The sequence below is a fragment of the Thermoanaerobacterales bacterium genome (assembly GCA_030019475.1).
Classification (GTDB): Bacteria; Bacillota; Desulfotomaculia; order Desulfotomaculales; family JASEER01; genus JASEER01.
Genome location: JASEER010000013.1, coordinates 1 through 54685 on the forward strand (window position 1 = coordinate 1; position 54685 = coordinate 54685).

Below are 54685 nucleotides of genomic sequence, written 5' to 3' on the forward strand. Positions count from 1 at the left end.
ACCAGACCAACCTCCTGGCCTTAAACGCCGCGATCGAGGCCGCCCGCGCCGGGGAACAGGGCCGGGGCTTCGCCGTCGTCGCCGAGGAGGTGCGCAAGCTGGCCGAGCAGTCGGCCAACGCCGCCAAGGAGATTTACGAGTTGATCACCACGGTCCAGAGCGAATCCAAGAAGGCCGTGGAGGTCATGGCCGCCGGGGCGGCGGAGGTCACCGCCGGAGGCAAGGTGATCAACGAGGTCGGGGCCAATATCAAGGCCATTACCGCCGCCATCGAAGATCTTGCCCGCCAGGTGCAGGAGGTGGCGGCAGCCGCCGAGCAGATGTCGGCCGGCGTCCAGAATGTCGCCGGGACGACCGAGGAGCAGACGGCGGCCATGGAGGAGGTCTCGGCCGCCACCGAAGGGTTGACTACCCTGGCGGGTGAGCTGGACAAATTAGCCAAGATGTTCCGGATTTAGCGTCGTACGGAAACAAAAAGGCGCCGCCGTCCGGCACACCAACCGGTGCGCCCGATCCGGCGGCGCCTCGCTTATATGCGGTTCAGTCGAACAGCTTGGACACCGAGAGGTCCTCGTGCACCCTGATGACGGCCTCGCCCAGGAGGGGGGCCACGGAGAGGATCTTCAGCTTGCCGATCATCTTCTCCGGCGGGACGGCGATGGTGTTGGTGGCGATGATCTCCTTGATCACCGACTCCTGCAGGCGCTGGCAGGCCGGGCCGGAAAGGACCGGGTGGGTGCAGGCCACATAGACCTCCGTCGCGCCGATCTCGAGCAGGGCGGCGGCGCCCTTGGTGATCGTCCCCGCCGTGTCGATGATGTCGTCGATCAGGACGGCGGTCTTGCCCTCCACCGGACCTATGACGTTGGTCACCTCGGCCACGTTCGGCTCGGGGCGGCGCTTGTCGATGATGGCCAGGGGGGCGGAGATACGCTCGGCGATGTCACGCGCCCGCGTCACCCCGCCCACGTCGGGCGAGACGACGACGATGTTCTCCAGGTGGCCGCGCTTGATATACTCGGCCAGGATGGGGCCGGCGGGCAGGTGGTCGACGGGGATGTCGAAGAAGCCCTGGATCTGCCCGGCGTGCAGGTCCATGGTGATCACCCGGCGGGCGCCGGCGGCGGTGAGGAGGTTGGCCACCAGCTTGGCCGTGATCGGCTCCCGCGCCCGGGTCTTGCGGTCCTGGCGGGCGTAACCGTAGTACGGCATCACCGCCGTGATCCGCCGCGCCGAGGCGCGGCGCAGGGCGTCGATCATAATCAGGAGTTCCATCAGGTGCTCGTTGCCGGGCTGGCTGGTGGGCTGGATGACGAAGACGTCCGCGCCCCGCACGTTTTCCTCGATCCGCACCTGCACCTCTCCGTCGGAGAAGTGGGTCACCGAACTGGACCCGAGGGGCACCCCCAGGTAGTCGCAGATTTCGCTGGCCAGCGCCGGGTTGGCGTTGCCGGTAAAGATCTTTAACTTCTTGTAGCGGGAAAACATCGCGCCGGAATCCCCTCCGTCTCCGTCCTTTTGCTGAACCTTGCCGCCGTTACGCATCTTTTTTCCGGGCGGCCCAGCCCTCAATGTTCTTTTGCCGCCCGCGGGCCACGCCCAGGGCACCGGGCGGGACGTCCTGGGTGATGGTCGAACCCGCCCCTATGTAGGCCCCGCGGCCCACCTTGACCGGGGCCACGAGGTTCGCATTGCTGCCGATAAAGGCGCCGTCCTCGATGACGGTGGTCGACTTCTTCCGGCCGTCGTAGTTGCAGGTGATCGTTCCCGCCCCGACGTTCACGCCGGAACCGATCAGGGCGTCGCCGATATAGCTCAGATGAGGGATCTTCGACCCCTCGCCGACGACGGACTTCTTCATCTCCACGAAGTCCCCGATCCGCGCCCGCGCTCCGATCCTGTTCCCCGGGCGCAGGTAGGCGAAGGGGCCGACCGTCGTTCCGTCCCCGACCTCCGACTCCAGGGCGATGCTGTTCTGGAAGGTGACCCCGTCACCCAGCCGGCAGTCCACCAGGCGCGCCTGGGGGCCGATTATACAGTCGCGGCCGATGGCGGTCTCCCCCTCGATGATCGTGAAGGGGTAGATGACCGTGTCCGGGGCGATGCTGACCGCGGCGTCGACAAAGGTCGTCGCCGGGTCGATGACCGTCACCCCGTCGAGCATCAGCCTCTCAACAATCCGCCGGCGAAGGATCTGCTCGGCCCGCGCGAGCTGGACGCGGTCGTTGATGCCCATCACGGCGGTCGGATCGGCCGCCACCCAGGAGGCGACAGGCCGCTCCTCGCGCACGTAAAGGCTGACGATATCAGTCAGGTAGTATTCCCCCTGGCGGTTCTCCCGCCCGATCCGCCGCAGGGCGTCGAAAAGGCCCTCGGCGGCGAAGCAATACACACCGGTATTTATCTCGTCCACGGCCAGTTCCGCCGGGGAAGCGTCCTTTTGCTCCACGATGCGGCGCACCAGCCCGTCCTCGCCGCGGAGGACCCGCCCGTAACCGGTCGGGTCCTCCATCCTGGTCGTCAGGACCGTGGCCGTCACTCCCGCCTCACGGTGGTAGGCCACCAGGTCGGCCAGGGTGCGCCCGCGTAGAAGGGGCGTGTCGCCGCAGACGACGAGGACCTCGGCCTTTTCTCCCGCCAGTCTCTCCTCGGCCTGGAGAAGGGCGTGCGCCGTGCCGAGCTGCTCCTCCTGGCAGACCACCTCCGCGCGCGTTCCCACGGCGGCACGGACGGCATCCAGACCGAACCCGGCGACGACCACCACCCTGTCGGCCCCGGCGCTTTCGACGGCGTCCAGGACATAGGCCAGCATCGGCCTTCCGGCCACCCGGTGCAGAACCTTGGGATAGCGGGACTTCATCCGCGTCCCCTTCCCCGCGGCCAGGACCACCGCCGCCAAAGAAGCCATCCGCCGTCCTCCTCATCGTGAAGATTTGAACGTGCCCCGTTTAGCCATTATTCCACAAACCAAGCCGATTTCCTTGTCTGAATTTCCTGTTTCCCGTCGGCAGGCGGACAACGAATTTCGGCGAAAATAACAAAAAGGAATGACTGTGTAAACGTCATTTGAAAGCAGGGGGTATCGTGAACCTTAACTACCTGGAGACCTTTGTCGCGGTAGCCAATTACCAGAGTTTCACCCTTGCCGCGCGAGCCTTGAACCTTACCCAGCCGGCGGTCTCCAAGCATATCGCCCTCCTGGAAGCCGCCTACGGGGTACGGCTTATAAACCGATCCAGCCGCCGGGTGAAGCTGACGGAGGCCGGGCAGGCGCTCCACCGCTATGCGGTCGAAATCCTGGACCTCATGGCCCGCGCCGCCCGGGACGTCTCCTCGTTCAGCGAAACGGTCAAGGGACACCTGCACATCGGGGCCAGCACCATCCCGGGGCAGTACGTACTGCCCGAGATCCTGAAGGAATTCGGCCGCCGCTACCCCGCGGTGACCATCCACCTGGACATCACCAACACGGGTTCCGTCGTGCAGCAGCTGCTCCAGGAGACGGTCCAGGTCGGGGCGGTCGGGGCGCCGGTGGACCACCCGCGCATCGCGGCCCTGCCCTTTGCCGCCGACGAACTGGTCCTGATCCTCCCGGCCGACCACCCCCTGGCCGCCATGGGCGAGATCCCCGCGGAGCGCCTGGCCGGCGAACGGGTGCTCTGGCGGGAGCCTCGTTCGGGCACCCGGCACGAGGTGGAACACCTGCTCGCCGAAGCGGGGATCGACCCCGCGTCCTTCACCCGAGGCGGAGAGTTCGGGAGCACGGAGGCCATCATCGCCGCCGTGGAGGCGGGCCTGGGGGTGTCCTTCGTTTCGCGCTGGGCGGCCGAGAAGGCCCTGCGCGGCGGCAAGGCGGTCATGACAGCCATCGCCGGCACCCCCCTGCGGCGCCGGCTGTACCTGATCTACCTGCGGGACCGCGTCCTCTCCCCGGCGACCCAGGCCTTCCTGAACGTCGCCACCGGGAAATAAGGAGGCCCGGAACACTAAAGCGCCCGGGCCTCCTTACAAACCGTTTGCCTGGCGGTTCCAGCTTCTCTAGCTGCAGCTTCCCTTGTCGCCGCAGCCCGAGCAGCCGCCCGTGTCGTTGGGGTTCTTGATCGTAAAACCGGCGCCACGCCAGGACTTGACGTAGTCAACGACGCAGCCCTGCAGGTACCGGGCGGCGTCCTTGTCGATCACGAACTTGAGGTCCTTGACCTCGACCACGGTGTCCCCTTCGTTCACTGACTCATCCAGAGCCATGCCGTAACTGGGACCCCCTCACCCCACGCCGCCGATGTAGACGCGGATCATGGAGTCGGTCTTGTTGTTGCTGGCCAGAACCTCCTTGAGCTTCTCCTGCGCCTGGTCCGTTACCGTAAGCATTGACTTTTTCACCTCGCTCCGCCTTATAGATATTATTAATGTTTCTGCTGTGTCTTAATACTCACAGGGGTATTCTATTCCCGAGCGACCCGTCTGTCAACACCATTGCAGAAGCTGTTGACGGCCACCGGCGAACGGCTTATGCTATGGTTGATACCTACTGGGGTATGAAGGAGGCATTTCCACCAAGTGAACCCGCCCTTGAACCCCGAAGCAAGCACGCGCATCATCAACCGCCTCAAGCGCATCGAAGGCCAGGCCCGCGGCATCCAGCGCATGATCACCGAGGGCCAGGACTGCAAGCTGGTCATTGACCAACTCAACGCCCTGCACGCCGCAGTCCAGAACGCCACCAAGGCGCTGGTCGGGGAGTACCTCGACTGCTGCCTGGCCGCGGAACTGGAGAAGGGCGGTGACTGCCGCCAGGCCCTGAAGCGGGCGATGGAACTCTTTCTCTGCACCCGTACGTGATCTTAACGGCCGAGTATTTCCCTCGCCAGTTCCAGGTCGCCGGGCTTGTCGACGTCGACCGCGATTTCCGGGAACGGCGTAACCACCGCACAACCGCTGATGCCGACCAGGGCGGTCACCTTGCGCTCGGCGTCCTGCAGGGTCAGCCGGCCGGCCGCAAAGCGCAGAAGAAAGCCTAAACCAACGACCCCCGCCAGCTTGAGCGGCTTTTTACGGTAGGCGGCGAACTCTTCGCCCCGGGCACGGCAGCGGGCGAAGGCCGCCGGGCGGAAGAGGGCGATGTTGCCCCCTGTAAAACGCCCGTCGCGCAGCCGTACGTAGGTCCGTTTAACGTTCGGGTAGCGCGCGCTCACCACCTTCTCCTCGGCCACCGGGTAGTATATGTCGGCCGTACGGTCGCCACAGCGGGCCAGGAAGTCCTCCACCGCCTCAGGGGTCAGGAGGGGAACGTCCGCGGTCGCCACCAGGACCTGCGGGGCCCCGGGAAAGGCGGCCAGGCCCCGGGCCAGGTTTTCCATCAGGCTGTCGCCCGCCGGGATACGCATAATCCGCTCGTCGGGGGGCAGGACGGGGTGGACCTCGGGCGGCGCGACCACGGCCAGGCGCCCCACCTCGCGCACGGCGAGGAGCACGCGGGCCACTGCGGTCACCATCGGCACTCCGCCGACCGGGATCAGGGCTTCCCAGGCCGCCGCATCAACCTCCCGCAGCGGTCCGCTGTTGGGGCTGCCGGCCAGAAGGACGGCCTCTATCACCGGTCGTTGCGCCTCTTTTCTTCCTCCATTGCCAAGAGCAGGCTGTTTTCAGCGTTTTCGATATGTTGCTCCGCCAGGGATCTGGCCAATTCAATCTGCCGCTCGCTGATCGCCTCGGCGATGGCCTGGTGCTCCAGCAATGCCTCTTTGGTCCGGCCCGGGAGCGAGAGGGTGGTCATGCGAAAACGCTGGATCTGCTCGCCGAGGTTCGTTACTATCTGGGAAAGCCGCTCATTGCGGCTCGCATGGTAAATCATGTTATGGAACTCAGTGTCCCAGGCCACGACGGCGTTGATGTCCGGAGACTGGTCGTCGAAGGGTTGTACGACGGCACGCTGCAGGGCCTCGATCTCGTCCTCGGTGATCCGCTCGGCGGCCAGCCCCGCCGCCAGGGCCTCCAGGGCCGCCCGCACCTCGAAGACGTCGGTGATGTCCTTATCGGTGATCCCGGCGACGTAGGCCCCCTTCCGGGGTACCATGACGACGAACCCCTCAAGCTCCAGCTTGCGGATGGCCTCCCTCACCGGAGTGCGGCTGACCCCCAGCTCCTCGGCCAGGGCCAGCTCCATAAGGCGCTCGCCGGGGCGCAGGCGCCCCATGATGATGGCCTCGCGCAGGGACTCGAAGACCACCTCGCGCAACGGCTTGTAACTGTCGAGCTTTACCGGAAGGAGCCTCCTGGGTTCATCCATCGGCCGCACTTTCTCCCTTCGACGGTTTCAAACATCATTGTAAACGTTCGCCCTTATCAATGGCAATAAATTTATCCTTTCATATCGTTTCCGTAACCCAAACGGTCAAATCGGGGTCTGGAAAGGCCTCGGCGGCCCCTGCAGCCTGATCCCTGGATGGGAAGAGGCCGAAGAGCGTGGGCCCGCTGCCGGCCATCAGGGCCCCCGCCGCGCCCGCCGCCAGCAGCCGCTCCTTGAGGCGGCTCAAGACGGGATACATCGCCAGGGTCACCTTCTCCAGGTCATTGTACAGAAGCCCCGGAACCAGATCGGCACGGCCGGCGCGCAGGGCCTCGACCAGCGGGCCGGCGCCCGGCCCCGGCGGGAAATCCTGCTCGTCGTAGCCGGCGTAGACCGCGGCGGTGGAAACGCCGAACGGCGGCTTGACGAGGAGCACCCCGAGAGCACCGGGGGAGGGCAGGCTCTCCAGGACCTCGCCCCGGCCCCGGGCCAGGGCGGTACCGCCGAAGAGGGCAAAGGGCACGTCGGAGCCGATGCACGCCGCCAGTTCCATCAGCCGGGAAAGGGGCCAGCCGAGGCCCCACATCCCGTTCAGCGCCGCGAGCGCGGCGGCCGCGTCGGCAGAGCCGCCTCCCAGCCCGGCGCTGGAGGGGACCAGTTTGCGCAGGCAGATGCGCACCGCCGGCTTTATCCCGGCGGCTTCGGCGAGCGTCGCCGCCGCCCGCAAGACGAGGTTGCGCTCGTCGGCGGGCACGTCCGGGTCGCCTTCGACCGCCAGGGAGATCCCCGGCGCAGCCGGTGAAAAGGCCAGTTCGTCGTGCATGGCCAGCTGCTGCATGACGCTCTCCAGTTCGTGATAGCCGTCAGGACGCCGCCCGACGACCGACAGGAAAAGGTTGACCTTCGCGTGCGCCCGGACGGTGACTGCCCCGTCTTTCGCCATCGGTCCTTCCTCCCCTTCGCCCCCGACATCCGAAGACTGACCACTGACAACTTATTTTAGCACCCGTCATATGGAATCCTGCCCCGCCGTACAATTTTGGGAGGGAAGGAGAAACGGTTGATGGAGCTTTACGCCAGTCTGCTAGCCGGCATCGGAACACTGGCCGGGGCGGCCCTGGGCCTCGCCGGGCCGGGGCGGCGCCTGCTCGCCGCCTTCCTGGGGCTCGCCTCGGCGGTCATGCTGGCGGTGGTTGCCGGAGAACTGATCCCGACGGCCCTGGATTTCGGCGGGACAGCGACCGCCGCCGTCGGCCTGCTCGGGGGCGTCGCGGCCGTCGCCGCCCTTGACGTCCGCCTGTCGGCCGTCCTCGGTCCGTCCCATACCGGCTACGTCAAGATGGGGGTCCTGGCGCTCCTGGGCATCGCCCTGCACGACCTTCCCGAGGGCTTGGCCATCGCCGCCGGATTCGCCGCCACCCCCCGGGTGGGCTTTCTCACCGCCGTTATGATCGGGTTGCACAACGTCCCCGAGGGGATGGCCACCGCCGCCCCGCTGCGCGCCGGCGGGGTGCGCCCGGCGCGGATCCTCCTGGTCAACGCCCTCCTGAGCCTGGTGACCCCCCTCGGCACCTATATCGGGCTCTTCATCACCACCACCGCCCTGTCCATCTGCCTGCTCTCGGCGGCGGCGGCCGGCGCCATGCTCTATGTCGTTCTGTTCGGGCTGCTGCCCCGCTCCCTCTACGAGAACGCGCCGGCATCCCTCGCCGGGGCCCTCCTCGGCGCGGTCATTTTCGGCGGGCTCCTCTCATTTCTTTAGAAGCAGGAAAGCGCCGCCGGCCATCAGCAGCGTGCCCAGGACACGGCACCAGTTGAAGGGGATCTTCGAAAGCCCGAACCACCCCAGGTGGTCGATAAGGGCCGCCGTGAACACCTGGCCGATGATGATCGCCGTCGTGGCCGGCGCGACCCCGACTTTCGGTATGCTCCGCATAACCCCGTATAGGATTATGACCCCCAGAATCCCGCCCGCATAGGGATACCAGGAGGCATCCGGCAGCCTGACCAGCGACCCTTCGCCCAGGCGGAAGGCAAAGAGCAGGACCGCGACCGCGACCAGCCCCACCACGTGCACGACAAACGTGGCCTCTAACAGCCCGATGATCTTCGCCGCCCCGGAGTTGATGGCCCCCTGGAAGGCCATGGTCACGCCGGCCAGGCAGGCGATCACCAGTGCGAGGAGATAAGCGCTCACCGGATAACTCCCTTCCCGCGACTTTACAGGATGAAAAGCCCCGGGTCTATTTTCCGCCCGGTGAGCGCAACGTATCCCTTACTTCCTCCCGAAATCCCAGCGGAGGGGCTCCCGCCGCGCCGCCGGCCGCGGGGCGGGCCGTTCCGCGGGCCGTTCCTTCTCCTCGCCGGTCGGCGCCTCCCCGGCGCATTCACCGGGCCGCGCCGGTTCCGGCGCCGGCTCTCCCCCCCCGCCCGAGGGCGCCCCGCCCTGCTGCTTCAACAGGCCCGCCACCGTGGAAATCAGGGCCGGCAGGTTCGCGTCGCGGCCCAGCAGCCCCGCCAGGGGCGCCGCGGCGCCGGCGCCTTCCGTTCCCTTGCCCCGCGCCGCCAGCAACTGCCCGAGGGCCGCCAGGGGTTCCGCGTTCCCGCCCGCCGCGGGCGAGGCGTGCACTTCGCCACCGGAATCCATCCGTTTCTGCAAAAGGTTCATCGCCATCGTCACGTTCAGCAGCCCCAGAAACAGCAGCAGGTCATCCCGGTTGAGGGCGTTCTTGGCCTGGAAATCCAGCAGACTTTGCAGGATGCCCCGGATCTCGCTCAAGCCTTCTCTGGCCACCCCTTCACCCCCGGTCTCTTCTATGGCATCTCCGGGACTTTAAAGCCCAGAATGTGCTCCAGTTCATCCTTGGCGCGCAGCCTCGCCAGGGCCATCGCCTCGTCGAAGCAGGAAGCCAGGGCGGCCTCCAGTTGGGCGACGTTTGCCGGCTGAAAGGGACCCAGGCGCACCTTGAGGACTTTCTGCAGCCCGTTCACCGTGACCTGCGCGTACTCGTTGCCGGCCTCAACCACGATGTCGGCCAGGGCCTTCTTCACCGTCTCCAGGTTGCCGAACAGGCCGCCTAAACCACCCAGCATATTGAACCCCCCGCAAACAAGATACGTTAGTATATTCAGCCGCCCCGTAATGTGCCCTCCGGCCCGGGCAGTCACCAAAGGCCATCCCTCGACATACCCTGTTAGCAAAAACAGGAAGAAAGGAAAGGGAGGTGAGTGGCCCGGTGGAACGCTATCGCCAGGTGATCCGGGACCACCGCGCGCGCCTATTGCGCCTGCCGAACGTCGTGGGCGTCGGTCTCGGTTACAAGCGTCTCCGCGGCGAGGAAACCAGGGAGCCGGCCATCGTCGTTTTCGTTGCGGAAAAAGTACCGGAGGGCGGGCTGCCGCGGGCCTGGCGTGTTCCGCGGCGGATCAACGGGCTGCCCACGGACGTCGTCTATATCGGGCGGGTGCGCCTGCTGGCCGAGCAGGTCGCGCGCATGCGCCCGGCCCAGCCGGGAGTAAGCATCGGCCACTACCAGATCTCGGCCGGGACCTTCGGCGCCCTGGTTTATGACGCCCGCTCCGGCGCGCCCCTGATCCTTTCCAACAACCACGTCCTGGCCAATCAGTCCAACGGCAGGGACGGCCGTGCCAGGGAGGGCGACCCTATCCTGCAGCCGGGACCCTATGACGGCGGGATCGAGGGCCGGGATACCATTGCCCGTCTCGAACGCTTCGCCCCCCTGCACTACAGCGCGGAGCAGGCCACGTGCCCGGCGGCGGCCCGTTTCGAGAGCGTTGTCAACTCGCTGATCCGTACCTACCGCCCGAGTTACTTCGTGAAGGTTTACAAGGAAATGGCGGTGCCCAATATGATCGACGCCGCCGTCGCCCGTCCGGTGGACGACGGCGCGGTCACGGACGAAATCCTCGGCCTCGGCCGGGTGAAAGGGGTGGCAACCCCGGAGCTGGGGGCCTCGGTACGCAAGAGCGGCCGGACCAGCGGTCTGACCGGCGGCGTCATCACCTATGTCGACGCCACGGTTGCGGTACAGTTGGGCGAGAACCGGTTAGCGGTTTTCGAGGACCAGATCATGATGGGGCCGATGAGTCAGCCCGGCGACAGCGGCTCGTTGATTGTCGACGACCAGATGAGGGCCGTCGGGCTGCTCTTCGCCGGGTCCACGGAAACCACCATCGCCAACCGCATCGACAACGTTACCAGGCTCCTCGGCATCACCTTTGGGGCCCCTAAAGAGGAGGTGTAACCTTGGCCCGGCAATGGACCCGCGAATCCCCTGAACCGGCGGGCAGCAGCCAGATGCCGCAGGTCACGTGGATGATTCTCCTGTTCCTGGCCGTCGCCGCCGCCCGCAGTGAAGCCGACCTCGAAGCCAGACTTGAGTACCTCTCCAAGTTCGCCCTCACTACCAAGGAAGCCGTAGCCGCGGTCCGCAACAGCGCAATGAGCATCCAGTCGCTGGCCACGGCCTCGCAGAAGATACGGGACGTTTTTTAGCGGCACTCCTTTAAAACCGCGGCCGCCGGGGCGCATCGACCCGGCGGCCATAAAAAAAGCTGCCGAAGCAGCTTTTTTTTATTGGCATCCACAAACATTAACCGAGCCCGCCCTGGCAGATCCTGAGGACGGTACCGACCTGCAGGTTGGTCGGGACGATGCCCGGGTTCAGCTCCTGGATCGAGGCCACGGTGGTCCTGAAGCGGGCGGCGATGCTGCCCAGAGTGTCGCCGGGCTGGACCGTGTACGTCACCAGGGTGGTCCCGGGCGGACATACGGTGGGCACCGGAGCCACTTCCTCGGGGCAGAGGAAGAGCGTCGGCTGCACGATGCGGGTGACCTTGACCGTGACCTTCAGCACCACGTCGACCTTGATGTCATGGTCGGAGAGGCTGCACTCCGCGAACTCGACGCTGACATTGACGGTTACGGTGTCGTTTTCCCTGATGTCGTTCTCAAACTGGACGAAGGTCGTGAAGGGGATGGTGGCCTCCACCGCGTGCACCGGCTGGCTCGGCTTGTCGGCGACGTAAATGGCTTTGACATCAATCTCACCGCGGACGATTACCTTGTCGGCCGCCGGCAGGAGTTCGGTCTCCGTGACGCGGGTCTCGATGACTTCGCATTCCAGGGCCTTCTGGGCCGGCGGCTTCTGCGGCGGGATCTCGATGATGTCGCTGATCACGACCTGCGTCATCCGCTGGCCGACCACCAGGTCGCTGCGGATCCTGACCTCCTGGCCGTCCGGGAACTCGGTAACGACCATGACCTCGATGTTCCGGGTGACCGAAGCCCGGATCTGCAGGACGGCGCTGATGGAGATGGAGCACTTGCCCTTCTCGCGCGCGGTGACGTCCTCGATCCTCACCATCACGTCAACGATGTCATCAGGTTGGACGGGCTCGTCGAGTTCCACGAACTGCGTGAACGGGATCTCGACGCGCACATGGTGCACCGGCTGGTCGCCTTCCCAGGTCTTGGCGACATAGATTACCTGAACCGTCAGGACTCCTTCGACGACGACCTTACGGTCGCTGATGATCTCGGTCTGCGTGACCTCCACCTCGGCGATAACGTCAATCACCTGCTCCGGACACGGCTTGACGCCCGCAGTGATTTCCTTGACGTCCACCTGGTCGCTGATGACCACCTGGCGTGAGCCGAAGGCCACCACCTGTTCGAGGCTGATTTCCTCTCTCTCTGCCCCCGGCGCGTTGGTCAGGATGTTCAGCGTCTCGGTGACCGTGACCTTGACGAAGACCCGGATGATAATGGTGACGGTGATCTGCCGCTTGCCCTTCTCAACGCAGTCGTCGCAGTGGTGGCGGGTCTGGTTCATCTTCAGGTGGGCCTTGCAGTCTTCGACCTTCAGGTCCACGAAGACGTCGGCGTCCTCCCCGGCCTGCAGGCCCGGGATGTCGAAGGCCTGCGTGAAAGCCAGCTCGCCTTGGACGGCGTGCACCGGCTGGCTGCCCTCCGGCATGGCGGCCACGTAGATCACCTTGACCTCGGCCAAGCCCTGGACGATCACCTTGTTGCGCAGGATCTCGGTACCCGTGACCCTGGCCTTGGCGTTGCACTTGATGATCTGCTCGACCGGCGGCTTTTGGGCCGGCACCGTGATCGTGCCCCGCACCGCGGCCTGCTGGGTACCCTCGCCGAGCACCCGCCGGACGCGGAACTCCTGGCATTCGACCTGCTGCCTTGTATACCGGCTCAAAAAAATTCCCCCTTTCGGCATAGGTTGCTATACTATATGCCGCGAAGGAGGGAAAATGTGAGGGAGAAGGGGGGCCGCGAGCTTGATCCCGGTTTACCGGCGACCCCCGGCCCCGCTTCGGTTACTCGGCTCAGCCGGTGAACATCTGGACCCAGATTTTCCCGTACGGGCTCCCCTGAACGACCCCGATCCCGACCCGGGTGAAATTGGGACTCAGGATGTTCGCCCGGTGGCCCGGGGAATTCATCAAGTTCATGTGCGCCGAGTCCACCGTTGACGCCCCGGCCAGGTTCTCGCCGGCATAGCGGTAGCTCACGCCGTAGCGGCGCATCATGTCAAAGGGCGAGCCATAGGTGGGCGAGTTGTGGTCGAAGTAGCCCAGGCGGACCATATCCGCGGCCTTCATGCGCGCCAGCTTCACCAGTTCCGGATCGGCGACCAGCGGTTTCAGACCGCGGGCCGTCCTCTCCTTGTTGACCAGCGCGAGCATTTTCGCCTCGTCCGCCGAGAGGCTCGCGTTCCCGGCCGGCGGCTCGGGCTGGGGCTGCGGCTTCGGTTGCGGTTGCGGTTGCGGTTGCGGTTGCGGCTGGGGCTGCGGTTGAACCTGCGGCGGCGGCGTGGTGCCGCTCAGCCGACCGTTGATCAGGATGGCGACGTAGATATCGCCCCGGATGTCGACCCCGACCTGGTTGAAGTAGCTCTTCATCGCCAGGGCCGATGGACTTGTCCACGCCCGGACCACGGCATCCCGGCTCGACAGCCTGGCGATGCTTTCACCGCCGCGGCTGTAGGAGATACGGCACCGGTCGGCCAGGGTGAAGACAGACCCAAAGGTCGGTGAGCGGTAGCCGAAGTAGTGCCTGTCCACCATGTCCCCGGCATGGACGGCGGCCAGGCCACAGAGGGCGGGATTGACGGCCAGCGCCTTGAGCCCGGCCGCCTGGCGCGCCTGGTTGACGGCGGCCACGAGCGCGGCTTCATCGGCGGACAGCGCGGCCTGGGCCTGAGCGGCCGGGACACACAACGCCATCAAGAGAAACGCCAGGACGACAAGAAACGTTACCCTTCTTTGCATAGAGCCCCTCCTTTTGCCTGATTTGGACTGGTTTATCCAATCATAGAGTCCAGCAGCCAAATTAGGCAAATAGCGGGCTCTTTGCTCATCTTTTTTAACATTTAAGAAGGAGGAATATACTCCTGTATAAAGCAAATTGATGCTAATTCTGGGGTAATGGGATATTTTAGTCAAAATTTAATGTTTCGGCCTCTATATTCAGTTCACGCAACAGGCTCAGGGCCTCCTGGGACGCCGGGCCGCCGATAACGAGCCGGACCAGGCCGGCCCGCAGCATCCCTATCAGCCTCGGCAGGGGATCCAGCGGCTCCCCGGACGCAAAGGGTTCTTTCAGCGCGGCGGAGAGCCCGTTGTTGAACCCCAGGGAGCTTCCTTCCGCGAACCCCTTCTCGTACCCGGCCTCGAAACCGATGGCGTAACCCTGGTTGTAACCAAGATCCCATTCGCGTTTAGCCATAGCTGCCCTCCCCCGGGGAACACCTCCCTGTATCATATTAGGATAACGGCATAGTGTGCGTGGTCTACGGCAACGCCAAATCCCCCGGCTTATAGATCACCACTCCCAGCCCGTCGGTGATCACCAGGTTGTGCGGTTCCGGTCCCCTGCCGTCGACGAAACAGGTCAGGATGAACATCTTCTTGGCGTAATAGGCCTTCCGGAAGCGGTGAAGCAGGAGTTCATCGAGGTTTGGCATCTCGGCCACCAGCTCCTGCCCGTTGAAGACCTGCAGAGTATACCGGCCGTCTCCCTGGCGCTGGAAATTGACGTGCACCCGGGCCTGCCCGTCTTCGGCGTATTCCGACACCCGCGCCACCAGCTTTTTTACCTCCTCGAGGGCCTGTTCCTTTTGCAGATAGCGGGTGCCGATCACAGGAACCTCATTGATGACCGTAAGGACAACCTCTCCGTTCATAGGCACTCTCCTTTTTTTGCTAGTATATGACATAAAAAGGAAGGGTGCCCGTAATGCTGCCTAAGTATACAATGTTTCCCAGTCGCTCAAGAAGATCCCCGATCTATAGACCGGAGAACTTCGACCTGGGCCCGGTGACCGACTGGATCCAGCAACACTGGTTCTGCCCCCGGTTCTAATGGAAAACCGCCAGGCGTTGCCTGGCGGTTAGTATTAGGGGTATGGGCCCCTAAGGTTCATGAATCGTCATCATCGTGGATCTTGCAGAATTCCCAATCTTCATGCGCACAGTTGTTAATGGTCGTGCATTTCGTGAAAATGACATAAATAACCTTCTTAACGCAGCAGCATTCATCGTCCAAACAAGGTTTGCCCCTACCCGCTGCACCCGCAGCTTCTCTGACCGCCTCAAGTACGGCTTTGAGTTGATCCTCGCTAACCATGGCTATACCTCCCCTTCCGTTTGCGTACATGCACTAGTCCACTTTACAGAATATCCAATCTTCATGCGCACAGTTGTTGATCGTCAGGCAATTGGTAAATACCACGTAGATAACCCACTCAACACAGCAGCATTCTTCATCCTCGGTGTCTCCGTTCGCTTCCCCGGGCGTCCGGCCGGCAGCGTTTTTGGTCAGCGTCCCGCTCTTCATCTCATCCATACGTGACCCTCCTTCTTTGCCAGTAACCGCGTCAAGTGCGGCTTTGATTTGCTCCTTACTGACCATGGTCATGCCCCCCTTCTTTTAGCGTAGATGCACTAGTCCACTTTACAGAATTTCCAATCTTCATGCGCACAGTTATTAATCGTCAGGCACTTGGTAAATACCACGTAGACAACCCGGTCAACGCAGCAGCATTCTTCATCCTTTGTGCCTCCGTTCGCTTCCCCGGGCGTCTGGCCGGCATCGCCTTCGATCAGCGTCCCGCTCTTCATCTCATCCATACATAACCCTCCTTTTTTACCAGTGGCTTTACTGTATTACCAAGTTATGCTATCTGCATTCTATTGGTGCCGTTGTTACCAGCACCCCATAAAATTTTCAAAGGCAGCCTCTCCGGGGAGGGCTGCCTGGGGAAACTTTCACGCGGGCTCAGGGGTCCAGTAGGGAGAATTTTGGTTTTCTTAGGCAAGCTGGACGTTAAGCATCCGGTCCTGACACACCGTGACCGTGAACTCCACGTTCAGGACCGCGCCAATGGTCCCGTCCGTGAGGACGACGTCCGTCAAGGTCGGCGTATAGTCGACGATCGCCGGGACAGCCGGGCAGGGGTGAACACCCTCGGGCAAGGCTGCTGTTCCCGTGCCTTCGATATGGCAATAGTCATAGCCGGTGGCGAACTGGTATTCCAGCGAAAGGTGGTAGGAGAACTCAATCTGCGGATTCTCACCGAATATCGCCTCGGCACCGGTTATTACCACATGGAACTCATCCCCCAGGGCCACCGGTGCAAACTGGGGCGAACCGGTGATCGTATCGGAAAAGGTGACCGTTTGTTCAGTAACCACGTTAGCGCAAATCAATGCGCTGGCCATACCTTCCTGACCTCCTTTTAGTCTATTTTCCGATCCATGGTATGCCGGGGTATCTTTGTTGGTCACTGTCGATCCATCCCTGGCGAACTGCCGACCATATCGCCCTATGCCTGTTTGTTCCTGATAACGTGCCCTTTTCGGACCAGGCCGGTCACATCCAATTGTATCCGCCGGGGCTCGGGCCGGCCCAACCCTTTTCGCGTAACCTTCAACAGCAGGTGGTCACCCTGGGGCAACACATTAAAGACCAGCCGGCAGCGGGGGCACATGATGGCCTCTTGCACACGCGACACCGGCCACACCGCCCCGCAGGGGCACTGCCACCTTACCTTTTGTTCAGCCAATCGCTTTCACCTCGCAACACAGGGTTCCAATACCTTTCCCGCCATGCTATGCACCGGCGGCCCCGGATGACCGCGAAAGGCCGGGCCTCCGGGTGACTTCTCCCGGGGGCCCGGCCCGTTTCAACCTGGCGCGGGGCGTCCTCTCAGTAAGCCGAGCGCGGCGCCCCTATGCGGTGAAGGCCCCGCGTCTCAAGACCCCCGATTCCGGGGTAGCCGGTGATCGTCGCTTCAATGACTTCCTTTAAGCCGATGGACCGGTGCACCGGCGTGTAAGCCAGTTTTTCCACTATGAACACCGGGTCGAAGGCATGGATCAGCACCCGCTCCGGCGAACTGGCGAAGTTCGCCCCCGCTTCCAGGATGGCCTCGTAGTAGGACTGGCAGGCACCGGCGAAGATCACCAGGTCGTCGAGGTTTTTTTCAAACCGCCGCGCCTCGCGCACCGCCTCCACGAAGTGGCGGGAGTTGCGGTAGTTATCCATGTTGCGGAAATCGGTCTTCCCCTTAGTGTAGGCGTCGTGGCCGGTCAGGACCAGGATGTTGGGACGGTGCTTCTCCAGCAGTCCGTACACTTCCTTGGGCTGTTTGTTCTCCGGGATGTGGTAGCCGTCGTGCGGAACACCCAGCTGCTTGTAGGTGGTCATGCATAGTTCCAGGTAATCAGGGTCCCCGTCCAGGTGAAGGACCTGCCCCGGAACGTCAAAGGTCGCCACGTCCTGCCGCGAAAGGCTGCGTATCTGTTCCTGCTCCCGCCTTTCAAAGCAGCGCTTGATCCTCTCACCCTGGTTGACCATGGTCTCCCGCCAGTGCGCGGCCACCACGTCCGGCGGCAGCTTTTCGAGGTCGTCGAGCGGTGCGTCGGCGATCAGGCGGACCAACAGGCCGCATAAAACGGCCATCACCCGGCCGTCGTCGTTCCGGTACAGTTCACGGACCTTAAAGTAAAGGTCCTTGTTATATGATTTACGGCCCACGATATCCCCGACCGCGATCTCGGGCACGCCTTTTCCCTCCTCCAGCCAGTGAAGTTAATTTTATCTTATGAGTGGAAGAGGGAATCGGCTCCCCGCCATATGATGAATTGGGAGGGGATGCCATTGATCTGTGCCGTGATACCGGTACAAAACGAAGAGGCCGGCGTCGGGCGGGTGCTGGACCAGGTACTCGCGCAGCCCGTCGACCTGGTTATCCCGGTCCTTAACGGAAGCAGCGACCGTTCCCCTGAGATCATCCGGAATTATGCGGCGGACCCCCGGATAGCTCCCCTCGTCTTCCCTGTTCCTCTGGGCCTCGACATCCCCCGGGCCGTCGGCGCCGCCCGCGCCCGGGCCTTGAAGGCCTCGGCCGTCCTCTTCGTCGACGGCGATATGAGCGGGGATGTCGGACCGGCCCTCCGGGACCTGCTGGGGGCCGTCACCCGCGGCGGACTGGACCTCGCCCTCACCGACTGTTACCCGCCTGACGCCGCCGGACCGTCCTCGCCGCTGGCACGGACATTGCTCGACGTCCGCCGCCTTCTCAACCGCGCCCTGGGGCTCCCGGGCCTCGGCGGGGCATCCCCCTGCCATGGGCCGCACGCGGTCAGCGCCCGGTTCCTGGAGACGGTTCCCCTGGAGGCCCTCGCCGTGCCCCCGGTGGCCCTGGTCCGGTCCGCCCTCGCCGGCCTGGCGGTCGGGGTCGCCGCTTCCCTGCCCCACGCCGCCCTGGGTTCCCCCGACCGCGGCGAGGACCACGCCCTGAAGCTGGCCGAGACCATCATCGGCGACCACCTGGAGGCCTTTTGCGTCTTCTCGGGGAAAAAAAACAGATCCCGCGTCCTCCGGGGCCTGACCTTTGACGGTTACGACTCCGAAAGGCGCAGGGATCTCCTGTTCTAGGCCACCAGGGCCGAACGCAAAACCCCACCCCCGGACCGGCGCCTGAACAGGGTGGGGTTATTTGGTGTGGCGGTCGGCGACCGAGGAGGCGCCGTAGGCGTCAGGTTTGATCTTGGCCGCGAAACCACTGCCGGTAACCATCCCGACGACCTCGCGGATGAGTTCCTTCGTCTCTCCGTGGGACCCGACGTCGATATGGATCTCGACCTTGTGCTCGTCACCGCCGCGGCTGGCGAAGCTCCTGGCGACCATGCCCCCGATCTCGAGGCTCAAGGACGTCTCGAAGAAAATCTTCTGTCGCAGGCTCGTGATCTTGCGGTGCAGGCGCTTGCGGTAGAAGTAGCGCGCACCCTTGCCCAGGCGGTGGACAATGACGGCAGTGATGAAGTGGGTCCGGCCCTTCATCACCTGCGAGTCGGAGCCGATGATGATCCGGTACTCCGACGTCGGCACGCCGGTGATGTAGTCCATCACCTCGTTCATCATCTCGTCGAAAGAGAGCCTGCCCTTGGTGGGACTTGTAAGGTACATCGCTTCAGCACCCTCTCTTTCTTATACAGGGCTGCCTGCCAATATCATTATAACACCGCTTTCCCTCCTTGTAACGCAAACCACGCCCGGACCAGCCGGCCAAACTCCTCCAGGGAAAGCGTTTCGCCGCGGCGTCCGGGATCCAGGCCCTCCCGGCGCATCAGCCGCGCCCACGTTTCACGGCCGCCCAGGCCCGCCCCCTCCAGCGCCTTGGGCAGGACCTTCCGCCGTTGCCCGAAGGCCGCCCGGACCAGGCGGAAGAAAGCCGCGGGGTCGGGCACGTCCACCGCCGGGCGTGCCCGGCGGGCCAGGGCGACGACGGCCGAATCAACCGCCGGGGGCGGGAAGAAGCTCCCCGGCGACACCCGGCAGACCAGGGACGGCTCGGTGTAGAACTGCACCAGGACGCTCAGGGCGCCGTAGGCCTTCGTCCCCGGGGAGGCGACCAGCCGTTCGGCGACCTCCTTCTGGACCATGACCACCGCGCGCCGGGGCGCCGGCGAGGCCTCCAGCAAACGGATGATGATCGGCGTGGTCACGTAATAGGGCAGGTTGGCCGCCACCTTGTACGGCCCTTCCAGGCCCCGCTCGCGCAACAGGGCACCGAAGTCGATCCGGGTGGCGTCGGCGGCGACCACTTCCACCCCCGGCCTGTCCCCCAGGGTCTCGGCCAGCACCGGCAGAAGGTCACGGTCCAGCTCCAGGGCGATGACCCGCGCGCCGGCGTCGGCCAGGCGCCGGGTAAGGGCCCCCAGCCCGGGACCGATCTCGATCACCGTCTCCCCCGGCCGCACATCCACCGCCGCCACGACCTTGTCCAACACCCCGGCATTGACCAGGTAGTTCTGGCCGAGGGCCTTCTTCGGGCGCAGGCCGTGACGCGCCAGAAGGGCGCGTGCCCTGGTCGGCGACAGTACTTCGTCGGACATCAGCAAAACCCCCGTAAAGCAAAAACCGGGCCGCGCCCGGTATCACCCCGCTTCAATCCGGTCATCCCCGTCCCCTTACAAACTCAGCAACCGAAAGCCCCGCTTGAATGATGACTTGCCGCATGTCATATCCCCTTCGCTCTAGAAAAGTCAACCCGAGGATATTATATCCTGTCGTGAATTCTATTGAAATGCCCCTGTTCTACTCCAAAACGTAGACCCGGACCTGCCTGACGCCCCACTGCAGGGCGGCATCCCGGGTGGTGAAGAAGACATCCACCGTTTGCCCCTTGACGGCCCCGCCGGTGTCCATGGCCCGGGCATAACCGTAGCCTTCGATGTATAGCCCGGTTCCCAGGGGGATCACTTGCGGGTCCACGGCCACGATGCCCGGCGCCGGGGCGACGCCGGTAGCGCAGTTGTTGCCGGTGTAGGTGTAGGCCGTGGCGCGCATGTCGCGGGCCTCCCGGAAGTGGATGATCCGGCCGCCGCGGGAGACCGTGCCGGCCACGCCCATCGCCACCACCTGATGCCGCGGAGCGCTCAGCGTACGCCGGTCAACCAGCCGCTCGTGGACGGGTTCCCCGTCGTGGCACACGATCTCCCACCGCTGCAGTTCCTCTCCGGTGCGTCCCGGGCGGATCACCTGGTAGAGCCCCCGCGCCAGGTGCCCGTCCGGGCGCCGGACGACGCGGTAGGGGACCGGCACCCGCCGTTCCTCAACCCTTAAGTCCACCCTGGTGACCTTGATCGTCATCCCCGCCCGCACCGGCGAGACCGAATCCGGTTCGACGAAGTCATACCGCCCCAGGGTAATGCCGCAGCCCCGGAGCACCTCGCCGACGCTCCCGGCCGCCGTCAGGAGGCGCCGCGTTTGCCCGTCAACCCGCACCGCGACCGGGACGGCGCGCAGAACCCTGATCCGGGCACCGTCCCGCAGTTTTTCCTCCGGCGCGGGGGAGACGGTGTCGTGGGGGCCCAGGCGCAGTCCGCACTCGGCCAACACTCCGGCCACGGTGTCCCGGTAGGTGACCACGCGCCACGAGCGGTCCCCGTCGGTGACCGTGACGTTCTTTTTCGCCCAAGCCCAGCCCGCCAGGCCCACCAACATTACGAGCAGCGCCGCCAGGGCCAAGGCCCGCGGCAGGAGGGTGCGCCGTTCGGGGTACCGCCGGCGGCCGGATACGCCCCTCGGGCGGACGCGCTTCACCTTGCACCTGCTTGCCTGTATATGGCATACATACCATCCCATTCCAACCACCGGGAAGTGGATTCCCCTTGGAAGGGCCGGTTTCCTGCCACAAAGGCGGGGTAATATGCTCGAACGGGCTCAATCGGACGCGACCGTCTGCAGCCCTTCGCGGGCGATGTCGAGCCTTAGGCTACCGTGAATCCGGCTGTGCTCCCCCTTTGCGTGGGCCGGACTTCGAGCCGGGCGCCGATGCGCTCCTTGAGTTCGGGCACGTGGGAGATGATGCCGACCAGGCGCCCCCCGGCCTGCAGTTCCACGAGCGCCCGCATCGCCAGGTCCAGAGTCTCCGGGTCGAGGGTACCGAAACCTTCGTCGACAAAAATGGTGTCGAGGTGGATGCCCCCGCTGTACGCCTGAACCACGTCCGCCAAACCGAGGGCCAGGGAGAGCGAGGCCAGGAAGGTCTCCCCGCCCGACAGGGTGGTCACGTCGCGTTCCGTGCCGGTATAGGCGTCGTAGACCCTGAGGTCGAGGCCCCCGGCGCTCCGGCCGTCGCGGCGATCCACGGTCCGCAGCAGGTGGTAGCGCCCGCGGCTCATCAGCTTCAACCGCTGGGTGGCGGCCAGGGTCACGTCGTCGAGGAGGGCGCCGAGCACGAAGCGCTGGAAGGTCAGGCCGTAGGCGTTCTTGCCGTTGGCGACCTCGGCCAGGCGCCCGGCCACCGCATAACGCCGTTGAAGCAGATCCAACGTCTCTTCGAGGTCCCGTACCGCCGCCAGCCATCCGCTTTCGTTCTTGACCTGCGTCTCCAGGTTGGCCTGCTTCTTCACGAGCCCGTCCCGCGCCGCGTCCGCGGTGTCAAGGGCCGCCCGCAGCGCCCCCAGGTCCGGCTCCGCCAGCCCCGCCGCCGCGCGCTCCGCCTTCTCCAGCGCCCCCTGCGCCTTCTGGGTTTCCGTTTCAAAGGCCCTGATCTCCCGCTCCAGGGCCGCGACGTCTTCGGGGGCCTTCCGGGCCGCCGCGTAGGCGGCGAAGTCTGCAAACCCTTCGGCCTTCAGGCGCCTGGCGAAAGCGTCTTCTTCCTCCTGCACCCGGCGGGCGGCGTCTTCCCAAAACCTCTTGGCGCTCGCCAGGGCCGCCCGGGCGGCCGCCGTATCCCGCCCCGCATCCTCCGCCTCCCGGCGGGCCTCCTCCAGCGCCTCGGCCAGCCGCCGGCAAAGGTCCTCGGCCTCCGCCTGCGCCCGCTGTAAGGCCTCCGGGAGGCGCAGGTCGGCCGGCACGGCCTTCTCCCTCTCGCCCACCAAAGCACGGGCCGCCTGCCAGGCGTCGCGGGCCTCCCGGAGGCGGGCCTCGGTCTCCTGCAGTCCCTCTTCGGCCTCCGCCACCCGGCGCTTGAGCCCTGCGACTTCCTGCTCCAAGCCGGCCGCGGCCGCCGACGCCTGCCGGGCTCCCGCCAGCCGCCGGCGGAGGTCCTTCACCCGTTCATCCGGTTCCCCGGCCGCGGGGAGGCCGGCCTCGGCCAGCTCCTGCTCCAGGAGCCGGACCTGCCCCTCCAGGGACTCCTTCCGCCGCCCTATCTCGGCCAGCACCTCCCGGGCCCGGTCCCGTGCTTCTTCCGCCGCCGTCGCCCTTTGTTCCGCGGCCCGCACTTCATCCTCCGCCGGGACTTCGCCCGTCCGTTCGGCCGGCGCCGGGTGCTCCAGCGCGCCGCAAACCGGGCAGGGCCGCCCGGGTGTCAGCCGGGCGGCGAGGACCGCCGCCCGGCCGCGTATCCACGCCTCCTGTAAACGGGACAGCAGAGCCCTGGCCTGCCCGTAGGCCGTTTCCAGCGCCTCAAGCTTTCTGCGGGCGGCAACATCCCCGGCCCGGATTTCCTCAAGGGCGACCCGGTGCCGGTCCAGTTCGTTCCGGGCCTTCTGCACCTTCTCGGCGGCCTGTAGTTTGAGGGCCAGGACGTCGACCTGGTATGCCGCCTCCCGTGCCCTATCCCGTTCCTCCGTCTTCGTTTCCAGCAGGCGCCGGGCGGCATCAAGCTCGCGCGCGGCACCTTCCCGCGCGGCCGCCAGGGCCCGTCCGGCCTTTTCCCTGACCGTCAGGTCCCGGCGGGCCTCGTCCAGGGCCGCCACCCTGCCCTCCAGCTCCTTCAGGCGGGCCGCTTCCCGCTCGGCCGCCCGGCGGTCATCCTTTCGCCCCTCTTCCCGCGCGAGGCGGGCGCGGGCCCGCTCCAGCCGTCCCTCCGCCTGGTCCAGGGCCGTCCCCGCCCGGATGAGGGCGGCGTGCGCCTCTTGCGCGTCCTCCCGCCGCGCCTGGAGGGTTTCCTCCAGCGGCGCCAGGAACTGCGCCCGGCGGGCCCGCTCCAGTTCCCGCCGCAGGCCTTCTACCGCCTCCCGGCGCGCCTCCAGCCGCCGGAGGGCCTCTTCAGCTTCCCGCTTCTCCCGCAGCCTGGTCGCCGCCTGTTCGCCGGCCTCCAGGGCCCTTTGCGCCGCCCCGGCCCTGTCCGCAGCCTCAAGGACCTCGCGCGCCAGTGCATCCAGCTCTTCAAGGTGCGCCGCCAACCTGGCCTCCAGCCCGGCCCGGTCCTCGGCTTTCGCCTCCTGGAGCAGCCATTCCCGCCGCTCCCGCACGCTCTTCAGTTCCAGCCCCAGCTTGTTGGCCTCCGCCTTGAGGGCCTCTTCCAGGCGCCGGTACAGCTGGGTGCGGAACAGGACCTCCAGGATCTTCTGCCGCTCCCGGGAGTCGGCCGCCAACAGGCGGCGGAACCGGCCCTGGGGGAGCACGACCACCTGCCGGAACTGGTCGCTCTTAAAACCCAACAGCTTCTCCACCGCCTCCGTCACCCGGCTCCAGCCGGCGGCCAGGACGGTCCCCTCTTCCCCGTCCCCCGCGGAACCGGTCCGCGCCCACAGGACGGCGTCGGCGGGCGTCGTGGTCATCCCCTCGCCGCGGACCTTGGGGCGCTCCTGCTGCGGGCGGCGCCAGACGCGATAGGTGGCGCCCCCCAGGATGAAGTCGAAAGTGACCTCGGTGGTCACGGCGCGGTCGGCGTGGTGGCTGCGCATGTCCCGCCCGTCCCGCTCCGCCCCGCTGGTGTCGCCGTAGAGGGCGAAACAAATGGCGTCCAGGATGCTCGTTTTCCCGGCCCCCGTGGGGCCGTGGATGAGAAAGAGGGAATGGCCGCCGAGCGCGGTAAAGTCCAGCTCCTGCGTCCCGGCGTAGGGCCCGAAGGCCGTCATCGCCAACCTGACCGGTCTCACGCTTCCGCCTCCCGTTCATGCCGGTTAACGGCCTCCGTGACCGTTTTGAAGGCTTCCCTCTCCGCCCCGGACAGGGGGTTGCCGGTAACCTGCTCGAAGAAGGCGGCGAAGAGGTCGCTCTCGCTCTGGCGGCGGTGGTCGCCCGACGGCCCGCGCAGCTCCCCGCCCAACGTCAGGTGGGGCCGTTCGATGTGCAGGACGTTGGGGTAGACGGCGCGGAGTTGCCCCATGGCGTCCAGGATGGCGCCGGTGTCCTGCAGGGTGACCATCAGGTAGTCGTCCCGGTTTTCCCCGTTCTTCGGTCCCTTCAGGATGTCCCGCAGGCAACCCGCGAGGCAGCGGACCTCGCGCCGCGGAGTAAGACGGACGGCATCCCAGGTGACTCTCCCGGCGGCGTCGATTTCGACCACCGTCACCGACTTCCGGTGGTCGGCCTCGGAGAAAGAGTATTTCAAGAGCGAGCCGGCATAGCGTTGATGGGGGGCGCCGGCCTCCTGCGGCCGGTGCAGGTGGCCCAGGGCGGCGTAATGAAAGGCGGCGAACCTCTCCGGCGCCACCTGGCCGGCGCCGCCCACGGCCAGCTCCCGTTCCGACTCGCTGGCGCTCCCGCCGGCCACGAAGCAATGGCCCACGGCCACACGCCGCGCGCCGTCCGGCACCCGGGCGAGGGCATGGCGGATCAGGACATCGAGGGCCGCATCGTGGTCCTGGGCCCTCTCCCCCGGGAACCTCTCGCGGACCAGGGCGGGCTCCAAGTAGGGCAGGGGGACGAAATGAACCGGCCCCCACCGGTCCGGAATTGCTACCAGCGGCAGGTCGCCGTCGGGCTCGCCGACGATGTGCAGTTTCAGCCGTCCGAGCAGGCGCCGGCCGAAGGCCAGGCGCTTGGGCCCGTCGTGGTTGCCGGCGATCACAATCACGTGCGCGCCCACGTCGAGCACCAGGCGGGACAGCGTCTCGTCCAGAAGGGCCACGGCCTCCGGCGGCGGCACGGCGCGGTCATAGACGTCCCCGGCGATAAGAATCACCTCGGGCCGCACCTCCTTGGCCAGCCGGATAAAGTCGTCCAGGACGTGGGCCTGATCGTCGGTCAGGTGCACACCGTAAAAGATGCGCCCCAGGTGCCAGTCGGCCGTGTGCAGGATGCGCAAGAGTGCTTCTCCTTTCCAATCCTGAAAAAAATAACCCCCTACCGTGTAGTTACTCCCACGGTAGGGGGTTATCCTTCTATACGCCGCTGTCAGCCCTCTTCCCAGCGGATGCACTGCGCCGGGCAGGAGTCGACGGCTTCCTGGATTTCGTCATCCGAAGCCCCCGCCGGGTCGATGACCTCCGCCTTGCCCGTCGCCTCGTTCATCTTGAACACTCCCGGGCACAGGGCCTCGCAGGTACCGCATTCCTGGCACTCGTCGCTGTCCAGCACCACTATCCTGGCCATCCTTCCCTCTCCTTTCAAATTTCAAAGCCGTTAATGATCATCTGACAATTAATTATGCAGCAACATCTCGCTCCTGGCAAGTCCCGTTCCTCGGTTTAAGTTAAGGGTCAGTCACCTTACTTAAAAAAGTTTCACTGCTCGATGACAGGTTCGGATGCTTCTTCCGGCAAGGCGCCGGTGCGCCTCATTTCGAGTTCGGCTCCTTTTGCTCCAAACGGACGACGACGGCCCGCCCGCCGGGCTCCCAGTCCACTTCCGCCCCCAGCACCTGAGCCACAAAGCGCAGGGGTACGAAGGTGCACCCGTTGTGGGCGACGGGCGCCGTGTCCATAACGTATTCGACACCATCAACAAGACAGGTGTTCCGCCCAAGGGCCAGCCTGACGGCCTTGTTTCCCGCAACCGTAATCTCCCCGGTGTCCGCGTCCCACTCCACCCTGGCGCCGAGCGCCTCGGCAACGAGGCGCAGGGGGACCTGTGTCCGGTTATTCTCATCCACGAAAGCGGGGATAACGGCCTCACCCGCGGGCTCACCGTCGACGGACAGGACCTTGACATCGACCAGCCTGCCCTGATAGTCGTAGACCAGCCGGGAAATCCTTTGGATGACGCGGTAGGCCTGCGCCACGCCGGGGGTCTGCTTGCTGAAGACGGCGAGGATGTACGGGTTCCGGGGGTGTTCGACGTATCCCACGTCGTTGTAAGTGCCGGTGGGAGGCCAGTTGCCGATCTTGTGCGCCACCCTGGTTCCGGGCGGGAGCAGTTTGGGGATGCGGTCGTTGAAGACCGTGTTCCGGAGGTGGTTGAGCAGGATCTCTCCTTCGGCGGGGTGGGCATCGGCAAATTCGAGAAGGCGGTACATATATAGCGCCATATCCTGCGGGCAGGTGATGTTCTGTCTGTCGTCGACCACCAGGCCCCCCCAGCCCCGCATGGCATCCTTGACCTTTGCCTTTCCCAGGCGCCGGAGCAGCATGTTGGTGGCCACGTTATCGCTGTAGACGATGGAATACCGGGACAATGTGGCGATATCGTATTGAGACCCCACCGGTTTATGCTGCAGGACGCCCGTCCCGCCCTCGTAGTCCCGTTCCAGGTAGGTGAGTTTTTCCAGGGGGTCAACGAGGCCCGCCGCTACTTGTTCATAAAGGTAGAGGTTCATCGGGAGTTTAAAGGTGCTCGCCGCGTGAAAGACCTCGAGGTGGTTGATGCCGAGGCCGGCCCCCGTTTTGAGGTCGACCAGGCAGATGCCGTAGGTGCCCTGCTCGCCAGCCAGTAAGCTGGTCAGTTGGTCAACAAGCGGGGCGTACCGGCCGTTGTTCTCCAAAGCGTCGATCCCGGCCGCCCGCGCCTGCGGGGTAAACGCAAGCATACAGCAAAGTGTCACCACCAGGATGCTCGCCTTCCAAACCGCTTTCTTTCCGCTCATAGCGTTCTCCCTAGTATTCTATTCCCTTCTGGGCTTTGATGCCATGCGTGTAGTGGTGCTTGACCTCCCGCATCTCGGTCACCAGGTCGGCGCGGGTGACGACCGTTTCCGGGGCGCCGCGCCCGGTGAGAGCCAGGTGTAAGGATGGGGAACGGGCGTCCAGGATGGCGTGCAGGTCTTCCTCGGCCAGGAGACCCAGGCTGAGGGCGACGAAGATTTCATCCAGCACTACGAGGTCCCATTCCCCGCCCGCCACGGCCTCACGTGCGACGGTGAGGGCCTGGCGTGCGGCCTCCCGGTGGGGGCGCAGCTCATCCTCCCCTCGGCCGCGGACGAACCCGAGGCCCAGCGGCCGGATCTCGAAGCCTTCCAGGCGCCGGACCGCCTCGCGCTCCCCGGCCGGCCAGGACGGGCTCTTCAGGAACTGCAGGACCAGCACGCGCATTCCCTGCCCCCAGGCGCGCAGGCCCAGGCCCAGGGCGGCCGTCGTCTTGCCCTTCCCGTCCCCGGTGAAGACCATCACCAGGCCGCGGCGAACCGAGTCTTTAGGCTTGCTCATGTCCAACCCCCGCTATCGTGGGGGTGGGGGGTCTTCACCTGAGCGACTTGCGGAGCTTCGGTAACCGTTCTTAGCGAAGGTGAGTTAAGCGTGGCCCCGACGAGGACCGTGAGCGGGCGCTTCCGCTGTTCATTTCCGCAGAGGTACGGTTTTCTTCCAAACCTGCTTCTCAGGAACCCGGGCGGGCGCGGAGGCCCGCCCCTAATGAAAAACTGCGCCCGCGAATCAATCCGCAGGAGGGTCAGCCACGCTCCGATCCAGCACTCAACCTACACCCTTTGTTACGGAACCGTGCCTAAGGGTTGGGTCTTGCACGAGATCAGGTTGAGTGCTGGACGCAGCGAAGCACCGGAGCGCAAGGGGAAGCCCCCCACCCCAGATTACTTTTCTCGAAACGCGAACAGCGCCGGCCGTCAGCCGAGCCCGCCTCAACTAAACCCGAACAACGCCCGCGCGTTGGCCGTGGTCCGCGCGGCCAGCTCGTCGAGCGTCATTCCCCGCAGCTCCGCCACCGCCCGCGCCGTGTAAACGACGAAAGCCGGCTCATTGCGCCGCCCGCGCTTCGGCACCGGGGCCAGGTACGGGCAGTCGGTCTCCACCAGCAGGCGGTCGAGCGGCACCGAGGCCGCCACCTGCCGCAGGGCCTCGCTCCGGGGGAAGGTGATAACCCCGGCGAAGGAGATGTGGTAACCGAGATCCAGGCATTCCCCGGCCATCGCCCGGTCACCCGAGAAACAGTGCATCACGCCGCGGCCATGCCCGGCCTCCCGGAGGATAGCCAGGGTGTCTTCCCCGGCCTCCCGGGAATGCACGATTACGGGCCGGCCGAGTTCGTGCGCCAGTTCCATCTGGGCCTGGAAAACCTCGCGCTGCACGGGGCGCGGGGAGAAGTCGTAGTGGTAGTCCAGGCCGATCTCGCCGACGGCCACCACCTTCGGGTGCCGCGCCAGGTCGGCCACCCGGGACAGGTAGTCCTTGGGCGCGGCGGCCGCCTCGTGGGGGTGGACGCCGACGGCGGCCCAGATGAAGGGAAAGCGTTCGGCGAGGGCGACGGAGGCGGACGCGGAAGACAGGCCGGAGGCCACGGTGAGGATCGTGGTCACCCCCGCCTCTTGGGCGCGGCGAACCACCTCGTGGAGGTCCGGCGCGAACTTCTTGTCGTCCAGGTGGGCGTGGGTGTCGGTAAGCATTACTCCTTCGTCTCGAGCCGCGGGAAGAGCGGCACCCCGCGGTTTTGGCGCGTCCCGGCCGGGGTCTTCCCCCAGACCAGGGAGTCCCAGGTGTGCAGGTCGGCCCGCTCGGAAAGCCCGAGCTGCGCCCAGGCGCGGGGCGCGAAGCCGGGCATGAACGGCGTCAGCAGCACCGTAATGAACCGGTAGGCCTCGGCCAGGTTGTACAGGACGGTGACGAGCCGCTCCCGTTTCGCCGGGTCCTTCGCCAGGCTCCAGGGCGACGTTTCCTCGATGTACTTGTTGGCGCGGGAGACCAGCTTCCAGGCCGCCGTCAGGGCATTGGCGAGCTCCAGGTTGTCGACCAGCCGGGCGACCTCGCCCGGGGCCTGCAGGGCGGTGCCGATCAGGTCCTCGTCCAGCGGGTCGTCGCCCCGGACCGGGGCCTCGAGCACCCCGCCCAGGTACTTGTTGATCATGGCCGTGGTGCGGCTTAAGAGGTTGCCCAGGTCGTTGGCCAGGTCGATGTTGATGCGGTTCCGCAGGGCCTCCTCGCTGTAGTAGGCGTCGGCACCGAAGGGCATCTCGCGCAGGAGGTAGTAGCGGATGGCGTCCACGCCGTACTTGTCGATGAGCACCAGGGGGTCGATGACGTTCCCTTTGGACTTGGACATCTTGCCGCCCTCGAGGAGCAGCCAGCCGTGGCCGACGACCCGCTTCGGGAGCGGGATGCCGGCGGCCATCAGGATGATCGGCCAAATGATGCAGTGGAAGCGGACGATGTCCTTGCCGACCAGGTGCACGTCGGCCGGCCAGAAGCGCCGGTAAAGGCTGTCGTCCTCGCTCCCGTAGTCGAGGGCCGAGATGTAGTTCGTCAGGGCGTCGACCCAGACGTAGACGACGTGCTTGGGGTCGAAGGGCACCGGGATGCCCCAGTCGAAGGTGGTGCGGGAGACACAGAGGTCCTCCAGGCCCATCCTGACGAAGCTCACGACCTCGTTGCGCCGGGTGACGGGCTGGATGAAGTCGGGGTGCTCCTCGATGTAGGCCAGCAGGCGGTCGGCGTACCTGGACATGCGGAAGAAGTAGCTCTCCTCCTGCAGGAGTTCGACCCCCCGCCCGCAGTCCGGGCAGTTCCCGTCCACAAGCTGGCGCTCCGTCCAGAAGGTCTCGCAGGGGCTGCAGTACCAGCCCTCGTAAGCGGCTTTATAGATGTCCCCCTGCTCGTGCAGGCGGGTGAAGAGGTCGGCCACCACCCGCTTGTGCCGGGGCTCGGTGGTGCGGATGAAGTCGGAGTACTCGATGCCGAGGGCCGCCCAGAGGCGCTTGAACCCGGCCACGATCTCGTCCACGTACTCCTGCGGCGACCGGCCGCGGCTCTTCGCCGCCCGTTCGATCTTCTGCCCGTGCTCGTCGGAGCCGGTCAGGAACCACACGTCGTGCCCCGTGAGGCGCTTGAAGCGGGCCACCGCGTCGGCGGCCACCGTGGTATAGGCATGCCCGATGTGCAGGTTGTCGCTCGGGTAGTAAATGGGCGTGGTGATGTAGAAAGTCGGCCTGGACACAGGCCATCCCTTCTTTCTTCCAAGAACTACCGACAATTCTAACCGAGCAAATTCTTGCTTGTCAAGCCACGCCTGGCACGCTCTCCCTTCTCCTGGCACCATCCTCCCTTGTCCAACATTGTTACCAAAAAATTGCGCAAACCTATTGACTTATCATGGAATGCTTGGTACCATTTACTTGCATTATCATGTAGTGTTTTGTCGAAACCAACATAGGAGGGGAGGGGAAGTATGAAATCGACAGGTATTGTGCGCAAAGTGGACGAGCTCGGCCGGGTGGTTATCCCGATAGAGCTGCGGCGGACTCTGGGCATCGAAGAAAAAGACGCCCTGGAAATTTACGTCGACAACGAGAAGATTATTCTCAAGAAATATGAGCCCGCCTGCGTCTTCTGCGGCAATGCCGCGGACGTCCAGCATTACCGCGGGAAGCTGGTATGCCGGGAATGCGCTGTGGCGATGTTCGAAAAGGCCAAGGCCATCTAGCCCTGGGCCTGGACAAGCCGGTAACAAGAAAGGGGATGCTCGTGCAGCATCCCCTTTTTATGCTGCCGCTTTTAAGTAAAGTGCCTGACCCCTCGTATAATTCAGTTGGAAACTCGGTCTGAACAATTGAGTTGAGGGCGTATCTCTGAGACAATCAACATAGCGTTGGTCGGGGCCGCTCTTTGACCCCTTGAGGCCCGGAGGAACCCGGTGACTTCTTAAGTAAGAGTGAGAACCTGAGTTCGGTGTGCATTTCTCACCGTGAGCTGAGCCGGCCGCCTACCCGGCCCCGGAGATCAGCAGCGCCGGGGGTGCACCCGTGTGGCAAGCGGTCGAGTTCTTATCGTCTGCGAGGTTGTTAACGCACCGAAACCTCAGGGATACGCCCCCATTCTAACCACGCGGGGAGGGTTGGGATAATTGAGTTCCATTTACTGTGGCATCGATGTCAGTGCTGACTCCTGCGTGGTCTGTTGTCTGGATCATACCGGCCAGGCCCTCGGGGCCACCAGGTCGTTTAGCAATGACCTGGTGGGGGCTGAGGAACTGGTCGCCTTCTTGGTAGCGTTGGCCAAAGAACATGAAGCTTCCGGTTTGGAGATCGGGCTTGAGGCCACCTCGGTTTACGGCATCCACCTGCGTGACTTTTTACTCGCTGCTCGAGAGCTGGCCGAATTCGCCGCTCAGGTTTACGAGATCAATCCGTACCTGGTGGCGAGCTTTAAGAAGGCCCTCCCGAAACGCCCCAAGACCGATCACCTCGATGCGGCCGCCATCGCCGAGCGGGTGCGCTTTGGGCATCTCCCGCCGTTTACACCGGTACGGGCGGTTACCAGTCCTCTTCTACAGCTGACACGTTTTCGCCTGCATATCGTGCAGACCTTAGCCCTGGAGCAGACCCGGGCGCGTAACTACATCTTTCTGAAGTTCTCGAACTACCACCGGGACAAGCCCTTCAGTTCTCTCTTCGGCAATTCCTCACTGGCAGTACTCACGGAGTATACCCCTGAGGAACTGCTGAACCTGGAGTTGGAAGACCTGGCCGCGTTTATTCTCAGCAACGGTAACCATAGTCTGAAAGACCCCAAGGAATACGCCCGCTCTTTGCAGGCCACGGCCCGACGGGCCTATCGCCTGCAGCCGCAGATGGGCTCGGCGGTGGAGACCGTGCTTGGCATGACGCTTGCCAACATTGACTTTTTCAAGGGCCAGATCCGTAAGCTGGACCAGCTTATCGGCCGCCATCTGAAGGCTATCCCGCAGACCCTGACCACGGTTCCCGGTATCGGTCCAGTGACCGCCGCCGGGATGATCGCGGAAATCGGGGACATCGCACGTTTCCCCAGTGAGAGGGCTTTGGCCCAGTATGCAGGCTTGACCTGGAGCCGCTACCAGTCCGGAAACTTCGATGCCGAGGATCGTTCACTATCAAAAACCGGCAACCGCTATCTTCGCTATTACCTGGTTGAGGCAGCCAACTCGTTGCGGGTGCATAACGAGGAGTACCGTGCCTACTACCAGACCAAGTATGGGGAGGTCCCCAAGCATCAACACAAACGGGCGTTGGTCTTAACGGCCCGAAAGCTGGTCCGCCTGGTCTATGCACTGCTGAGCAAAGGCCAAATCTATGGCAAGGGGCAGGTGAGCCTGTAAACCCTTCACTCCGATCTTAGGTTTACCATTTATTACCGGCTACCTTATCCTGTAGTTGGTCCAATCATTTGTTGCTTTCTTGAGATCGAATCTAATGATTTTCCAGTTTGACCCCCTTGACTGTTGCACCGTGAGTCTTACTTAAAACTTAGAACTGGAAGCGGGCGGCGCGCTCCATGTATTTCTCCAGGAGCGGGCTCTCCCCGGTGGCCAGGTACTCCCGGATGACGTCCGGGCGCCGGGCGCGCAGGCCCTCGTTAAGGATGGTCACCGCCAGGTGGGTCGGCGGCGGGAGCATGGTCTGGTCCTGGAAGACGACCTGCGAGGGCAGGATGCGCGTGTCCAGCATCAGGATGCCGAACAGGAGCGCGTGCACCTCCGGGGTGCGCATTTTCCGCCCGCCCGGCTCGGCGTTCGGGCAGTAAGGCAGCCGGAATTCGACGATTTTCCTCGGGAGGGTTATCCCGTGCTCCCGCTGGTACTTCTCGGCGACCTTCTCCAGGTCGCGCGTCCGGTTCTGCTTCTCGTAGTCATCCGGGTGCAGTACGTTGTAGACGCGGCAGCTTAACGGGCGCACCGGGTGGATCAGGCAGTTCTTGTCCTCGCCCAGGAACGGGCAGCCGACCCCCGGCTCGGCCAGTTCGAGATAGAAGAACTCAACGGCCTTGCGGATCAGCTCCTGGTGGCGGTCCCCAAGGTGGTCCCGGATATAGCGGTAAATATTCAGGTACTCGGCCAGCGCCGCCGGCGGCGGGTCTATGCAACACCGGCCGCAGCGCCGGCAGTCCCCGTCCGGCACCTGCGCATAAACTTTTTCCAGCGCCTCAAACATCCGGCTGCTTTCGGCGAAGGCCAGGGCCGAATAAACTTGCGAGATTGGCAACATGTCCTGCGCTCTCCCCTTTCCCACTGCACCATTCCAAAGAAATTCGCGCCGCACAATGCGACATCCTTCCGGCGACCTTTGCATCAGCGGCGCCGGATGGGGTAAAATCTTGGTATATGACCCCGAACATCCGTCTGAAGGGGGCCTGGCGCCTTGGGCTTTTCCTTCTTCGATATCTTCTGGATCATCTTCCTGCTCACGGCCATCATCCCGATGCTCCGCCAGCAGGCCATTGAGCGGACCCGACTCCGGCTCATCCACCAGATCGAACAAAAAAGAGGGTCCCGCGTCATCACCCTCATCCACCGTCAGGAACTCCTGAGCCTTCTCGGCATTCCCCTGACCCGGTTCATCAACATCGAGGACTCAGAGCAGGTCCTGCGGGCCATCCGGCTGACGCCCGACGACCTGCCGATCGACCTGGTGCTGCACACCCCGGGCGGGCTGGTCCTGGCCGCCGAACAGATCGCCCGCGCTCTCCAGAAGCACCCGGCCCGGGTAACGATCTTCGTGCCCCACTACGCGATGTCCGGCGGGACGATGATCTCCCTGGCCGCCGACGAAATCGTCATGGACGAAAATGCCGTCCTGGGCCCGGTCGACCCGCAACTCGGCAACTACCCCGCCGCATCTATTTTAGAGGCCGTGCGCCAGAAAGGCAAGGAAAAGGTCGACGACGAGACCCTGATCATGGCCGACATCTCGGCCAAGGCCTTGAACCAGGTAGAGGACTTCGTGCGGGAGTTGCTCTCGGACAAGATGAGCGCGGAGGACGCCCGGACCGTCGCCCGGGCGCTTTCCAGCGGCCAGTGGACGCATGACTACCCGATCACCTGCGAGAAGCTCTGCGGCCTGGGCCTGCCGGTGAGGAACGAAATGCCGCCGGAGGTCTACCAGTTAATGGAGCTTTATCCCCAGCCCGCCCAGCGCCGTCCCTCGGTGCAGTTCATCCCGGTCCCCTACCGCGGCCGAGAGGAAAACGGGCGGCGGGGCGGCAACGGGTAGAGCGCCGGGCGCGGACGGGCAGCCCGCACCCTTTCCCCGCCGGGTCCGGCTACGCGAATCAATGAGGGTAGGGGATCTCTCCCGGAGCGGCTTGCGGATCATCAACGGCTGTTAACGCCCCTCCAGCTCTATCAGGCCCGCGCCGGGGCAGGACGGCGGCGTGCCGTCCGGGCTCACGCAACTCACCTGCACCTTCGCCCGGTGCGGCAGGTAGTGCCAGACAAGGGCGCTGAAGTGTTCAATCGTCCCGGGCCGGGCCGCGTGCACCTGGCGGACCCGGACTCCATCGACCCACTCACTGGCCTTATACTCAAGTTCCCGGTCGAGATACGGTTTCACCGCATCGGCGATGTCCTCGTCGGCGTCCTCGAGGTATACCTGTTGACCGTCAAAACAGAGCTTGCCCCCCAGCCGTCCGCGGGTCAGAAAAGCGACCAGCAAAGCGATAACGCCTCCCTGTTTGTGTTTCCGGTTTGTGTCTAATATAACCCGCGAACCGGAATTTGACAAATCCCCCTCTACGGGCTTATGGGCCGGGGCTCGGCCTGCTGAAAGGTCTCGATGACCTTTTCGTCGAGCCAGTGGGTGGACGGCATCGCCTGCTCGGCGAAATACTTGACGATGCCGGAGTGGATCGCGAAGGCCACCCGGTCCTGGTAGGAGGGGTCCTGGAGCAGGCGGCGTTCCTTTGAATTCGTCAGGAAACCGACCTCCACGATCACCGCCGGCACGCTGCTCTCCCGGCAGAGGAAATAGTCGTTTTCCTTGGGCACCCGGCGGGTGTTCGCCAGGATACGCACCAGTTCGGCCTGGATGGCGTGGCTGAGCCTTTTTGCCGGCTCGGAACCGGGGCAGGAAAAGGTCTGAGCGCCATGCTGGCCGGGGTCGCTGAAGCTGTTGGCGTGGATGCTGACCATAACGTCCGCCCTGTGCTCCCGGGCCAGGGCGACGCGCCGGGCAAGATCCTCCCTCCGCACGGAGGAAAGGCGGCCGTCCTTCTCCCGCGTCATGACCACCTGCGCCCCTCCCTGGCGCAGGTAATCGGCCAGCCGCTTGGCGATGGCCAGGTTGATGTCCTTCTCCAGCACGCCGTCGGCGCGCATTCCACTGTCCGCGCCGCCGTGTCCGGCGTCGACGACGATCGTTTTGTTTACCAGGAGCCAGGACAGGGCGGCCACCGTCCGCCGCTGCAGGTACTGGTCCACCAGGCGGTAGCCCTGGAGGGCCAGCAGAATTCCGCCGATAAACAATGCCAGCAGGATGGCATGGCCCAGCCGCAGGCGGTATACGCCCCCGTAAAATGGCAAAATAAGACCCCCTTTCCAGTTACTCGTTAAAGAGTATGCTACTGGCAGGGGGCATATGAGCTTATGGAATGCGGTTTAACGCTTCGAGAACTGCGGTGCGCGGCGGGCCTTCTTCAGGCCATACTTGCGGCGTTCCTTCATCCGCGGGTCGCGGGTCAGGAATCCGGCCTTCTTGAGCACCGGGCGGAAGTTGGGGTCCGCCTGGATGAGCGCCCGGGCGATACCCAGCCGGACCGCGCCGGCCTGGCCGCTGATGCCGCCGCCAAGCACCCCGGCGCGGACGTTGAACCGCCCCGTCACGCCGGCCATCTCCAGCGGCTGGCGGACGATCATCTCCAGGGTCCGCCGGCCGAAGTATTGCCCGACGTCCCGGTTATTGACGCTGATATCGCCCTGACCCGGGGTAAGGAATACCCGGGCGATAGCGTTCTTCCTGCGACCGGTGCCGTAGAACTGTACCTGTGCCATTGCTTCTTTCTCCCTCCTCTACCGCGCCCAGACTTCCGGCCGTTGCGCCTCGTGCGGATGCTCGGCGCCCCGGTAGACCTTGAGCTTGCGCGCCATCCGGGCTCCCAGCCGGTTGTGGGGCAGCATCCCGACGACCGCCTTGCGGATGGCTTCCTCCGGCTTGCGCGCCATAAACTCGCGGTAGGTCATGGTCTTCAACCCCCCCGGATAACCCGAGTGGCGGTAATACATCTTCTTATCCAGCTTGTTGCCGGTGAGGACGCACTTCTCGGCATTGATAATGATTACGTGGTCACCCGTGTCCACGTGGGGCGTAAAGGTGGGCTTGTGCTTGCCCCTCAGGATAGCCGCCGCCTCAGTGGCCAGCCGGCCCAACGGCTTCCCCGCCGCGTCCAGGATGTACCATTTGCGTTCGATTTCTTCAGCCTTCGCCATATACGTGCTCAAGTAAGGTTACCTCCCGCAGATGCCTGCAACCAAAGTATTGCCAATTGAGAGTCATACATCCCTATTTTAATGAAGCCCCCAGGCGGTGTCAAGGGGAACTCCCGTACGCTGTCAGCACCTTCATTCTTAAAGTTGCCGCTGACCCCTTGACTTCCCTGTCCTGGGTCATTATACTTATTATAGATTTAGAAAGGTTCTAATGTGATAACCATGATAGATGTCCTGCAAAAACTTGGTTTGCGGGCCACGCCCCAGAGGCTGGCCATTCTGGCTCTCCTCGAGGGAAACACGAGCCATCCCTCGGCGGAGGAGATTTACGCCCAACTGAAGCCGCGGTTCCCGTCCCTGTCGCTGGCCACGGTCTACAACACCCTGGAGGCTCTGGCGAGAGGCGGCGTCCTGCAGGAAATCGACATCGACCCCGAGCGGCGGCGGTTCGACCCGAACCCCGCCCCGCACTGCCACTTCCGGTGCCTCCGCTGCGGGCGAGTGTTCGACTGGCCGGGGGTTCCGCCGGAAACACCCCGGCCCGAAGATGCCGCCGGGTTCCTGATCCAAAGGGCGACCGTCCACCTGTACGGCCTGTGCCCCGACTGTGCGCCCCCGGGAAATAAGGCGCCCGGTGGAGACAAAGAAGATTGAACCCCTGAACTACCCCGGGAGCGTGTTCCAGTACCTGGCCCTCGTCAGGCAACACAACCCGGAACTGGCCGCAGGGCTGGCGGACGCCCTCAAGGGGCGGGAGAAGACCCCGGCTTAAAACCCCGGGACGAGACCGGACGGTGGCCATAAAAAACCATCGATACTGGGAAAAATCAATTCAGATCTTTAAGGAGGCGTAAACGATGGAACTGGTCATTGAAAACAAGCTCGGGAGCGCGAAGGGAACCGTTGTGGAGGAGGCCGTGGCCGCCAACCGGCGCGGGGAAAGCATGGAGGTCGGGTGGTACCTGGCCGCCGCCCGCCAGGCGCAGCGGGAGGGATACCCGGAGATCGCGGAGGTCCTGAAGGCCATCGCCCTGGATGAGGCCTGGCACGCCGCCCGCTTCGCGGAACTGAACGGGGAGATCGGCGGCACACGGGAGAACCTGGAGAAGGCCCTGGCCGGCGAGCAAGCGGCCAACCGCCACAAGCGCGAGGCCGCCGTGAAGGCCAAGGAGAACAACATCGACGAAGCCCACGACGTCTTTGACGAGGCCGCCCGGGACGAGGCGCGCCACGCCCGCGCCCTGCAAGGCTTGTTACAGCGCTACTTCGGAGCACGCTGAAAGCGGTACACCCTGAGTTGAACGGGGGGCGGCACCGGGCCGCCCCCCGTTCCTTTTTCAAAACTGCAGAAGCCGCCATCGCACTCCAGTCGGAATTAGCACCCCCGGCTTAACCATTAGGACGGCTTACTCCTTTTTATGCCTTCTCCCGCCTGTTGCATCCATTAGAGGAAGTCCCTACACTACAATCAGCTATGTGAATGTGATCACTTGCACCTATAAGGAGGGGTTAAGAGTGTTTAAAGTCCTGTTCGCCACCGACGGCTCGGAGAACTCGATCCGCGCGGCCCGCCACCTCTGCCGCCTGGCCAAGGAGCATCCCGCAATGGCCGTCACGGTCGTCCACGTCGTGGACCCCACCCATACCCTGGCGGTCCCGGCCTGGACCAATCCCAAGGAGGTTGAGCAACAGGTCGAGGAGTGGGCCCGCGGCGCGATGCAGCGCACACTGAAGGTCTTCAAGGAGGCGGGAGTCGATGTCGAGTCAAGCATCGTCCACGGGAAAGCCGGTGAAACGATTGTCGAAATGGCCAAACGGCACGGATTTGATCAGATTGTCCTCGGCACGCGCGGTCAGACCAGGCCTCACGGGCTGGTATTGGGGACGGTCAGCCAGCAGGTTATGCACCTTACGGAAACACCGCTGACCCTGGTCAAATAGAGGCGTCTGGGAGCCCGAAGTCGATCTGCCGGGACTCAACGCTCGCCCGCAGGACGCGGACCGCAACCTCGTCCCCCAGGCGATAGACCTTGCCCGTGCGCTGGCCGACCAGGCGGTAGCCCTTTTCCTCGTAAGTGTAGTAGTCGTCGGTCAGGTTGGTCATGCTGACCAGGCCCTCGACTGTGTTCTCGAGTTCGACGAACATGCCGAAGGGGGTCACGCCGCTGATGATCCCCGGGAAGACCTGCCCGATCTTGTCCTGCATGTAGGCCGCTTTCTTCAGGTCCATGGCCTCGCGCTCGGCCTCGACGGCCAGGCGCTCCTGATCCGAGGAATGCCGGGCGAGTTCCGGCAGGCGCGTCTTGAGGGCCTTCGCACGCTTCGCGGACAGGCCTCCCTCGAGCACCTCGCGGATAATACGGTGGATCAGGAGGTCCGGGTACCGCCTGATCGGCGAGGTGAAGTGGGTGTAGTCCGGGGAGGCCAGGCCGAAGTGCCCGAGCTGCTCGGTAGCGTACCGCGCCTGCTTCATTGACCGCAGGGTGACGGCGTTGACCAGCCGCTCCTCCTTTTTGCCCGCCACCTGGTCCAGGACACGCTGCAGCGCGCCGGGCTTGACCTCCGGGAAGCCCCGGACGGCATAGCCCAGGGTGTGCAGGAGGTCCTGCAGGCTCTGTAACTTTGCGGGGTCAGGGCGCTCATGGACGCGGTAGACAAAGGGCACCCCGAGCACGCGGAAGTGGCGGGCCACCACCTCGTTCGTGATGAGCATGAACTCCTCGATGATCTGCTCGGCGATGCTGCGCTCCACCCGGTAGAGTTCCACAGGGCGGCCCAGCTCGTCGAGCTTCACTTTGGCCTCGGGAAGGTTGAAGTCGATGGCGCCCTTGCGGAAGCGCCGCTCGCGCAGGGTGAGGGCCAGCCGCTCCATCTGGCGGAAGTGTTCCACCAGCGGCGCATAGCGCTCGGTGACGGCCGGGTCTTCGTCGCGCAGGATCTTCCGCACGCTGGTGTAGGTCATGCGCTCGGTCGTGCGGATCACCGACGGGAAGATCTCGTAGTCGACGACCTCCCCGCGCCCGTCGACCTCCATCACCACCGACATCGTCAGGCGGTCCACCCGGGGATTCAGGCTGCAGATCCCGTTAGAGAGGCGTGGCGGCAGCATCGGGATGACCATGCCGGGCAGGTAGAAGCTCGTGCCCCGCTTCGCCGCCTCCCGGTCCAGGGCGCCGCCCTCGCGCACATAGTAGCCGACGTCGGCGATGTGTACGCCGAGCCGCCAGCGGTCCGGCCTGAGAACCTCCAGGCTGACGGCGTCGTCCAGGTCCCTGGCGTCCTCCCCGTCGATGGTCACGATGGTCCAGGAACGCAGGTCGCGCCGCCCGTCCAGGTCGGCCTCGCTGATGGTCTCCGGCACGCTTTCGGCCTCGGCCACGACCTTGCGGGGGAACTCCTCCGGCAGCCCGAAGCGGCGGCAGAGGGCCAGGATGTCCATCCCCGGCGCGTCGGCGGGGCCGAGGACCTCCATCACCTTCCCCTCCGGGCCGCGTTTCGGCGCCGGCCAGGCGGTGATGGCCGCCACCACCTTGTCCCCGGACCTGGCGCCGTTATGCCGCCCCGGAGGGATGAGGACGTCGTAGGGCAGGCGGACCTCGTCGCAGACGACGAAGGCGTGCTTGCCGCGGCGCTGGAAGGTGCCGACCACCCGCTCGTTCGCCCGTGCGAGGACCTTGACGATCTCACCCTCGCGCTTCCCGTTCCGGCCCGGCATCACGCGCACGACGACGCGGTCGTTATGCATGGCCCCGTTGAGGTTGGCCGCGCCGACGAAGACGTCCGGCTCCCCCGGCCTCTTCGGGATCACGAAGCCGTAGCCCTTCGGGTGGCCCTGCAGACGCCCGGCGACCAGGTTCATCCGCTCCGGCAGGCCGTAGCGCGCGGCGCGCGTGACGTAGATGTCGCCCTCGTTCTCCAGCTCCTTCAACAGGCGCCGGAAGCGCCGCACCTCCGCCGGCGGGATACCGAAGGCCACGACCAGTTCGCCTTCGGTCATCGGGCGGTAGGCGCTCTCGTTCATGTAGGCCAGGACTTTTTCCTTCGTTACCATACGCTTAAAGCCCGATCTCCCCGGCTATCCCCTTCATGGCCTCCAGGCCCAGGGCAATGAAATCCTCCAGCGACAGGCCGATGTCGGCGCAGGCCTTCATCGTTTCCCGGTTCGCCCCGCGGGCGAAGGACTTTTCTTTGAAGCGGTGCGTTAAGAAGGGCACGTCCACCGGGGCAAGCTTCTTCTCCGGGCGGATCAGCGCGCCGGCGACGATGAAACCCGTCAGCGGGTCGGTCGCGAAGAGAGCCTTGTCCATCAGGCTGCGCCGCGGCAGCCCGTGGCGGTCGTTGTGGACCTTCACCGCATACACGATGTCGTCGGGCAGGCCCGCCTCCTCGAGCATCACCGCTCCTTCGATGCTGTGCCGGTCGGGGTCGTCCTTTGTCCGCTCGTAATCGATATCGTGCAGCAGGCCCGCAAGGCCCCAGCGCTCGGGATCCTCGCCGAAATGCTCGGCCAGGCGGCGCATCACGGCCTCGACAGCCAGGCTGTGGTTGAACAGGTTCTTGTTCTTCAGGTTCTCGCGCAGCAACTTCAAGGCTTCCTCTCTCTGCAATCCAAAGACCTCCCAATAACTAGCTGAGAAATTCCTGCGGCGAATCCATGGCTTTTTTCCGAGGTCTGCCAAACACACCGCAGTCTGACAAGATTTTATCATATTTTTCCCTTTAAGGAGCCGTAACAGACAAAGCAAGACACCGGCTCAAGATAAGCGTAAAAGACCCGACAACTAAACCACCAATGTATTCTCTTCGATACGTCCCGCTCACCAATCCGCGGAGGGGGTGTTGACGATGAAGATTGCCGAATCCTGCATCCTGATGACCAGCAGATACGACTATCGTGAAAAGTACACGCGGGAAGAATCCCTGCGGGCTTGGATCGGCGACCGGACGCTTGCCGCGGCGCGCGCCGCAGATCAATCCCGGATCGCGGCGGCCGCTGAAGATCAACCGGTGTTATCCGCAGAGGGCCGGAAGGCTTCGGCCGAAGGTTTGGGCATCTCCGGCGGCGCACTCGATGACGATGACACCGTTGTGATTACCGTCCCCGAAAAAGAAAAGCAGAAGATGCTGATCATTAAGAAACTGCTGAAGGTCCTGACGGGCAAGGACATTAATTTCGTCCTGCCAAGGATTGAGATCGACAAGGAAGGGCCGACCTCGGCGGAAGCGGCCGGGACCCGGGCGCAGGCCCCGGCGGAACCGCAGCGTCGGGGCTGGGGAGTGGAGTACAGTTACCACGAATCGTACCACGAGAAGGAAACACTCTCCGTGGCGGCGCGGGGAATAATCAAGACGGCCGACGGCCGAGAGATTGATTTTGAAGTGCAGCTGAACATGTCCCGGGAGTTTATGCGGAGCAAACATATCGAGTTCCGGGCCGGCGACGCCCTGCGGGATCCCCTGGTCATCAACTATAACGGAACGGCCGCCGAGCTGACGGGCACCAGGTTCCGCTTTGACCTTGATTTCGACGGCAGCGACGATGAGATCCCCTTCCTGCGGCCCGGCAGCGGCTTTTTGGCCCTGGACGTGAACGGCGACGGGGTTATCAACGACGGGCGCGAGCTTTTCGGGGCGGCCTCGGGCGACGGGTTCGCCGAGTTGGCGGCGTATGATGAGGACCAAAACGGCTGGGTCGACGAGAACGACCCCGTCTTCGAGCGGCTGCGCATCTGGACCAAGGACGAAGCCGGCAACGATGTCCTTTTCGCCCTCGGCGCGAAGGGGATCGGGGCGGTATACCTGGGGAGCATCGACGCGTTTTTCGGGTTCAAGGACCGGGATAACGCGCTCCTGGGACAGGCCCGTAAAGCGGGGGTGTTTGTGAGAGAGGACGGTACCGCGGGCACCGTCCAGCAGATCGACCTGGTGGTTTAGCGCGCGGCACCGCCCGGCCCGCCGTTCAGCGCGGCGGAGGTGCGGATGAACTTGGCCGTCGCCTGGGCCGCCGGCGTGCCGTCGTCCAGCCGGGCCTCGGCTTTCAGCTCCACGAGGCGCCCCTTCTGCCGCAGCGGCCGCGCCGTGACGTGGATCGTCCGCCCGGTGGGCACTCCGTGGCGGAAGCGGACCGTCATCTCGGCGGTCATGGCCGGCAGGCCGTGCCGCCAGCACCACTGCGCCATAACCTCGTCGAGCACCGTCAGCACCAGGCCCCCGTGCGTCCAGCCCGGCCAGCCCTGGTGCTCCGGTCGCGGCGTGAAGGTGGTCGCCAGGGTTTCCCCGTCCTCGACGAAGGAGAGCCTGAGGCCGATAGGGTTGTCCCGCCCGCAGGCGAAGCACATGCGTGGATCCTGCCCGCCCACGACATCACCCGCCTTCGCCGGAATCTCACCACTCCAGCTTATAATAGTGCTCGGTGACCGCCGTTCCGCCCATGGGGACGTTGTGCTCCTCACGGTAGACGGCAAATCCGAAACTGCGATACACGGCGGCCGCCGCGGGCAGGATGGAGAGCGTCCTGAGCCACATTCCCCGGTATCCAGCCCGCCGGGCGAAGCCGATCGCCTCACCGACCAAGCGTTTCCCCAGGCCCCGCCCCCGGTGGCCCGCCGCCACGGCAAACCACTGCAGGCGCGCGTAGCCGGGAGCACAGCCCGCCGCGCCGTCGACCACGATGATCGAGCCGACGAGCTCCCCTTGCGCTTCGGCGACCAGGAAGAGATGGCGCGCGGCGTCGAATTCCCGGGCGATACGGGGTACGTCTTCGCGGGCGTAGTTCAGGAAGTCCTCGTTGAACCCGTACTCGTCCCGGTAGATGCCGTAATTAAGGTTGATAACGCCGTCCACGTCTGCGAACCCAAAAGGCCGTATGACGACCTCGTCCGAGGTCATGCCTACCATACCCCCTGTTCGCGCCGGGCAAATCCGGCGTTCAAGCCTTGGCACCATAATATGTCACCAGGGGCCGCATATCAAGGGTAACGTTCGACAACAGCCGGCCTCATAACGTTTAAAGGGGCATTGCCGCATGCCCCTTTCAAAGACGGGTTCGCGTGCCTTTCCTAGCAACCGTGCCCGTGGCCGCCGCAGTGATGGTCGGCCTCCCCGTGGTGGCACTGCGAAGGACCGGTGGCCAAGGAACCGGACAGAAAGGCCTGCAGGACGCCGTCCACCGAGCCCTGGGCCCCGATGATCACGGTAACCCCGTGCTGTTCGAAAAGGTTCCGGGCCGCCGGCCCCATACCGCCGGCGATGATGTGGGTTACGCCCAACCCGGACAGGAAGCGGGGGAGGAACCCGGGCTGGTGTCCGGGGTTGGCGATGACCTCGCGGCTCTCTTCCCGGCCGTCTTCGACCTCGACAATCGTGAAAGCCGGGCAGTGTCCGAAGTGAGCCGCCACCTCATTGCCTTCCGTCGCCAGGGCGATTTTTGCGTTCATAGGGTTTGCCTCCTTAAAAAGATACCTAACGGCGGATCCCGTGATGCGCGCCGACACTGGCCCCGCCGGCGGGTTCCAGTTCCCCGTTGGTGAATTTTTTGATCGCCTCTTCCACCGTGCCCGCGCAGCCGGTATAGCATTTGATCCCGGCCGTCTCAAACACGCGGTAGGCGTTAGGTCCAAGGTTGCCCGTGAGGACTACGTCGACTTTCGCGCCGGCAACGGCCTGGCTCGCCTGCACCCCGGCTCCGCCGCCGCTCGCCGCGGCGCTGTTGTCCAGGGTTTCCACCTTGCCGCTTTCAGTGTCGTAAATGACGAAACAGGAGCAACGGCCGAAACGTGGATCGACCCGGTCCGTCAACCGTGAGCCGGTGGCCGATACTGCAACACGCATTCATCCTGCCTCCCTGAAAGGATATAACATGTTCAGTTTAAGGTACTGAGCACCCGCTCCCAGACGTTCTTCAGATCATCCGCCGGACCGCCGACGGCGCTTTCGGCCACCGTGCTGCGGTTTACCTGCGCTCTGGTAAAGGCTTTGTCATAGCGGATGCGGCCCGCCACCTGCAGTCCCCGTTTGCGGGCCCATTCGGCGATACGGTCACTCATTTCGACGTTAAGGTCGGCTTTATTGATGCACACAAGGGCCGGTACGCCGAAATGGTCGGCCAGTTCGGCCACCCTTGCCAGGTCGTGTTCGCCCGAAACGGTGGGTTCGGTCACCAGTACCAGCAGGTCGGCGCCGCCGATGGAAGCGATGACCGGGCAGCCGATGCCGGGCGGCCCGTCGACCAGGATCAGGCAGCGACCTTCCTTTTCGGCCGTTTCCCGAGCCTTCTTGCGCAGGAAGCTGACCAGCTTGCCCGAGTTTTCTTCGGCGATGCCCAATTGGGCGTGGATCATCGGGCCGAAGCGGGTCACCGAGCTATACCAACGGCCGTTTACCGCGTCCTCGAAGGCGATCGCCTTCTCGGGACAGAAGTAGGCGCACACCCCGCATCCTTCGCACATCAGAGGGTCGACGGCGTACCTCACAGGCGTCCCGTCCTGCGGCACGATGGCCTCAAACCGGCAAAGTTCGTAGCATTTGCTACAGCCGTTGCAGTGTTCCTCCCGGACACGGGCGGTCTTCCCGCCGCTGAACCCGCCGGACTCCTGGACCACGGGATTCAGGACGAGGTGCAGGTCGGCGGCGTCCACGTCACAGTCGACCAGGAGCGGGGTCTCGGCCATAGCCGCAAAGGAGGCGACAATACTGGTCTTGCCCGTTCCCCCTTTGCCGCTGACGACCACTACCTCCCTGACCGGCCCGCGGCCGGCGGACAACTCCTCCTGCATCCTGCGTGCTTGATCCGCGTTAACAACAGTCAGTCGTTTCACCGGGCCACCATCCTCTCCACGGCCCCGAACAGCATCTCAAAACGGCCCGCGTAACCGGGAATGGCAGCCGCCATTTTCCCGCGGGAGTAGGCCTCGGCCACCCGCCGGTCGTCCGGGATTTCGGCCAGGATTTTGACCCGCCTCTGCCGGCAGAACTCCCGGGCGCTGTCGTTGTCTTCCTCGGCCCGGTTCACGACAATCGCATGGGGGAGGCCTAACTCCCGCACCATGTCGAGAGCCAGGCCCAGGTCATGCAACCCGAAAGGCGTCGGCTCGGTCACCAGGACCACGAAGTCCGCCCCTCTGATCGCGGCGATCACCGGACAGGAAGTTCCGGGAGGGACATCGATAACCTGCACGGCGCCCTCGCCCGCCGCCCTCCGGACCGCCTTGATCAAAGGAGGGCTCATCGCCTCCCCCACACGCAGCCGACCATGGATAAAGATCACCGGCCCGGCCTGTCCCTTTTCCACAACGCCCACCAGGCGCTCGGTCTCGGCAATGGCCTCCGCCGGGCAGACCAGGAAACATCCCCCGCAGCTGTGACACATCGCGGGAAAAGTCAGGATCTTGTCGCCCACCGACGCGATCGCCCCGAACCGGCAGACCTCGGCGCAAAGACCGCAATTGACGCACCGACCCGGGTCCACCTCGGGCACGGGGACGTTCACCACCTTCTCATCCTCTATCTTCGGACGGAGGAAAAGGTGACCGTTGGGCTCCTCGACGTCACAGTCCAGGTAGCAGACGGGGCGCCCCTGTTTCCCCAAAACCAGGGCCAGGTTGGTGGCCACGGTGGTCTTGCCCGTGCCGCCCTTGCCGCTGGCGACAGCAATGCGCAGCGGCCTAGATGGCTTCATCCTGGTTCTTTTCCCGTCGCACAGCATCCAGGCGTCCCTTGACTTCCTTCAAGGCCCTCTCCAAATCAGCGGCCTGGGCGGAAAGCATTTCGATCTCTTCCTCACGGGTCGCCGGGCCGTAGCCCCAGGCAGGGCCCCAGGTATATGCTCGGCCCCACCCCGGGGCCCCCCACCAGCCGCACCACCCGCGGCCGCCCCAGCGGCCGAAACCACGACCGAAGCCGCGCCCGAAGCCACGGCCAAAACCCCGGCCGGAACCGAAACCGGCCGCAGGATCGGCGTATCCCTGCGCGCCGAAGCCACTGCAAAACCCCAGGCCGCGTCCCGTGCGCGGGCCCGCTCCAAGCGGACCTGTCCGATCTCCAGCAGGCATACCTATGATCCCTCCTAAGGTTTTATTAAAATTTGTGAATCCGGGCTTCCGTTTTACGTCCGGCTTCCGCCTCTCCCGCCCTGTCCACGACCCTGGCCGCCGCCCTGGCCGCGACCTGCACCACCGCCGATGCCACCACCCTGGCCGCGACCCGTACCGCGGCCCTGGCCACAACCCCGACCACGACCGCCACCCTGGCCGGCACCACCACCGCAAGACCCTGCTCCGCGGCCCGTTCCGGGCCCCCGGCCCTGCGGGCCTGTTCCGTCTCCTCTCGGCATTAAACTCACCCCCGCCTTCATGGTAATGATCTTATGTTCAATACTACTATAGCCCTCATTATGGACGAATGTCAACAATGATTTCGGGGAGAAAATAGAAAGGCCCCACCCGGGTTTGGGTGGGAGCCGTGACTGCCTTATCGGGACAGGCGGCTTCTCTGTCTTAAAGCTTAGGGCTGACGCTCGACCTGCATAGCCGTGATCGGAATATAGCCGAGCTTCTCCACCAGGGTCTTCTGCACCTCGTCGCTGACCATGTAGTCCAGGAAGGCCTTGACCGCGCCGGTCGGCTCTCCCTTGGTATACATGTGCTCGTAGGACCAGAACGGGTACTTGCCGGTGCCGATATTGTCGGTCGAGGGCTCAGCGCCGTCGATCTTCATGGCCTTTACGCTGCCGTCAACGTAAGAGAGGGCCAGGTAGCTGATCGCGCCCGGGGTCTCGGAGACGATCTTGCGCACGGTGCCGGACGACTCCTGCTCGGCGTCACCCTTGGCCTCTTCGGTGCCATCCATGACATACTTCTTGAAGGTCGCACGGGTACCGGAACCCTTGGCCCGGTTGACGAGGACGATCTTCTGGTCGTCGCCGCCGACTTCCTTCCAGTTCTTGATCTTGCCGGTAAAGATGTCCTTGATCTGCTGCTTGGTCAGGTTGTCCACCTTGTTGCTCGGGTGGGTGACGAGGGCGAAGCCCACAACGCACACCTTATGGTCCTTCAACTGCGAGGCGTCGATGCCGTCCTTCTCTTCGGCGAAAACGTCGGAGTTCCCGATGTCCGCGCCGCCGCTGGAGACCTGGCTCAGGCCGGTGCCGCTGCCGCCGCCCTGGACGGAGATCTTGACGCCGGAGTTCTCGGCCATAAAGGCGTTCGCCGCCTCTTCGACCAGCGGCTGCAGCGCCGTGGAGCCGACGGCCGTAATGTTGCCGGAAAGCTCCTGTTCCTGCTGCTGGGGCTTCTCGGAGCCATCCTGCTGCCCGCAGCCGCTCACTACCAGGGCCACGGCAAGCACCGCCACGGCCAGTACGGCAAACCACTTGGTTTTAAGGATCACCGTTATTCCTCCCTTTGCGGTTTCGTCTTAATAAGCTGAGTCTGGCTTGACTTCCGGGAGAACTGCCGCCTTCATTATCCCCTCCCCGCGCCGGAGTTGTTGCCTCCGTACTACTAGCCAAGCATACTGCGCCTTTGTTAACTGTCCGTTATCATCCGGTTAAAAGCTAATTAATTCCAGGTTAAATTTTGCCCCCGCCGGTCGCGGACGTACTTGCTGCCGGGGACGGTCTTGGCGTAGCGCTTCACCTCGGCCGCCCGCTCCGCGACGGCACGGGCGTCACAGGCCCCGGCGCAGTCGATGATGCCTGTGGAAATATACGTTAAAATATAGACATTAGGATAATTGCGCTAAACCGGACTCTTGACATGGATGGGAGGTTTTGTGAGGAGTGAGGATCGCCGTCATTGCCGATGTCCACGGCAACCTGTACGCGTTGCAGGCTGTTTTGGCCGATGTAAGGCGGCACGGGGTGGAAAGGGTTTTCTGCGCGGGCGACCTGGTGGGTTACGGGCCACAGCCCGGTGAGGCTATTGCCCTGCTTAAAGAGGAACGGATTCCGACGGTTATGGGCAACTACGACGACGCCATAGGCCACGGGCGCCTCATTTGCGGGTGCGACTACAAGGACCCGGCCGACCTCAGGCTGGCGGAAAAGTCCATCGAGTTTACCCTGTGGGCTACGACGGACGGGGACAGGGCCTACCTCCGTTCCCTACCCGCCGATCTCCGGCTTGATTACGGAGGCAAGAGCCTCGTGGTGGTCCACGGGAGCCCCTTGCGCCTGAACGAGTACCTGCACGCCGACACCCCCGCCGAAACCCTTGAAATGATGCTTGACCGGGCCGGGGCGGACGTTCTTGTTTGCGGGCACACCCACGTTCCCTATCACCGACAGGTGGGCGCCAGGCATGTCATCAACGCCGGCAGCGTCGGCAAACCAAAGCACGGAAACCCGAACGCGCTCTACTGTGTCCTCGACCTGGCCGGGCCGAACGTCGCCGCCACATTTGTCGAAGTCTCCTACGACGTTGAAAAAACCGCGCGCCTGATCGAACAGGATCCCGTTCTGCCGGCGGAGTTCGCGGCCGGGCTGCGCCAGGGATGGTGAACCCTAAAGTGACGTCGACGGCCAGGTGCCCCATCGACCTGAACGAGCTGTCCGCCAAGCTGAGGGCCAAGTTCGGGAATCAAACTACAATGCTGTCCTGACGGACAAAGGCGGATGGTGTATGGATGGCGGGGTAGAGGATTATGATTATATGCCAAATACCACCGAAGCTTCTTATGATCTTACGTCAATAAAAATGGTAAGAGAAAAGTTACCGTTCGGCAGGTCACGCGTTGCTTGCCAAAATTAATGGCATATGCTACCTTGAAGTCACGAAAGGAAGAGGAGGATTCAAATGGCCCGGATCATCATCATTTCCTGCAAGAAAATCAAGGACGTCACCTGCGTGTCCTGCATGAAATGCTTTAAGGCGATACGGGAGCGACAGGGCGAGTTCGCCCGCTACCGGGACGAGGAACTGGATGTTGTGGCCATGGGTGACTGCGGAGACTGCCCGGGTCTGGTTCTGCCCAAGGTGGCCCTCATCTCCGACCTGGCGAAGGTTTACAACCGGGACTTTGATGTTATCCACCTGGGGGCCTGCATGGTCAAAGCGACGTCGACGGCCAGGTGCCCCATCGACCTGAACGAGCTGGCCGCGAAGCTCGGGGCCAAGTTCGGGAAAGAGGTGGTCATCGGGACGCACCCCTGGTAAGGGCTAAAGGCCATAGAGTTTATAACAAAAGACGCATTGGGCGGGCGGAGACGGGATCCTCGGCCCGCTAACTCTTTCTGCGTCTACCGGCACCAGAGAGTCCAGCCGTGTCGCCAGCCGGCGGCGGAAGGCCTCCCGGAAATCCTCCGCCGCCTCGGAGCGCAGGGCCTGGGTTAACCCCTCCGCCACATTCCCAAAGGTTACGGCGGTGGCCGGTTTCCTTTCGCCGCAGAAAAGCCGGGGGATGGCCGTCCCCCTTAAGGGGAAGCCGAGATAGACGCAGGGGGCCACCTCCCCGCGGTGGTTGATAAAGACGTTTTGCGTCGGGTAGGCGTCGCACATCAGGGCCTGTTCGCCCAGGCTCAAGGGATAAGCGCGGAAGGGCATGCCGATACGGGACGCCTCGGCCCGCGCCCGGTCGACCGCGGCCGCGGCTTCCGGGTCCGGCGGGCCGCAGGTGAAGGCCTGCCTGGCCTCCACCACCGCATCGGGAGCGAAATCGATGTTTGTCGCCACCACCTCGTCGATACCCGCCGCGGCCGCCAGCGGCAGGATTTCCACCATTTCGCCCAGGTTATCGCAGGTCATGGAGTAGAACAGGACCATCCGGGGCGCGGACCCGCCCGCCTCCCGGCGGTGCGCCGCCAGGTCGGCGGCATGGGCCAGCACCCGCATGAGGCTCGACCCCGGACGCAGCGCCCCGTTGCTCTCCTCCCGGGCACCCGCCAGCGAGAAGCAGACCAGGTCGATTCCCATCTTCACCAGTTGGTTCATGGCTGCCGGTTCCAACAACATCCCGTTGGTGGTGAACCCGGTTTCACACCCGGCTTCCTTGGCGGCCGCCAGCATGTCTAAAAGCCGCGGGTGGAGCAACGGCTCGCCCCAGCCCTGCAGGTGCAGCAGCTCCACATCCGGCAGCACCGGTCGCAGCTCCCGCTCAAAGACCTCCCACGAAAGGTCGCCGTTATCCCACAGATCCTGCAACACGGTGCGCGGACAGTACACGCAGCCTAACTGGCAGCGGCTGGTGACCTCCACCTGCAGGACCGGAATGGCTCTTCTCCTTTCCCCGATGGCACGCCACCGGAACCGTTCCGCCAGCCGTTTCAGCCAGCCCACCGGGACCATCCCCCTCCCATGGTATCTACCATATGCCCATTACCAGCTTACTACAAGGAACAGAAGGTTAGGAAGGGGGAAGTTTCATTTATGACTTTCACTCATAACTACAATGCTATCCTGGCGGACAAAAGGCGGATGGTATATGGATGACGGGGACTGGTCGCCACTGCCGAGGCGGACCCCTGTTCCAGAATGCGACCCCGGTGCATCACCGCTACCTCGTCGGCCACCCGGAAAACCACATCCAGGTCGTGGGAAATAAGCAGATACGCCAGTCTCATTTCTTGTTGGGTTTTCTTCAGGAGTTGGAAGACCTGTGCCTGCACGGACACATCCAGGGCCGAGGTGGGCTCATCCAGTACGAGAAGGGACGGTTCAAGGCTTAGCGCCCGGGCGATGGCCACCCGCTGGTTCTGGCCACCGCTCATTTCCCAGGGGTAACGGTGATAGAACTCCGGCCCGAGGCCGACCATCTCCAGCAGACCGGCCACGCGCTCTCTCACGTACCGTCCCCGCACCAAACGATGCACCAACAGCGGCTCGGTCAGGATCTCGCCGATCCGCATCCGGGGATTGAGCGCTCCCTGGGGGTTCTGAAAAATGATCTGCATCTTCCGTCGCAGATAAAGGGCTTCCTTCCCGCCGGCTCTAAAAACATCCCGGTCCTCGTAGAAAACGCTGCCGCCGGTGGGGCGCAGGAGGCCCACCACCAGGCGCCCACGGTGCTCTTCCCCGCGCCGCTCTCGCCCACCAGCCCAAGCGTGCACCCGGGGTTGACGGTGAAAGAGACGCCGTCAACCGCTTTTGCCGGCCGCCGTCCCAGCAAGCCGCCGCGGAAGTGTTTTTTCAAGTCTCTCACTTCTAACAACAATAACACCTCACCCTATACCCCGGGGTCACCTCGGCCAGCGGCGGCACCGCCCGGGCGCAAATCGCCCCGGCCCGGCCGCACCGTGGCTGAAAGCGACAACCCGGAGGAAGCGAGGTAAGGGCGGGCGCTGCTCCCGGAATCGGTTTCAGCCCCCGGGCCGGGTGGGAGTCCAGAAGGCCGCGGGTATAAGGATGACGTGGCGCGGAAAAAACGGCCTCCGCCGGACCGCATTCCACCACCTGGCCGGCGTACAGCACGGCGACCCTGTCAGCCAGCGCCCGCGCGGCGGGCAGATCGTGAGTGATCAGAATAAACGCGCGCCGTCCGAACGTCATCTCCCGGAGAAGCTCCACTACCCGCGCCCTCAGGGGCCAATCGAGCCCCTTGGTTGGTTCGTCGGCGATCAAAAGACGGGGCTCCAGCGCCAGGCCGAGAGCCAGCAGCAGTCGCTGCTGCATGCCCCCGCTGAGCTGGTGGGGATAGCAGGAAGTTGCCCGCTCGGGGAGCCCCACCCCCGCCAAAAGATCAGCCGCCTTACGGCGGACCGGGCGCCCGGTCAGGCCCCACCGGCGGGCAATCGCCTCCCTCACCTGGTATCCCCCGGTGAGAACAGGGTTCATCGCCGCGGCGGGGTTTTGCAGGACCATGGCAATCTCTTTCCCCCTGAACTCCCGCATCCGGGCGGATGGAAGAGATAAAAGGTTGCAACCGTCATACCTGATCACGCCCCGCACTTGTGTCCCGGGCGGCAGAAGGCGTAGAATGGCGTGCCCCAGCACGGTTTTTCCCGAACCGGTCTCCCCGATGAGCGCCAGCCTTTCCTTCTCCCCCAGTTCCAGACTGACACCGTCGAGAACGTATACCGTTCCTTCCGGAAGCGGAAAATCAACCGCCAGGTTTTCGATCGCTAACAAGGGCAATGGCTAGCCTCCTGCTCCATTCAAAATCCTGCTCCGCCGTGGGTCAAGGGCGTCGCGCAGGCCGTTTCCCACCAGGTTAAAGGCCAGCACCGTCAAGAAGATCATCAGCCCGGGGGTGATCATCAACAACGGATACGTGCGCATGTACGATCGCGCCGCATTCAGCATCGCCCCCCATTCCGGAGCCGGCGGTTGCGCGCCGAGGCCCAGGAAACTCAACCCGGCCAGCGCCAGGATGGTGTGCGGAATGTCAAACGTCGCCAGTATGACCACCGGCCCCAGCACGTTCGGCAGGATATGCCGGACCATGATCCGCAGGTTGCTGAAACCCAGGACCCGGGCCGCCAGAACGAATTCACCTTCTTTGAGCGATAAGACGCTGCCCCGGACCACGCGGGCAAAATGAAGCCATCCTAAGGCGACCATCGCCAGGACGGTATTCTCCAGCCCCGGCCCCAAGACCCCCACCATCGCCAAAACGAAGACAAGGCTTGGAAGACCCATCAACACATCGGTGAGGCGCATCAGGACCTCGTCCAGAAAGCCGCCGTAGTAACCCGCAATCAGGCCGATGAGCGTGCCCGCGACCGCCGCCAGCCCCCCGACCAGGAGGCCCACAGCGAGGGAGATGCGGGTACCGTACAGTACCCGGCTCAGCAAACAGCGCCCCATGTCGTCCGTTCCCAGGGGATATTCCCCGCCGGGCGGGGCCAGGGCGTGGGCCAGGTTCTGCTTCACCGGGTCGTGGGGCGCCAGCCACGGCGCCGACAACGCCACCAGCACCAGCAGCACAACCAGCACCCCGCCCGCGAAAGCAGCCCGGTCCCGGGCGACACCCTGCAGCAGTCTCGCCAGGGGGAAGGCCGTGCGGAAGACGGTAACCGTCTCGTGCATTATCCGTCGCTCCCTCCGTACCGGATACGCGGGTCCAGGAATGTGTAGGAGAGATCGATCAGCAGGTTAACAAGCGCGAAACAGAAGGCCAGAAAAAGGACTCCTCCCTGCAGGACGGGGATGTCGCGGGACTCGATGGCCTCCACGATCAACTGTCCCACTCCGGGGCGGCCGAAAACGTTCTCCACGATTACCGTACCGCCGATCAGGTGGTTGAGTTGCAGGCCCAGGACGGTGACCACCGGGATCAGGGCGTTGCGCAGGGCGTGGCGCCGGAGCACCGTCCCCTCGCCCAGGCCCTTGATCCGCGCCATGGCAATGTACTCCTGCTCCAGCACCTCCAGGAGGCTCGCCCGCACGATGCGCGTGCTGACGGCGGCCATTCCGGCGCCGAGGGTGACGGCGGGCAGGATAAGATGGGCCGGACCGCCCCCGCCCGCCACCGGCAGCAGGTTCAGTGTCAGGGAAAAGATCAGGATCAGCAGCAGCCCCAGCCAGAAATTGGGCATGGCCACCCCGACAAGGGAACCCGTCATCACCAGATTGTCGAACCAGGAAGAAGGACGTCGGGCGCAGGCGATGCCTAGCGGCAGCGCGATCAGCACCGTGAGGAGGAACCCGGCCGTCGCCAGTTCGAGCGTGGCCGGGACGCGGGCGAGGATCTCCGCCGTCACCGACCGTTTGGTGACCAACGAATACCCCAGATCGCCCCGTACGGCGCGGCCAAGCCACCAGGCATACTGTCGGTAGAAAGGTATATCGACGCCGATCTCCTGCCGGACCTTGTTCAATTCCCGGGAAGAAAAGTCGTCGTAACCCCAGCGATATATCGCCACCAGCCGCGCACGATCGCCGGGAATCACGTGCATCAGGGCGAAGGTGATTATCGAAACCCCGAAAAGGACAAAAACGAGTAGCACGATACGCCGCACCAGATAAGAGAGCATAAACCATCCTCACCATCGCTGCCGTCTCCCGGAAACCACGGCCGGAGGGGTTGACCCCTCCGGCCCGGAAGCCCGTCGATGGGCGATTTGAGCATTACTTCTCCACCGTCATTTCCGGGTTGGTATGCAGATCATGAGCGTTCGGGTTGAATTTGAACCCCTTGACGTAATCGCGCATGCCCACCGCCATTCTGTAGCAGGCGATGTT

66 protein-coding genes and 2 pseudogenes are annotated in these 54685 nt (G+C 64.3%); 17 read left to right on the plus strand and 51 right to left on the minus strand.

Annotation, left to right across the window (positions count from 1 at the left end; all coding sequences use genetic code 11):
- Nucleotides 1-458, plus strand: a 458-nt coding sequence (locus QMC81_05020) for a methyl-accepting chemotaxis protein (GenBank protein MDI6906835.1), incomplete at its 5' end; no start/stop codon positions are given.
- Nucleotides 459-540: 82 nt separating this feature from the next.
- Here the strand turns inward: QMC81_05020 and QMC81_05025 are convergent.
- A complete protein-coding gene (locus QMC81_05025) occupies nt 541-1488 on the minus strand; it encodes a ribose-phosphate pyrophosphokinase (protein ID MDI6906836.1) in 948 nt (315 codons plus the stop codon).
- A 49-nt stretch (nt 1489-1537) separates the two neighbouring features.
- Nucleotides 1538-2908, minus strand: coding sequence for a bifunctional UDP-N-acetylglucosamine diphosphorylase/glucosamine-1-phosphate N-acetyltransferase GlmU (gene glmU, locus QMC81_05030; protein MDI6906837.1), 1371 nt, complete (start codon nt 2906-2908; stop codon nt 1538-1540).
- A gap of 176 nt (nt 2909-3084) precedes the next feature.
- Between glmU and QMC81_05035 the strand changes: the two genes are divergently transcribed.
- Nucleotides 3085-3972 carry a selenium metabolism-associated LysR family transcriptional regulator gene (locus tag QMC81_05035; GenBank protein ID MDI6906838.1) on the plus strand — a complete coding sequence of 296 codons (888 nt, stop codon included), beginning with the start codon at nt 3085-3087 and terminating at the stop codon, nt 3970-3972.
- A gap of 66 nt (nt 3973-4038) precedes the next feature.
- Here the strand turns inward: QMC81_05035 and QMC81_05040 are convergent.
- Nucleotides 4039-4248, minus strand: a pseudogene (locus tag QMC81_05040) (iron-sulfur cluster assembly accessory protein).
- 309 nt (nt 4249-4557) lie between these two features.
- Between QMC81_05040 and QMC81_05045 the strand changes: the two are divergent.
- Nucleotides 4558-4839: a metal-sensitive transcriptional regulator gene (locus QMC81_05045; protein ID MDI6906839.1), complete on the plus strand. Its 282-nt coding sequence runs from the start codon at nt 4558-4560 to the stop codon at nt 4837-4839.
- A 2-nt stretch (nt 4840-4841) separates the two neighbouring features.
- Here the strand turns inward: QMC81_05045 and QMC81_05050 are convergent, their stop codons facing one another.
- From QMC81_05050 to ispE, 3 genes are all read right to left on the minus strand, one after another.
- Entirely contained in the window at nt 4842-5594 is a 753-nt protein-coding gene (locus QMC81_05050; GenBank protein ID MDI6906840.1) for a nucleotidyltransferase family protein, read from the minus strand.
- A complete protein-coding gene (locus tag QMC81_05055; GenBank protein ID MDI6906841.1) occupies nt 5591-6286 on the minus strand; it encodes a GntR family transcriptional regulator in 696 nt (231 codons plus the stop codon). Before QMC81_05055 ends, QMC81_05050 begins: the two co-directional genes overlap by 4 nt.
- A gap of 79 nt (nt 6287-6365) precedes the next feature.
- On the minus strand, nt 6366-7229 hold the full coding sequence (ispE, locus tag QMC81_05060; GenBank protein ID MDI6906842.1) for a 4-(cytidine 5'-diphospho)-2-C-methyl-D-erythritol kinase: 864 nt from the start codon (nt 7227-7229) through the stop codon (nt 6366-6368).
- A 120-nt stretch (nt 7230-7349) separates the two neighbouring features.
- On the opposite strand from ispE, the gene QMC81_05065 reads away from it, so the two are divergent.
- Nucleotides 7350-8048, plus strand: coding sequence for a ZIP family metal transporter (locus tag QMC81_05065; GenBank protein ID MDI6906843.1), 699 nt, complete (start codon nt 7350-7352; stop codon nt 8046-8048).
- On the opposite strand, the gene QMC81_05070 is transcribed toward QMC81_05065, so the two are convergent.
- The 3 genes from QMC81_05070 to QMC81_05080 all read right to left on the minus strand — a co-directional run bounded on the left by QMC81_05070 (nt 8037) and on the right by QMC81_05080 (nt 9379).
- Nucleotides 8037-8483, minus strand: a complete 447-nt coding sequence (locus tag QMC81_05070) for a DMT family transporter (GenBank protein MDI6906844.1) — start codon at nt 8481-8483, stop codon at nt 8037-8039. The genes QMC81_05065 and QMC81_05070 overlap by 12 nt on opposite strands.
- Nucleotides 8484-8561: 78 nt before the next feature.
- Nucleotides 8562-9080, minus strand: coding sequence for a hypothetical protein (locus QMC81_05075; protein ID MDI6906845.1), 519 nt, complete (start codon nt 9078-9080; stop codon nt 8562-8564).
- 20 nt (nt 9081-9100) lie between these two features.
- Complete coding sequence (locus tag QMC81_05080) at nt 9101-9379, minus strand: YbaB/EbfC family nucleoid-associated protein (GenBank protein MDI6906846.1); 279 nt, start codon at nt 9377-9379, stop codon at nt 9101-9103.
- Nucleotides 9380-9522: 143 nt separating this feature from the next.
- Here QMC81_05080 and QMC81_05085 point away from each other — a divergent pair, with 143 nt between their 5' ends.
- The gene (locus QMC81_05085; GenBank protein ID MDI6906847.1) at nt 9523-10551 is read left to right on the plus strand and encodes a hypothetical protein; all 1029 of its coding nucleotides are present in this window, start codon (nt 9523-9525) and stop codon (nt 10549-10551) included.
- A gap of 2 nt (nt 10552-10553) precedes the next feature.
- Nucleotides 10554-10802: a hypothetical protein gene (locus QMC81_05090; GenBank protein ID MDI6906848.1), complete on the plus strand. Its 249-nt coding sequence runs from the start codon at nt 10554-10556 to the stop codon at nt 10800-10802.
- A 97-nt stretch (nt 10803-10899) separates the two neighbouring features.
- Here the strand turns inward: QMC81_05090 and QMC81_05095 are convergent, their stop codons facing one another.
- From QMC81_05095 to yabG, 10 genes are all read right to left on the minus strand, one after another.
- Nucleotides 10900-12522, minus strand: coding sequence for a DUF3794 domain-containing protein (locus QMC81_05095; protein MDI6906849.1), 1623 nt, complete (start codon nt 12520-12522; stop codon nt 10900-10902).
- 130 nt (nt 12523-12652) lie between these two features.
- Complete coding sequence (locus tag QMC81_05100; protein ID MDI6906850.1) at nt 12653-13597, minus strand: CAP domain-containing protein; 945 nt, start codon at nt 13595-13597, stop codon at nt 12653-12655.
- 166 nt (nt 13598-13763) lie between these two features.
- Entirely contained in the window at nt 13764-14054 is a 291-nt protein-coding gene (locus tag QMC81_05105) for a hypothetical protein (protein MDI6906851.1), read from the minus strand.
- A 64-nt stretch (nt 14055-14118) separates the two neighbouring features.
- The gene (locus QMC81_05110; protein MDI6906852.1) at nt 14119-14511 is read right to left on the minus strand and encodes a hypothetical protein; all 393 of its coding nucleotides are present in this window, start codon (nt 14509-14511) and stop codon (nt 14119-14121) included.
- Between the two features lie 236 nt (nt 14512-14747).
- Nucleotides 14748-14954, minus strand: a complete 207-nt coding sequence (locus QMC81_05115) for a hypothetical protein (GenBank protein ID MDI6906853.1) — start codon at nt 14952-14954, stop codon at nt 14748-14750.
- A gap of 33 nt (nt 14955-14987) precedes the next feature.
- On the minus strand, nt 14988-15239 hold the full coding sequence (locus QMC81_05120) for a hypothetical protein (GenBank protein MDI6906854.1): 252 nt from the start codon (nt 15237-15239) through the stop codon (nt 14988-14990).
- 32 nt (nt 15240-15271) lie between these two features.
- Complete coding sequence (locus QMC81_05125; GenBank protein ID MDI6906855.1) at nt 15272-15457, minus strand: hypothetical protein; 186 nt, start codon at nt 15455-15457, stop codon at nt 15272-15274.
- Between the two features lie 180 nt (nt 15458-15637).
- Nucleotides 15638-16048, minus strand: a complete 411-nt coding sequence (locus QMC81_05130; protein MDI6906856.1) for a hypothetical protein — start codon at nt 16046-16048, stop codon at nt 15638-15640.
- 104 nt (nt 16049-16152) lie between these two features.
- A complete protein-coding gene (locus QMC81_05135) occupies nt 16153-16341 on the minus strand; it encodes a hypothetical protein (GenBank protein ID MDI6906857.1) in 189 nt (62 codons plus the stop codon).
- A gap of 194 nt (nt 16342-16535) precedes the next feature.
- Nucleotides 16536-17393, minus strand: a complete 858-nt coding sequence (yabG, locus tag QMC81_05140) for a sporulation peptidase YabG (GenBank protein ID MDI6906858.1) — start codon at nt 17391-17393, stop codon at nt 16536-16538.
- A gap of 96 nt (nt 17394-17489) precedes the next feature.
- Here yabG and QMC81_05145 point away from each other — a divergent pair, with 96 nt between their 5' ends.
- Nucleotides 17490-18269: a glycosyltransferase gene (locus QMC81_05145; protein MDI6906859.1), complete on the plus strand. Its 780-nt coding sequence runs from the start codon at nt 17490-17492 to the stop codon at nt 18267-18269.
- A gap of 57 nt (nt 18270-18326) precedes the next feature.
- Here the strand turns inward: QMC81_05145 and QMC81_05150 are convergent, their stop codons facing one another.
- From QMC81_05150 to metG, 10 genes are all read right to left on the minus strand, one after another.
- Nucleotides 18327-18800 carry a ribonuclease H-like YkuK family protein gene (locus QMC81_05150; GenBank protein ID MDI6906860.1) on the minus strand — a complete coding sequence of 158 codons (474 nt, stop codon included), beginning with the start codon at nt 18798-18800 and terminating at the stop codon, nt 18327-18329.
- Nucleotides 18801-18847: 47 nt separating this feature from the next.
- Nucleotides 18848-19729, minus strand: a complete 882-nt coding sequence (rsmA, locus tag QMC81_05155; protein MDI6906861.1) for a 16S rRNA (adenine(1518)-N(6)/adenine(1519)-N(6))-dimethyltransferase RsmA — start codon at nt 19727-19729, stop codon at nt 18848-18850.
- Nucleotides 19730-19931: 202 nt separating this feature from the next.
- Nucleotides 19932-20939, minus strand: a complete 1008-nt coding sequence (locus QMC81_05160) for a ubiquitin-like domain-containing protein (GenBank protein MDI6906862.1) — start codon at nt 20937-20939, stop codon at nt 19932-19934.
- Nucleotides 20940-21106: 167 nt separating this feature from the next.
- Nucleotides 21107-24172, minus strand: coding sequence for an SMC family ATPase (locus tag QMC81_05165; GenBank protein ID MDI6906863.1), 3066 nt, complete (start codon nt 24170-24172; stop codon nt 21107-21109).
- Nucleotides 24169-25323 (minus strand): exonuclease SbcCD subunit D, encoded by a 1155-nt coding sequence (locus QMC81_05170; protein MDI6906864.1) that lies wholly within the window; start codon nt 25321-25323, stop codon nt 24169-24171. The genes QMC81_05165 and QMC81_05170 overlap by 4 nt, the downstream gene beginning before the upstream one ends.
- A gap of 89 nt (nt 25324-25412) precedes the next feature.
- The gene (locus QMC81_05175; GenBank protein MDI6906865.1) at nt 25413-25610 is read right to left on the minus strand and encodes a ferredoxin; all 198 of its coding nucleotides are present in this window, start codon (nt 25608-25610) and stop codon (nt 25413-25415) included.
- A gap of 184 nt (nt 25611-25794) precedes the next feature.
- Nucleotides 25795-27039, minus strand: a complete 1245-nt coding sequence (locus QMC81_05180) for a serine hydrolase (GenBank protein ID MDI6906866.1) — start codon at nt 27037-27039, stop codon at nt 25795-25797.
- Nucleotides 27040-27049: 10 nt separating this feature from the next.
- Nucleotides 27050-27598, minus strand: a complete 549-nt coding sequence (gene cobO, locus QMC81_05185) for a cob(I)yrinic acid a,c-diamide adenosyltransferase (GenBank protein MDI6906867.1) — start codon at nt 27596-27598, stop codon at nt 27050-27052.
- A gap of 428 nt (nt 27599-28026) precedes the next feature.
- On the minus strand, nt 28027-28788 hold the full coding sequence (locus QMC81_05190) for a TatD family hydrolase (protein MDI6906868.1): 762 nt from the start codon (nt 28786-28788) through the stop codon (nt 28027-28029).
- A complete protein-coding gene (metG, locus tag QMC81_05195; protein MDI6906869.1) occupies nt 28788-30332 on the minus strand; it encodes a methionine--tRNA ligase in 1545 nt (514 codons plus the stop codon). Before metG ends, QMC81_05190 begins: the two co-directional genes overlap by 1 nt.
- A gap of 231 nt (nt 30333-30563) precedes the next feature.
- Here metG and QMC81_05200 point away from each other — a divergent pair, with 231 nt between their 5' ends.
- Together QMC81_05200 and QMC81_05205 are read left to right on the plus strand one after the other, a co-directional pair.
- Nucleotides 30564-30818 (plus strand): AbrB/MazE/SpoVT family DNA-binding domain-containing protein, encoded by a 255-nt coding sequence (locus tag QMC81_05200; protein MDI6906870.1) that lies wholly within the window; start codon nt 30564-30566, stop codon nt 30816-30818.
- A gap of 420 nt (nt 30819-31238) precedes the next feature.
- The gene (locus QMC81_05205; protein ID MDI6906871.1) at nt 31239-32471 is read left to right on the plus strand and encodes an IS110 family transposase; all 1233 of its coding nucleotides are present in this window, start codon (nt 31239-31241) and stop codon (nt 32469-32471) included.
- 148 nt (nt 32472-32619) lie between these two features.
- On the opposite strand, the gene QMC81_05210 is transcribed toward QMC81_05205, so the two are convergent.
- Entirely contained in the window at nt 32620-33357 is a 738-nt protein-coding gene (locus QMC81_05210) for a YkgJ family cysteine cluster protein (protein MDI6906872.1), read from the minus strand.
- Between the two features lie 153 nt (nt 33358-33510).
- On the opposite strand from QMC81_05210, the gene QMC81_05215 reads away from it, so the two are divergent.
- A complete protein-coding gene (locus QMC81_05215) occupies nt 33511-34362 on the plus strand; it encodes an ATP-dependent Clp protease proteolytic subunit (GenBank protein MDI6906873.1) in 852 nt (283 codons plus the stop codon).
- Nucleotides 34363-34473: 111 nt separating this feature from the next.
- Here the strand turns inward: QMC81_05215 and QMC81_05220 are convergent, their stop codons facing one another.
- From QMC81_05220 to rplM, 4 genes are all read right to left on the minus strand, one after another.
- On the minus strand, nt 34474-34803 hold the full coding sequence (locus QMC81_05220; GenBank protein ID MDI6906874.1) for a hypothetical protein: 330 nt from the start codon (nt 34801-34803) through the stop codon (nt 34474-34476).
- 77 nt (nt 34804-34880) lie between these two features.
- Nucleotides 34881-35669, minus strand: a complete 789-nt coding sequence (locus tag QMC81_05225) for an N-acetylmuramoyl-L-alanine amidase (GenBank protein MDI6906875.1) — start codon at nt 35667-35669, stop codon at nt 34881-34883.
- Between the two features lie 75 nt (nt 35670-35744).
- Entirely contained in the window at nt 35745-36137 is a 393-nt protein-coding gene (rpsI, locus tag QMC81_05230) for a 30S ribosomal protein S9 (protein MDI6906876.1), read from the minus strand.
- Nucleotides 36138-36155: 18 nt separating this feature from the next.
- Nucleotides 36156-36584, minus strand: a complete 429-nt coding sequence (gene rplM, locus QMC81_05235; GenBank protein ID MDI6906877.1) for a 50S ribosomal protein L13 — start codon at nt 36582-36584, stop codon at nt 36156-36158.
- Nucleotides 36585-36794: 210 nt separating this feature from the next.
- Here rplM and QMC81_05240 point away from each other — a divergent pair, with 210 nt between their 5' ends.
- From QMC81_05240 to QMC81_05255, 4 genes are all read left to right on the plus strand, one after another.
- The gene (locus QMC81_05240; protein ID MDI6906878.1) at nt 36795-37226 is read left to right on the plus strand and encodes a transcriptional repressor; all 432 of its coding nucleotides are present in this window, start codon (nt 36795-36797) and stop codon (nt 37224-37226) included.
- Nucleotides 37207-37344 (plus strand): hypothetical protein, encoded by a 138-nt coding sequence (locus tag QMC81_05245; GenBank protein MDI6906879.1) that lies wholly within the window; start codon nt 37207-37209, stop codon nt 37342-37344. Before QMC81_05240 ends, QMC81_05245 begins: the two co-directional genes overlap by 20 nt.
- 85 nt (nt 37345-37429) lie before the next feature.
- Complete coding sequence (locus QMC81_05250; protein MDI6906880.1) at nt 37430-37852, plus strand: ferritin family protein; 423 nt, start codon at nt 37430-37432, stop codon at nt 37850-37852.
- Nucleotides 37853-38087: 235 nt separating this feature from the next.
- Nucleotides 38088-38513: a universal stress protein gene (locus QMC81_05255; GenBank protein MDI6906881.1), complete on the plus strand. Its 426-nt coding sequence runs from the start codon at nt 38088-38090 to the stop codon at nt 38511-38513.
- Here QMC81_05255 and rnr read toward each other — a convergent pair.
- Nucleotides 38506-40623, minus strand: coding sequence for a ribonuclease R (gene rnr / locus QMC81_05260; GenBank protein MDI6906882.1), 2118 nt, complete (start codon nt 40621-40623; stop codon nt 38506-38508). The two genes, QMC81_05255 and rnr, sit on opposite strands and share 8 nt — an antisense overlap.
- A gap of 4 nt (nt 40624-40627) precedes the next feature.
- Nucleotides 40628-41179 carry an HDIG domain-containing protein gene (locus QMC81_05265; protein MDI6906883.1) on the minus strand — a complete coding sequence of 184 codons (552 nt, stop codon included), beginning with the start codon at nt 41177-41179 and terminating at the stop codon, nt 40628-40630.
- 238 nt (nt 41180-41417) lie between these two features.
- On the opposite strand from QMC81_05265, the gene QMC81_05270 reads away from it, so the two are divergent.
- Nucleotides 41418-42506 carry a hypothetical protein gene (locus QMC81_05270; GenBank protein MDI6906884.1) on the plus strand — a complete coding sequence of 363 codons (1089 nt, stop codon included), beginning with the start codon at nt 41418-41420 and terminating at the stop codon, nt 42504-42506.
- Here QMC81_05270 and QMC81_05275 read toward each other — a convergent pair.
- The 9 genes from QMC81_05275 to QMC81_05315 all read right to left on the minus strand — a co-directional run bounded on the left by QMC81_05275 (nt 42503) and on the right by QMC81_05315 (nt 47954).
- A complete protein-coding gene (locus QMC81_05275; protein ID MDI6906885.1) occupies nt 42503-42931 on the minus strand; it encodes a PaaI family thioesterase in 429 nt (142 codons plus the stop codon). The two genes, QMC81_05270 and QMC81_05275, sit on opposite strands and share 4 nt — an antisense overlap.
- A 25-nt stretch (nt 42932-42956) precedes the next feature.
- Complete coding sequence (locus QMC81_05280) at nt 42957-43460, minus strand: GNAT family N-acetyltransferase (GenBank protein MDI6906886.1); 504 nt, start codon at nt 43458-43460, stop codon at nt 42957-42959.
- 170 nt (nt 43461-43630) lie between these two features.
- A complete protein-coding gene (locus QMC81_05285; GenBank protein MDI6906887.1) occupies nt 43631-44008 on the minus strand; it encodes a NifB/NifX family molybdenum-iron cluster-binding protein in 378 nt (125 codons plus the stop codon).
- Between the two features lie 25 nt (nt 44009-44033).
- Complete coding sequence (locus QMC81_05290; GenBank protein MDI6906888.1) at nt 44034-44402, minus strand: NifB/NifX family molybdenum-iron cluster-binding protein; 369 nt, start codon at nt 44400-44402, stop codon at nt 44034-44036.
- A gap of 32 nt (nt 44403-44434) precedes the next feature.
- Nucleotides 44435-45388 (minus strand): ATP-binding protein, encoded by a 954-nt coding sequence (locus QMC81_05295; protein MDI6906889.1) that lies wholly within the window; start codon nt 45386-45388, stop codon nt 44435-44437.
- A complete protein-coding gene (locus QMC81_05300) occupies nt 45385-46248 on the minus strand; it encodes an ATP-binding protein (protein MDI6906890.1) in 864 nt (287 codons plus the stop codon). The genes QMC81_05295 and QMC81_05300 overlap by 4 nt, the downstream gene beginning before the upstream one ends.
- A complete protein-coding gene (locus QMC81_05305) occupies nt 46235-46621 on the minus strand; it encodes a DUF5320 domain-containing protein (GenBank protein ID MDI6906891.1) in 387 nt (128 codons plus the stop codon). The genes QMC81_05300 and QMC81_05305 overlap by 14 nt, the downstream gene beginning before the upstream one ends.
- Nucleotides 46622-46646: 25 nt before the next feature.
- The gene (locus tag QMC81_05310) at nt 46647-46829 is read right to left on the minus strand and encodes a hypothetical protein (GenBank protein MDI6906892.1); all 183 of its coding nucleotides are present in this window, start codon (nt 46827-46829) and stop codon (nt 46647-46649) included.
- Between the two features lie 243 nt (nt 46830-47072).
- Nucleotides 47073-47954 (minus strand): phosphate ABC transporter substrate-binding protein, encoded by an 882-nt coding sequence (locus tag QMC81_05315; protein ID MDI6906893.1) that lies wholly within the window; start codon nt 47952-47954, stop codon nt 47073-47075.
- Nucleotides 47955-48348: 394 nt separating this feature from the next.
- Between QMC81_05315 and QMC81_05320 the strand changes: the two genes are divergently transcribed.
- Together QMC81_05320 and QMC81_05325 are read left to right on the plus strand one after the other, a co-directional pair.
- Nucleotides 48349-49068 (plus strand): metallophosphoesterase family protein, encoded by a 720-nt coding sequence (locus tag QMC81_05320; protein MDI6906894.1) that lies wholly within the window; start codon nt 48349-48351, stop codon nt 49066-49068.
- A 295-nt stretch (nt 49069-49363) separates the two neighbouring features.
- Nucleotides 49364-49723: a CGGC domain-containing protein gene (locus QMC81_05325; GenBank protein MDI6906895.1), complete on the plus strand. Its 360-nt coding sequence runs from the start codon at nt 49364-49366 to the stop codon at nt 49721-49723.
- A 3-nt stretch (nt 49724-49726) separates the two neighbouring features.
- On the opposite strand, the gene QMC81_05330 is transcribed toward QMC81_05325, so the two are convergent.
- The 6 genes and pseudogenes from QMC81_05330 to QMC81_05355 all read right to left on the minus strand — a co-directional run bounded on the left by QMC81_05330 (nt 49727) and on the right by QMC81_05355 (nt 54477).
- Entirely contained in the window at nt 49727-50842 is a 1116-nt protein-coding gene (locus tag QMC81_05330; protein ID MDI6906896.1) for a radical SAM/SPASM domain-containing protein, read from the minus strand.
- A gap of 107 nt (nt 50843-50949) precedes the next feature.
- Complete coding sequence (locus QMC81_05335; GenBank protein ID MDI6906897.1) at nt 50950-51552, minus strand: ATP-binding cassette domain-containing protein; 603 nt, start codon at nt 51550-51552, stop codon at nt 50950-50952.
- 23 nt (nt 51553-51575) lie between these two features.
- Nucleotides 51576-51704: pseudogene (locus QMC81_05340) on the minus strand (ABC transporter ATP-binding protein).
- Between the two features lie 2 nt (nt 51705-51706).
- A complete protein-coding gene (locus QMC81_05345) occupies nt 51707-52636 on the minus strand; it encodes an ABC transporter ATP-binding protein (GenBank protein ID MDI6906898.1) in 930 nt (309 codons plus the stop codon).
- Nucleotides 52637-52639: 3 nt separating this feature from the next.
- A complete protein-coding gene (locus tag QMC81_05350; protein MDI6906899.1) occupies nt 52640-53530 on the minus strand; it encodes an ABC transporter permease in 891 nt (296 codons plus the stop codon).
- Nucleotides 53530-54477 carry an ABC transporter permease gene (locus QMC81_05355; protein MDI6906900.1) on the minus strand — a complete coding sequence of 316 codons (948 nt, stop codon included), beginning with the start codon at nt 54475-54477 and terminating at the stop codon, nt 53530-53532. Before QMC81_05355 ends, QMC81_05350 begins: the two co-directional genes overlap by 1 nt.
- Nucleotides 54478-54685 lie beyond the last annotated feature (208 nt).

Excerpts from the sequence above, each read along its gene's own strand:
- QMC81_05110 (MDI6906852.1), bottom strand. The coding sequence starts at position 14,511 with ATGAACGGAGAGGTTGTCCTTACGGTCATCAATGAGGTTCCTGTGATC.
- cobO (MDI6906867.1), bottom strand. The coding sequence starts at position 27,598 with ATGAGCAAGCCTAAAGACTCGGTTCGCCGCGGCCTGGTGATGGTCTTC.
- QMC81_05350 (MDI6906899.1), bottom strand. The coding sequence starts at position 53,530 with ATGCACGAGACGGTTACCGTCTTCCGCACGGCCTTCCCCCTGGCGAGA.
- QMC81_05115 (MDI6906853.1), bottom strand. The coding sequence starts at position 14,954 with ATGGTTAGCGAGGATCAACTCAAAGCCGTACTTGAGGCGGTCAGAGAA.
- QMC81_05280 (MDI6906886.1), bottom strand. The coding sequence starts at position 43,460 with ATGACCTCGGACGAGGTCGTCATACGGCCTTTTGGGTTCGCAGACGTG.
- QMC81_05190 (MDI6906868.1), bottom strand. The coding sequence starts at position 28,788 with ATGCTTACCGACACCCACGCCCACCTGGACGACAAGAAGTTCGCGCCG.
- QMC81_05300 (MDI6906890.1), bottom strand. The coding sequence starts at position 46,248 with ATGAAGCCATCTAGGCCGCTGCGCATTGCTGTCGCCAGCGGCAAGGGC.
- QMC81_05240 (MDI6906878.1), top strand. The coding sequence starts at position 36,795 with ATGATAGATGTCCTGCAAAAACTTGGTTTGCGGGCCACGCCCCAGAGG.
- QMC81_05100 (MDI6906850.1), bottom strand. The coding sequence starts at position 13,597 with ATGCAAAGAAGGGTAACGTTTCTTGTCGTCCTGGCGTTTCTCTTGATG.
- QMC81_05175 (MDI6906865.1), bottom strand. The coding sequence starts at position 25,610 with ATGGCCAGGATAGTGGTGCTGGACAGCGACGAGTGCCAGGAATGCGGT.
- QMC81_05105 (MDI6906851.1), bottom strand. The coding sequence starts at position 14,054 with ATGGCTAAACGCGAATGGGATCTTGGTTACAACCAGGGTTACGCCATC.
- rnr (MDI6906882.1), bottom strand. The coding sequence starts at position 40,623 with ATGGTAACGAAGGAAAAAGTCCTGGCCTACATGAACGAGAGCGCCTAC.
- QMC81_05125 (MDI6906855.1), bottom strand. The coding sequence starts at position 15,457 with ATGGATGAGATGAAGAGCGGGACGCTGATCGAAGGCGATGCCGGCCAG.
- QMC81_05210 (MDI6906872.1), bottom strand. The coding sequence starts at position 33,357 with ATGTTGCCAATCTCGCAAGTTTATTCGGCCCTGGCCTTCGCCGAAAGC.
- QMC81_05305 (MDI6906891.1), bottom strand. The coding sequence starts at position 46,621 with ATGCCTGCTGGAGATCGGACAGGTCCGCTTGGAGCGGGCCCGCGCACG.
- QMC81_05120 (MDI6906854.1), bottom strand. The coding sequence starts at position 15,239 with ATGGTCAGTAAGGAGCAAATCAAAGCCGCACTTGACGCGGTTACTGGC.
- QMC81_05250 (MDI6906880.1), top strand. The coding sequence starts at position 37,430 with ATGGAACTGGTCATTGAAAACAAGCTCGGGAGCGCGAAGGGAACCGTT.
- QMC81_05150 (MDI6906860.1), bottom strand. The coding sequence starts at position 18,800 with ATGTACCTTACAAGTCCCACCAAGGGCAGGCTCTCTTTCGACGAGATG.
- QMC81_05180 (MDI6906866.1), bottom strand. The coding sequence starts at position 27,039 with ATGAGCGGAAAGAAAGCGGTTTGGAAGGCGAGCATCCTGGTGGTGACA.
- QMC81_05270 (MDI6906884.1), top strand. The coding sequence starts at position 41,418 with ATGAAGATTGCCGAATCCTGCATCCTGATGACCAGCAGATACGACTAT.
- QMC81_05130 (MDI6906856.1), bottom strand. The coding sequence starts at position 16,048 with ATGGCCAGCGCATTGATTTGCGCTAACGTGGTTACTGAACAAACGGTC.
- QMC81_05025 (MDI6906836.1), bottom strand. The coding sequence starts at position 1,488 with ATGTTTTCCCGCTACAAGAAGTTAAAGATCTTTACCGGCAACGCCAAC.
- QMC81_05285 (MDI6906887.1), bottom strand. The coding sequence starts at position 44,008 with ATGAACGCAAAAATCGCCCTGGCGACGGAAGGCAATGAGGTGGCGGCT.
- rsmA (MDI6906861.1), bottom strand. The coding sequence starts at position 19,729 with ATGTCCGACGAAGTACTGTCGCCGACCAGGGCACGCGCCCTTCTGGCG.
- QMC81_05080 (MDI6906846.1), bottom strand. The coding sequence starts at position 9,379 with ATGCTGGGTGGTTTAGGCGGCCTGTTCGGCAACCTGGAGACGGTGAAG.
- QMC81_05325 (MDI6906895.1), top strand. The coding sequence starts at position 49,364 with ATGGCCCGGATCATCATCATTTCCTGCAAGAAAATCAAGGACGTCACC.
- QMC81_05290 (MDI6906888.1), bottom strand. The coding sequence starts at position 44,402 with ATGCGTGTTGCAGTATCGGCCACCGGCTCACGGTTGACGGACCGGGTC.
- ispE (MDI6906842.1), bottom strand. The coding sequence starts at position 7,229 with ATGGCGAAAGACGGGGCAGTCACCGTCCGGGCGCACGCGAAGGTCAAC.
- QMC81_05200 (MDI6906870.1), top strand. The coding sequence starts at position 30,564 with ATGAAATCGACAGGTATTGTGCGCAAAGTGGACGAGCTCGGCCGGGTG.
- QMC81_05065 (MDI6906843.1), top strand. The coding sequence starts at position 7,350 with ATGGAGCTTTACGCCAGTCTGCTAGCCGGCATCGGAACACTGGCCGGG.
- rpsI (MDI6906876.1), bottom strand. The coding sequence starts at position 36,137 with ATGGCACAGGTACAGTTCTACGGCACCGGTCGCAGGAAGAACGCTATC.
- glmU (MDI6906837.1), bottom strand. The coding sequence starts at position 2,908 with ATGGCTTCTTTGGCGGCGGTGGTCCTGGCCGCGGGGAAGGGGACGCGG.
- QMC81_05055 (MDI6906841.1), bottom strand. The coding sequence starts at position 6,286 with ATGGATGAACCCAGGAGGCTCCTTCCGGTAAAGCTCGACAGTTACAAG.
- QMC81_05355 (MDI6906900.1), bottom strand. The coding sequence starts at position 54,477 with ATGCTCTCTTATCTGGTGCGGCGTATCGTGCTACTCGTTTTTGTCCTT.